Annotated in this window: 48 protein-coding genes and 1 tRNA gene (1 of these 49 running past the window's edge); 14 read left to right on the top strand and 35 right to left on the bottom strand. The window is 62.7% G+C overall.

Annotation, left to right across the window (positions count from 1 at the left end; translation table 11 throughout):
* From QMG25_RS16085 to QMG25_RS16065, 5 genes are all read right to left on the bottom strand, one after another.
* Window positions 1-420, bottom strand: the 5' portion of a protein-coding gene (locus tag QMG25_RS16085) for a hypothetical protein (protein ID WP_283462021.1). 66 nt of this gene lie to the left of the window's left edge; the window shows 420 of its 486 coding nt (coding positions 1-420); its start codon is at window positions 418-420; the stop codon falls past the left edge of the window.
* Between the two features lie 2,502 nt (window positions 421-2,922).
* Window positions 2,923-3,711, bottom strand: a complete 789-nt coding sequence (locus QMG25_RS16080; RefSeq protein WP_283462020.1) for an alpha/beta fold hydrolase — start codon at window positions 3,709-3,711, stop codon at window positions 2,923-2,925.
* 113 nt (window positions 3,712-3,824) lie between these two features.
* Complete coding sequence (locus QMG25_RS16075; RefSeq protein WP_283462019.1) at window positions 3,825-6,239, bottom strand: ATP-binding cassette domain-containing protein; 2,415 nt, start codon at window positions 6,237-6,239, stop codon at window positions 3,825-3,827.
* A 13-nt stretch (window positions 6,240-6,252) separates the two neighbouring features.
* The gene (locus tag QMG25_RS16070) at window positions 6,253-6,795 is read right to left on the bottom strand and encodes a GNAT family N-acetyltransferase (RefSeq protein ID WP_283462018.1); all 543 of its coding nucleotides are present in this window, start codon (window positions 6,793-6,795) and stop codon (window positions 6,253-6,255) included.
* A 105-nt stretch (window positions 6,796-6,900) separates the two neighbouring features.
* Window positions 6,901-9,705, bottom strand: a complete 2,805-nt coding sequence (locus tag QMG25_RS16065; RefSeq protein ID WP_283462051.1) for an aconitate hydratase — start codon at window positions 9,703-9,705, stop codon at window positions 6,901-6,903.
* A gap of 180 nt (window positions 9,706-9,885) precedes the next feature.
* On the opposite strand from QMG25_RS16065, the gene QMG25_RS16060 reads away from it, so the two are divergent.
* Together QMG25_RS16060 and QMG25_RS16055 are read left to right on the top strand one after the other, a co-directional pair.
* Window positions 9,886-10,533: a peptide deformylase gene (locus QMG25_RS16060; RefSeq protein ID WP_283462017.1), complete on the top strand. Its 648-nt coding sequence runs from the start codon at window positions 9,886-9,888 to the stop codon at window positions 10,531-10,533.
* A gap of 38 nt (window positions 10,534-10,571) precedes the next feature.
* The gene (locus QMG25_RS16055; protein ID WP_283462016.1) at window positions 10,572-11,474 is read left to right on the top strand and encodes a putative RNA methyltransferase; all 903 of its coding nucleotides are present in this window, start codon (window positions 10,572-10,574) and stop codon (window positions 11,472-11,474) included.
* Here the strand turns inward: QMG25_RS16055 and yczE are convergent.
* Window positions 11,460-12,128 carry a membrane protein YczE gene (gene yczE / locus QMG25_RS16050; protein WP_283462015.1) on the bottom strand — a complete coding sequence of 223 codons (669 nt, stop codon included), beginning with the start codon at window positions 12,126-12,128 and terminating at the stop codon, window positions 11,460-11,462. The genes QMG25_RS16055 and yczE overlap by 15 nt on opposite strands.
* 59 nt (window positions 12,129-12,187) lie before the next feature.
* Between yczE and yczR the strand changes: the two genes are divergently transcribed.
* From yczR to QMG25_RS16030, 4 genes are all read left to right on the top strand, one after another.
* Window positions 12,188-13,597, top strand: a complete 1,410-nt coding sequence (yczR, locus tag QMG25_RS16045) for a MocR-like transcription factor YczR (RefSeq protein ID WP_283462014.1) — start codon at window positions 12,188-12,190, stop codon at window positions 13,595-13,597.
* A gap of 66 nt (window positions 13,598-13,663) precedes the next feature.
* Window positions 13,664-14,149, top strand: a complete 486-nt coding sequence (locus QMG25_RS16040) for an NfeD family protein (protein ID WP_283462013.1) — start codon at window positions 13,664-13,666, stop codon at window positions 14,147-14,149.
* 85 nt (window positions 14,150-14,234) lie between these two features.
* Entirely contained in the window at window positions 14,235-15,170 is a 936-nt protein-coding gene (locus QMG25_RS16035) for an SPFH domain-containing protein (RefSeq protein ID WP_283462012.1), read from the top strand.
* A gap of 242 nt (window positions 15,171-15,412) precedes the next feature.
* Window positions 15,413-15,754 carry an RNA polymerase-binding protein RbpA gene (locus QMG25_RS16030; protein WP_283462011.1) on the top strand — a complete coding sequence of 114 codons (342 nt, stop codon included), beginning with the start codon at window positions 15,413-15,415 and terminating at the stop codon, window positions 15,752-15,754.
* Window positions 15,755-15,872: 118 nt separating this feature from the next.
* Here QMG25_RS16030 and QMG25_RS16025 read toward each other — a convergent pair whose 3' ends face one another.
* The 19 genes from QMG25_RS16025 to QMG25_RS15935 form a co-directional block, all read right to left on the bottom strand.
* A complete protein-coding gene (locus QMG25_RS16025) occupies window positions 15,873-16,604 on the bottom strand; it encodes a polyprenol monophosphomannose synthase (protein WP_283462050.1) in 732 nt (243 codons plus the stop codon).
* Between the two features lie 413 nt (window positions 16,605-17,017).
* A complete protein-coding gene (locus QMG25_RS16020; protein ID WP_283462010.1) occupies window positions 17,018-18,721 on the bottom strand; it encodes an amidohydrolase in 1,704 nt (567 codons plus the stop codon).
* 59 nt (window positions 18,722-18,780) lie between these two features.
* On the bottom strand, window positions 18,781-21,693 hold the full coding sequence (locus QMG25_RS16015) for a DEAD/DEAH box helicase (protein ID WP_283462009.1): 2,913 nt from the start codon (window positions 21,691-21,693) through the stop codon (window positions 18,781-18,783).
* A gap of 19 nt (window positions 21,694-21,712) precedes the next feature.
* Window positions 21,713-22,555, bottom strand: coding sequence for a twin-arginine translocase subunit TatC (gene tatC / locus QMG25_RS16010; protein ID WP_283462008.1), 843 nt, complete (start codon window positions 22,553-22,555; stop codon window positions 21,713-21,715).
* Window positions 22,556-22,572: 17 nt separating this feature from the next.
* Entirely contained in the window at window positions 22,573-22,902 is a 330-nt protein-coding gene (gene tatA, locus QMG25_RS16005) for a Sec-independent protein translocase subunit TatA (protein ID WP_283462007.1), read from the bottom strand.
* 21 nt (window positions 22,903-22,923) lie between these two features.
* On the bottom strand, window positions 22,924-23,295 hold the full coding sequence (locus QMG25_RS16000) for a hypothetical protein (RefSeq protein ID WP_283462006.1): 372 nt from the start codon (window positions 23,293-23,295) through the stop codon (window positions 22,924-22,926).
* Window positions 23,296-23,304: 9 nt separating this feature from the next.
* Window positions 23,305-25,395 carry a helix-turn-helix transcriptional regulator gene (locus QMG25_RS15995; protein ID WP_283462005.1) on the bottom strand — a complete coding sequence of 697 codons (2,091 nt, stop codon included), beginning with the start codon at window positions 25,393-25,395 and terminating at the stop codon, window positions 23,305-23,307.
* Window positions 25,396-25,495: 100 nt separating this feature from the next.
* Window positions 25,496-25,891, bottom strand: coding sequence for an FKBP-type peptidyl-prolyl cis-trans isomerase (locus QMG25_RS15990; RefSeq protein ID WP_283462004.1), 396 nt, complete (start codon window positions 25,889-25,891; stop codon window positions 25,496-25,498).
* A gap of 18 nt (window positions 25,892-25,909) precedes the next feature.
* The gene (locus tag QMG25_RS15985) at window positions 25,910-26,854 is read right to left on the bottom strand and encodes an FKBP-type peptidyl-prolyl cis-trans isomerase (RefSeq protein WP_283462003.1); all 945 of its coding nucleotides are present in this window, start codon (window positions 26,852-26,854) and stop codon (window positions 25,910-25,912) included.
* 295 nt (window positions 26,855-27,149) lie between these two features.
* The gene (locus QMG25_RS15980) at window positions 27,150-28,193 is read right to left on the bottom strand and encodes an FKBP-type peptidyl-prolyl cis-trans isomerase (RefSeq protein ID WP_283462002.1); all 1,044 of its coding nucleotides are present in this window, start codon (window positions 28,191-28,193) and stop codon (window positions 27,150-27,152) included.
* 109 nt (window positions 28,194-28,302) lie between these two features.
* Entirely contained in the window at window positions 28,303-29,676 is a 1,374-nt protein-coding gene (gene pafA, locus QMG25_RS15975) for a Pup--protein ligase (protein WP_283462001.1), read from the bottom strand.
* Between the two features lie 88 nt (window positions 29,677-29,764).
* Entirely contained in the window at window positions 29,765-30,514 is a 750-nt protein-coding gene (gene prcA / locus QMG25_RS15970) for a proteasome subunit alpha (RefSeq protein ID WP_283462000.1), read from the bottom strand.
* Window positions 30,515-31,342: a proteasome subunit beta gene (prcB, locus tag QMG25_RS15965; protein WP_283461999.1), complete on the bottom strand. Its 828-nt coding sequence runs from the start codon at window positions 31,340-31,342 to the stop codon at window positions 30,515-30,517.
* A gap of 6 nt (window positions 31,343-31,348) precedes the next feature.
* Window positions 31,349-31,555: a ubiquitin-like protein Pup gene (locus tag QMG25_RS15960; RefSeq protein WP_283461998.1), complete on the bottom strand. Its 207-nt coding sequence runs from the start codon at window positions 31,553-31,555 to the stop codon at window positions 31,349-31,351.
* Window positions 31,556-31,713: 158 nt separating this feature from the next.
* Window positions 31,714-33,300, bottom strand: a complete 1,587-nt coding sequence (gene dop, locus QMG25_RS15955) for a depupylase/deamidase Dop (RefSeq protein WP_283462049.1) — start codon at window positions 33,298-33,300, stop codon at window positions 31,714-31,716.
* Window positions 33,301-33,305: 5 nt separating this feature from the next.
* Window positions 33,306-35,105: a proteasome ATPase gene (arc, locus tag QMG25_RS15950; RefSeq protein ID WP_283461997.1), complete on the bottom strand. Its 1,800-nt coding sequence runs from the start codon at window positions 35,103-35,105 to the stop codon at window positions 33,306-33,308.
* Between the two features lie 115 nt (window positions 35,106-35,220).
* The gene (locus QMG25_RS15945) at window positions 35,221-36,309 is read right to left on the bottom strand and encodes a tRNA (adenine-N1)-methyltransferase (RefSeq protein WP_283461996.1); all 1,089 of its coding nucleotides are present in this window, start codon (window positions 36,307-36,309) and stop codon (window positions 35,221-35,223) included.
* Window positions 36,310-36,425: 116 nt separating this feature from the next.
* Window positions 36,426-37,592, bottom strand: a complete 1,167-nt coding sequence (locus QMG25_RS15940; RefSeq protein ID WP_283461995.1) for a site-2 protease family protein — start codon at window positions 37,590-37,592, stop codon at window positions 36,426-36,428.
* Complete coding sequence (locus QMG25_RS15935; RefSeq protein ID WP_283461994.1) at window positions 37,589-38,326, bottom strand: HAD family hydrolase; 738 nt, start codon at window positions 38,324-38,326, stop codon at window positions 37,589-37,591. The genes QMG25_RS15940 and QMG25_RS15935 overlap by 4 nt, the downstream gene beginning before the upstream one ends.
* Window positions 38,327-38,424: 98 nt before the next feature.
* Here QMG25_RS15935 and QMG25_RS15930 point away from each other — a divergent pair, with 98 nt between their 5' ends.
* Window positions 38,425-39,315: a PAC2 family protein gene (locus tag QMG25_RS15930; RefSeq protein ID WP_502866430.1), complete on the top strand. Its 891-nt coding sequence runs from the start codon at window positions 38,425-38,427 to the stop codon at window positions 39,313-39,315.
* 32 nt (window positions 39,316-39,347) lie between these two features.
* Here the strand turns inward: QMG25_RS15930 and mshC are convergent, their stop codons facing one another.
* Together mshC and QMG25_RS15920 are read right to left on the bottom strand one after the other, a co-directional pair.
* Window positions 39,348-40,634: a cysteine--1-D-myo-inosityl 2-amino-2-deoxy-alpha-D-glucopyranoside ligase gene (mshC, locus tag QMG25_RS15925; protein ID WP_283461993.1), complete on the bottom strand. Its 1,287-nt coding sequence runs from the start codon at window positions 40,632-40,634 to the stop codon at window positions 39,348-39,350.
* A gap of 47 nt (window positions 40,635-40,681) precedes the next feature.
* The gene (locus tag QMG25_RS15920) at window positions 40,682-41,518 is read right to left on the bottom strand and encodes an undecaprenyl-diphosphate phosphatase (RefSeq protein ID WP_283461991.1); all 837 of its coding nucleotides are present in this window, start codon (window positions 41,516-41,518) and stop codon (window positions 40,682-40,684) included.
* Between the two features lie 126 nt (window positions 41,519-41,644).
* Between QMG25_RS15920 and QMG25_RS15915 the strand changes: the two genes are divergently transcribed.
* On the top strand, window positions 41,645-42,592 hold the full coding sequence (locus QMG25_RS15915) for an aldo/keto reductase (RefSeq protein ID WP_283461989.1): 948 nt from the start codon (window positions 41,645-41,647) through the stop codon (window positions 42,590-42,592).
* Here the strand turns inward: QMG25_RS15915 and QMG25_RS15910 are convergent.
* A complete protein-coding gene (locus QMG25_RS15910; protein WP_283461987.1) occupies window positions 42,589-42,900 on the bottom strand; it encodes a hypothetical protein in 312 nt (103 codons plus the stop codon). The two genes, QMG25_RS15915 and QMG25_RS15910, sit on opposite strands and share 4 nt — an antisense overlap.
* Before the next feature lie 144 nt (window positions 42,901-43,044).
* Between QMG25_RS15910 and QMG25_RS15905 the strand changes: the two genes are divergently transcribed.
* Complete coding sequence (locus tag QMG25_RS15905) at window positions 43,045-43,284, top strand: DUF5703 family protein (RefSeq protein WP_283461985.1); 240 nt, start codon at window positions 43,045-43,047, stop codon at window positions 43,282-43,284.
* A gap of 37 nt (window positions 43,285-43,321) precedes the next feature.
* Here QMG25_RS15905 and QMG25_RS15900 read toward each other — a convergent pair whose 3' ends face one another.
* Both QMG25_RS15900 and QMG25_RS15895 read right to left on the bottom strand, forming a co-directional pair.
* Window positions 43,322-44,500 (bottom strand): acyl-CoA dehydrogenase family protein, encoded by a 1,179-nt coding sequence (locus tag QMG25_RS15900; protein WP_283461983.1) that lies wholly within the window; start codon window positions 44,498-44,500, stop codon window positions 43,322-43,324.
* Between the two features lie 11 nt (window positions 44,501-44,511).
* Window positions 44,512-45,816: a M20/M25/M40 family metallo-hydrolase gene (locus QMG25_RS15895; protein ID WP_283461980.1), complete on the bottom strand. Its 1,305-nt coding sequence runs from the start codon at window positions 45,814-45,816 to the stop codon at window positions 44,512-44,514.
* A gap of 191 nt (window positions 45,817-46,007) precedes the next feature.
* Between QMG25_RS15895 and QMG25_RS15890 the strand changes: the two genes are divergently transcribed.
* Window positions 46,008-46,090: transfer RNA gene (locus QMG25_RS15890), tRNA-Leu, on the top strand.
* Window positions 46,091-46,281: 191 nt separating this feature from the next.
* Window positions 46,282-47,061 carry a DUF2786 domain-containing protein gene (locus tag QMG25_RS15885; RefSeq protein ID WP_283461979.1) on the top strand — a complete coding sequence of 260 codons (780 nt, stop codon included), beginning with the start codon at window positions 46,282-46,284 and terminating at the stop codon, window positions 47,059-47,061.
* Between the two features lie 68 nt (window positions 47,062-47,129).
* On the opposite strand, the gene QMG25_RS15880 is transcribed toward QMG25_RS15885, so the two are convergent.
* The 3 genes from QMG25_RS15880 to QMG25_RS15870 are packed head-to-tail and all read right to left on the bottom strand — an operon-like array spanning window position 47,130 to window position 50,807.
* Window positions 47,130-48,083 (bottom strand): MaoC family dehydratase, encoded by a 954-nt coding sequence (locus QMG25_RS15880; RefSeq protein ID WP_283461977.1) that lies wholly within the window; start codon window positions 48,081-48,083, stop codon window positions 47,130-47,132.
* Window positions 48,080-49,486: a 3-oxoacyl-ACP reductase gene (locus tag QMG25_RS15875; protein WP_283461975.1), complete on the bottom strand. Its 1,407-nt coding sequence runs from the start codon at window positions 49,484-49,486 to the stop codon at window positions 48,080-48,082. The genes QMG25_RS15880 and QMG25_RS15875 overlap by 4 nt, the downstream gene beginning before the upstream one ends.
* A 4-nt stretch (window positions 49,487-49,490) precedes the next feature.
* Window positions 49,491-50,807: an acetyl-CoA C-acetyltransferase gene (locus QMG25_RS15870; protein WP_283461973.1), complete on the bottom strand. Its 1,317-nt coding sequence runs from the start codon at window positions 50,805-50,807 to the stop codon at window positions 49,491-49,493.
* 65 nt (window positions 50,808-50,872) lie between these two features.
* On the opposite strand from QMG25_RS15870, the gene QMG25_RS15865 reads away from it, so the two are divergent.
* Window positions 50,873-51,580, top strand: coding sequence for a TetR/AcrR family transcriptional regulator (locus QMG25_RS15865; protein WP_283461971.1), 708 nt, complete (start codon window positions 50,873-50,875; stop codon window positions 51,578-51,580).
* A 19-nt stretch (window positions 51,581-51,599) separates the two neighbouring features.
* Window positions 51,600-53,672 (top strand): acyl-CoA dehydrogenase family protein, encoded by a 2,073-nt coding sequence (locus QMG25_RS15860; protein WP_283461969.1) that lies wholly within the window; start codon window positions 51,600-51,602, stop codon window positions 53,670-53,672.
* Between the two features lie 126 nt (window positions 53,673-53,798).
* Here the strand turns inward: QMG25_RS15860 and QMG25_RS15855 are convergent, their stop codons facing one another.
* Together QMG25_RS15855 and QMG25_RS15850 are read right to left on the bottom strand one after the other, a co-directional pair.
* Entirely contained in the window at window positions 53,799-54,704 is a 906-nt protein-coding gene (locus QMG25_RS15855; RefSeq protein WP_283461967.1) for a hypothetical protein, read from the bottom strand.
* 26 nt (window positions 54,705-54,730) lie between these two features.
* Entirely contained in the window at window positions 54,731-55,264 is a 534-nt protein-coding gene (locus QMG25_RS15850) for a DUF6318 family protein (RefSeq protein ID WP_283461965.1), read from the bottom strand.
* Between the two features lie 468 nt (window positions 55,265-55,732).
* Between QMG25_RS15850 and QMG25_RS15845 the strand changes: the two genes are divergently transcribed.
* On the top strand, window positions 55,733-57,671 hold a 1,939-nt coding region (locus QMG25_RS15845), incomplete at its 3' end, for a DUF222 domain-containing protein (RefSeq protein WP_283461963.1).

Genomic DNA, 57,671 nt, shown 5'->3' with positions numbered 1-57,671 from the left:
CTGCATCAGCTCCCCGGGCCGCACCGGGTAAACGGCACCGAACGGTCCGGATGGTTGCTGGGCCAGGGTCCGCCGAGTCCGGGCCGAGCCAGTGGGGTGTCTGCCTTCAGCCAACCGTCCGATCAGGCGGTGAAAGGTAGCGCGGGACGGCATGGGCACGGTCCCTGGGCCGTGTTCGTTCTCCAGTTGTTTACGCCCCTGCTTCATCAGCCGGTCTATGGATCTGGTTGACTGCTGGGTGTTGGCCTCCAGGATTGAGAGCAAAGCATCGAAGACTCGTTGATCGGTTTGCCCGGCGATCGGAACTTTGCGGATCAGCCGTTGATCGATCAGCCCAAGAATTCCTTTCTTCATCATAGGCGTAGCGCAATCTTTGGAGTGAACCAATGCCGAGCGTTTCGCCGAGTTCGTGAAGCTCAATCAGTTTTGTTTGCGCACGCTGACGCAGTGAGGTTCGCATGACGTCGAAGTCGCGGCGTGCAGTCTGGACAATCCCGACATCGCAGGGGATGCCGTCCAGGATCTCGGTGATATGGCTTTCCAGGCACAGTGCTCTTTTCTGTACTTCGGCGGACAGCGAGTCAAACAGCATGGACGGGCCCGCGATACGCCGCTGTGATATCGCCGTCGAGGGCTGTAACCGTGTACGTAATTCCGTACAGCTCGACGTCATCGCCAAGCAGAACGGGTCCTGTGCTCATGATGAGCCCCTTAGCGGCACGGTTGAGTCCAAGCGAAGAAGTCTGAGTCCAAGGGTCAGTGGATGCTTCTGCGTCCAGAGCAGGTGAAACAGGGGTGGCACGACGATAACGGCTTCACCGGCCGCTGTGATCAGTTCACGCACTGATGACGGACCGGATTAGCTTAATTGTTCCATCATGAGTGCCGCGGATGCTTCCTGCAAGCATCGTGGATGTCGGTATCCGGCGATCCATCTGAGGTTGGTCCGGTGTGGAAGGTAGTCCCCGTCCGCTGGTAGGCCCAAGCAACTGAGGCGCAACTGAGGCGCAACTGAGGCGCAGAGCTGTGCTGTGGCATCGAATACGTTTTGGCGAGCTGGTGTCACACGGTCGTCGGGTCGAACATCGAGAACGAGGGCGGTACCATCAGTGTACCGAACGAAATAGTCAGGCACATGTGAACGCTGGGGGAGTGGCGTTGGCAACGTGATGCGGAACCAACGTGGCGCTGGTTCGTTGCGCACCACCACAAGCTGGCGAAGTTGCTCTGTCCTTTGAACGCCACCACCGGGCGGATGGGAAAGACCTCCTCAACGGGTATCGACCAGCAGTCTGAGAGGTGGCCTGGTGGTTGGCGCAGGGGAATGCTGCTCCCTGAACGCCAGGGCGTCTTTGGCGCCTGGAATCCATCCTCGTCCGGTACTAACATCGGACGCCGTGAGTTCACGTCCCACGTGTCCACTGTAGGCCGGCAAGTCCTGTCGCTGACAGACATTGGGTGAGACACGCGCAGCCGATGCCTCATCTGTAATGAGACAGGACACCAAAAGCCATGCAGCGGGGAACCCCAATTTGAAGTTACTTTACATAATGTAGATTATCGGCGCACGAATAAGTCGAATTTCACCTGCTGGGATAACCCGGAAGCTTGAGATATTTGATCAAGTTTCCCGCAGCTGATAGGTGTCCGCGCGACGGGGACAGTTGTTGGCTACGGGAGAGCATCTGCATTGGAACATGGGACTGACCTACGAGTTTGGATTTTGACATCCATCATCTGATGAATGGTTTCAGCATCTGATAACGGAGGCCGAGAAGCACAGCATGTCGATCGCGCCGCGTTTACGGATGGTTTCCCGTTTTCAGGGGTACACCGGTGACTGCCCTTGGGCGTGGTCCGCTCAGGATATCGAGGAATCTGCGGATGAGTTGAGCACCCGTGATCAGCGAATCACGACAGGTACTCTCCTCCTCGCCTATGGGCACGCACGCGGTACAGATGGGTGTGCGCGGGTTTTAGTTGTCAGTTTCAGATAATTTCAAAGCCTCGGTCATTGTCCCTTGGCGATCTCCGTTGGGCCAGTTCTGATACTTGGCTCGGATAAAGTAATCGACTCCAAATTGGTCCATATTTCAACTAGGGACTCCAATTCAACGCCACCGAAACCCCAGACGCTCCCCGGCGATGCCGGAGCGCGTCTCTTTGGACAACCTCTCTCAGGACCGTTCTCGCGGTCTTGATTTTTGCAGGGCGAGGGCGACAAACGACGCAACCACAAACCCGCTGCCGACTATGGCGACCCAAACCTGCTGATGTTCCATAAAGCCAGTGCCAATCAACAAGACTTGAATTTGGCTAGCAATGCTCAAGACAAGTAAGACGAGTCCGACAACTGCAGTGAGAGCGAATGATTCTCATAACGGCCAGCACGTCCATAGAACCCAGTTAGTGACGGCCGTGGACATCAGCGCAGCCGAGACAACGACCGCCCCTGCCACCGATGAAATCGATTTTATTAGGTTCATCGTGGCTGTTCCTTTCGATACATCTCGTATGCACTAACCCTTTAGTGTATACAGCACTATAAACATTTGTGTCAATAGTTCAATTATATCCAAGTAGACCATGGCTCGACTCCCTGGCCATGTGATCAAATTTGTGTAAAGAATCGTAAATTAGTCCAATTGGCTGATGATTTGACGGTAATGAATTGTCCGATTGGATAGAATATTCGCCGTTCGTGATTAGCTGTTGAACAGTCAATGGCCAATTTGGGCTGCACACTGCACCAGGTATGCTCCGAGCTGCTTCGACAACGTAGTTTTCCCGGCTGCGGGAATGCCATTGATGAACATCAATTACTGCGCCATGCCTCATCCTAAGCAGCACCTCTGTGCCCTACGATGTTTGGTTGGTTATGACGTTCAGGGCGGCGAACCCGGCACCGTTGAACACGATACGCTACCGCCAAATCAACGATTGTTCGGACGCGTCGCACACCGCCTGTCCCCGTGGCATCAGGAACGCTTTCAACGCGGTGATCCATTGCTCAAACTCATCCAAGTGGGCGTCATGGCTTGCCTGTTCCAAATCCACGCGCAGGGTTCCGGGCCGGTGGCTGAGGAACGCATTCTTCTGTTCGTCCGTGAACATTCCGTTGTCCGCGTACATCACCAGCGTTCGGGCCTCAACGGCGGACCATTCATCCCATCGGGGTTCCATGACGGCCCTGAGGCAGTCCATCATGATGTCCGCATCAAAACGCGGCCAGAGCCCGTCGCTGCGCCGCTCCAACGCATTCGCCCAGGCATTCGAAAGAGATGAATTGCCCAGAAATTCCCTGGCCGCGGCGTCGTCTGCAAACGGCACGGGCCAACTGGCAAAGAACGTGCCGAGTTGGACCGCGTCCTCGGATGCACCGGAACCCGCATCGCCTTCAAGCAGTACCAGCGACTGAACAAGGTCCGGACGGATGGCAGCAACCAACATGGCCGTATGGGCGCCCATCGACTGACCGACCAGATGTATTGGATGGTCGGGACCGACATGCTCAATCAGAGCCACAACGTCCTGGACGTAGGCGCGCCTTGACACGTCACTCGGTCGCCGGGTGCTGCGACCATGCCCGCGCCGGTCAAGCGCCACCGCCCGGAACTGCTGTGCCAATCCGGCCATCGTCGGTGCGAACTCCCCCGACTCCCCCGCCAGCCCGTGCAGAATCGCCACCACCTGCCCGGAGCCACAGGCCAAAAAAGACTGCTCAACTCCGTCGCTGGTGATTGAATGCCGTTCGAAACCCGCGTACAAAGCGCTCTGTTCCGCAGCACCCGGAGTATAAGTCGAATTAATGTTCGAGCCTTTCGTCAGGCACCGACGTAGGCCGCGAGATGCTGGCCCGTCAAAGTCGACCGGTCTGCCACAAGCTGCGCCGGCGTCCCCTCGAAAACGATGGTGCCGCCGTCGTGCCCGGCACCGGGGCCAAGGTCGATGATCCAGTCGGCATGCGCCATGACGGCCTGGTGGTGCTCGATCACAATGACCGACTTGCCGGAGTCGACAAGGCTGTCCAGCAAGCCCAGCAGCTTTTCGACGTCGGCCAGGTGCAGTCCGCTGGTCGGCTCGTCCAGTACATAAACCCCGCCCCTCTCCCCCAAATGCGTGGCCAACTTGATGCGCTGGCGCTCACCGCCGGAGAGCGTTGTCAACGGTTGGCCCAGCGTCAGGTAGCCAAGTCCGACGTCGGACATCCTGCGCAGGATCTTGTGCGCGGCGGGAAGTTTGGCCTCGCCGTCGGCAAAGAATGCTTCCGCCTGGTCCACGGACAGGGCCAGCACCTCGCTGATGTTCCGCCCTCCCAAGCGGTAGTCCAACACGGCCTCCTGGAAGCGCTTGCCCTCGCACTCCTCGCACACGGTGGAGACGCTGGCCAGCATGCCCAGGTCCGTGTAAATCAAGCCGGCGCCGTTGCACGCGGGGCAAGCGCCCTCCGAATTGGCGCTGAACAGGGCCGCTTTGACCCCGTTGGCCTTGGCGAAGGCCTTGCGGATGGGATCCAGCAGGCCCGTGTACGTTGCCGGGTTGCTGCGTCGCGAGCCGCGAATAGCGCCTTGGTCCACCGTGACCACGCCGTCCCGCCCGGAGATCGAGTCGCGGATGAGGGAGCTCTTTCCCGAGCCGGCAACGCCCGTCACCACGGCCAGTACGCCCAGGGGGACGTCGACGTCCACGTCCTTGAGGTTGTTGGTGTTGGCGCCGCGCACTTCCATGGTCCCGGAGGCCGGGCGCAGCGATTCCTTGAGCGAAATCCTGTCATCAAGGTGCCTGCCGGTCACGGTGCTGCTGGCCCGCAGCCCGGCCAGGGTGCCTTCGAAGACCACTTCCCCGCCCCCGGAGCCGGCGTGTGGGCCCAGGTCGATGACGTGGTCGGCAATCGCAATGGCCTCCGGCTTGTGCTCAACGACAAGGACGGTGTTGCCCTTGTCCCGCAATTGCAGCAGCAACGTGTTCATGCGGGCAATGTCGTGCGGGTGAAGTCCGACGGTCGGCTCGTCAAAAACGTAGGTGACGTCGGTCAGGGAGGATCCCAGGTGCCGGATCATCTTGGTCCGTTGGGCTTCGCCGCCGGACAACGTTCCGGAGGGGCGGTCCAGTGAAAGATAGCCCAGCCCGATCTCCACGAAGGAGTCCAGGGTGTTCCCCAATGCAGCCAGCAGCGGGGCCACACCCGGCTCCGACAGGCCGTGCACCCAGGCGGCCAGGTCGCTGATCTGCAGGGTGCAGGCGTCGGCGATGTTGATGCCTGCCACCTTGGCGGAGCGGGCGCCCTCGTTCAGCCGCGTGCCTCCGCAGTCGGGGCATGTGGCAAACACGACGGCGCGCTCGACAAACGCCCTAATGTGCGGCTGCAGGGAGGGGGTGTCCTTCGCGAGCATCGACTTTTGCATCTTCACAATGACGCCCTCATACGTCAAGTTGATGCCGTCAACCTTGATCTTCACGGGCTCCCTGTACAGCAGGTCGGCCAGTTCCTTCTTCGTGAACTTCCCCAGCTTCTTGTCCATGTCAAAGAAGCCGCTGCCTGTAAAAATGCGACCGTACCAGCCGTCCATGCTGTAACCGGGGACGGACAGGGCACCCTCACCCAGCGACTTTTCGGGGTCGAAAATGGCGTCGAGGTTGAAGTCGCTGACCTTGCCCATGCCCTCGCAGCGCGGACACATCCCTCCGGTGATGGAAAAGCTGCGCCGTTCCTTCACCTTTTCTCCCCTGCGTTCCATGGTGACGGCGCCTGCGCCGCTGATGGAGGCCACGTTGAAGGAGAAAGCCTGCGGGGAGCCGATGTGCGGCTTCCCCAGGCGGCTGAAGACTATGCGCAGCATGGCGTTGGCGTCGGTGACGGTGCCCACCGTGGAGCGCGGGTTGGCGCCGAGCCGCTCCTGGTCCACTAGGATCGCCGTCGTCAGTCCCTCCAGCACGTCCACGTCGGGGCGCGCCAAGGTGGGCATGAAGCCCTGCACGAAGGCGCTGTAGGTTTCATTGATCATGCGCTGCGACTCTGCGGCGATGGTGCCGAACACCAATGAACTCTTGCCCGATCCGGACACGCCGGTGAACACCGTCAGGCGGCGCTTGGGGATATCAACGCTGATGTCCTTCAGGTTGTTCACCCGCGCGCCCTGGACCCGGATCAGGTCGTGCCCGTCAGCAGCATGGCCCTCGGCGCCAGGGGTTGCACGCGTTGCAGGTGCTGGCGTTGCGGGCTTCGCAGCAGTGCTCATCAGTGTCTCTTTCCTAGGACACGGCGGGCTTGTCCACCGTGAAAAATTCGCACGTGGCATTGTAGTAGTTCTCGGTTTGGCCCTGGTGTTCCATGCCAATGCGGCGGCACACGCTCTGGGACGCTTCGTTGGCGGGGTTTGTCACCGCCACCACCTGTTCCAGGCCTGCGGCAAAGGCGTGCTCTAGCACAGCGCTTGCCGCTTCGGTGGCGTAGCCGTTGCCCCAGTGGTCGGGGTGGAAGTGCCAGCCAATTTCGACGTCGGCGGAGTCTTCCAGCGGCTCCTGCCCCGATGCGGGGATGGGCTTGAGCAGCAGCGTCCCCACCGGGGCGCCGTCGTCCTTGCGCGTCACGGCCCAGATTCCATGGACTGGATGGTCGATGCTTTGGAACCGGGCCACTTTGTCAAGGGCCTGGTTGCGGCTGTCCATGACGGCCGGCTCGTTGCCGATGAAGCGCTGGACCACCCAGCGCGAGTACAGGTCAAAGACGAAGTCGACGTCGGTGTCTTGCCACGGGCGCAGGGCAAGTCGTTCAGTGTTAATGGCTTGGGTCATTCACATATTATGCATGGTTGACGCCCTTGGCTGCCGGAGCAGCCCCCGGCAGGGCGGGTGCCCACGTAACATTGGACGCGCTAGCGTTCCTGTGGCGCCCCGCCGCTACGCGTCAAGGAGCTGACGCAGCACGTACTGCAGAATGCCGCCATGCATGTAGTAGGCCTCCTCGGCCGGGGTGTCGATGCGCAGGGTGGTGGCAATCTCCCGGCTGTTCTCTCCGTCCTCGACGCGCACCATGATCTCGCGCGGCAGCGGACTGACGCCGGCAAGTCCGGTGATTGAGTACGTTTCCATGCCCGTGAGTCCCAATGATTCTGCCGTGTCGCCGCCCTTGAACTGCAGCGGAAGCACGCCCATGCCGATCAGGTTCGAACGGTGGATACGCTCAAAGGACGTGGCGATGACTGCCTTCACGCCCAGCAGGACGGTGCCCTTGGCCGCCCAGTCGCGGGAGGAACCGGAACCGTAGTCGCTGCCGGCGATGACCACCAGCGGGGTGCCCTCGGCCAGGTATGCGGTGGAGGCGTCGAAAATGGTTTCCACCGGACCGTCGGCCGAGCGCTTGGTGAAGCCACCCTCGACGCCGGGCACCAGCAGGTTGCGCAGGCGGATGTTCGCGAAAGTGCCCCGGATCATGACGTTGTGGTTGCCGCGCCGGGATCCGTAGGAGTTGAAGCTTGCTTGCTCCACGCCTTGCTCCAGCAGGTATTCCCCGGCCGGTGAGGACTTCTTGATGTTGCCCGCCGGGGAGATGTGGTCGGTGGTGACGGAGTCCCCCAGCAGGGCCAGTACGCGTGCATCCACAATGTCTTCCACGGGGGCCGGCTCGCGCTGCATTCCGTCAAAGTATGGGGGCTTGCGCACGTACGTGGAATCGTCGGACCAGGCAAACATGTCGCCTTCCGGGACAGTCATGCCGCGCCAGTTCTCGTCGCCGTGGTAGACGTCCGCGTAGCCGTCCGTGAACATTTGCGCTTCCAGGCTGGCGTCCACCACCTCCTTGATTTCCGCCGTCGTGGGCCAGATGTCCTTCAAGTAGACGGGCTGGCCGCCGGTGCCTTCGCCCAGCGGCTCCTTGAGCAGGTCCACATGCATGCTGCCGGCCAAGGCGTACGCGATGACAAGTGGCGGGGAGGCGAGGAAGTTCATCTTCACTTCGGGATGGATGCGGCCTTCAAAGTTGCGGTTGCCGGACAGGACGGCCGCAACAGAGAGGTCGTTGCCGTTCACGGCTTGGCTCACTTCCGGGATGAGCGGGCCGGAGTTGCCGATGCACGTGGTGCAGCCGTAGCCCACCAGGTCAAAGCCGAGCTTTTCCAGGTAGGGTGTGAGGCCGGCCCGATCGAAGTAGTCGGTCACCACGCGGGAACCCGGTGCCAGGGTGGTCTTCACCCACGGCTTGCTGGAGAGCCCCAGCTCCACTGCCTTTTTGGCGAGCAGCCCTGCACCGATCATGACGGACGGGTTGGAGGTGTTGGTGCAGGACGTGATGGCGGCGATAACCACGTCTCCGTGGTCGAGGGTGAGATTCTGCCCGTCAAGGACCAGTTCCGCCGGGTCGCTGGGCCAGTCGAGGGCATCATCGCCGTCGTTGTCCTCATACACGTGCGGCGGCTCGTCCCGTTCGCTCCTGAAGTTGATGGCAACGGGATCGCTGGCCGGGAACGACTCGTCGCCGGCGTCGTCCAATCCCCCGGCGTGCACTGCTACCGTCTGGGACTCCCCCGCCAGCAGCCCGCGGACTGCACGCTTGGCGCTGCGCAGCGGGATCCTGTCCTGCGGCCGCTTGGGACCGGCAATGGAACTTTCCACCGTGGCCAGGTCGAGTTCAACAATTTGGCTGAACTCCGGTGTGTGGTCCGGGTCGTGCCACATGCCCTGTTCCTTGGCGTACGTCTCCACGAGCTTGATTTGGTGCTCCGAGCGGCCGGTGAGGCGCATGTAGCTGAGGGTTTCGGAGTCGATCGGGAAGATGGCGCACGTGGAGCCGTACTCCGGGCTCATGTTGCCCAGCGTGGCTCGGTTGGCCAGCGGCACATTTGCCACGCCGGGACCGAAGAACTCCACGAATTTGCCCACCACGTGCGTCTTGCGCAGCAGTTCCGCCACTGTCAGCACCAAGTCGGTGGCGGTGGTGCCCTCGGGCAGTTCGCCACTGAGCTTGAAGCCAACCACTTGCGGAACGAGCATGCTCATGGGTTGGCCCAGCATGGCAGCCTCGGCCTCGATGCCCCCCACTCCCCAGCCAAGGACGCCCAGCCCGTTGACCATGGGTGTGTGCGAGTCCGTGCCCACGAGAGTGTCGGGGTAGGCCTGCTTGACGCCGTCGACCTCGCGGGTGAACACCACCCGGGACAGGTATTCCAAATTCACCTGGTGGCAAATGCCGGTGTCCGGCGGGACCACAAGGAAGTCATCGAACGACTGCTGCGCCCACCGCAGCAGCTGGTACCGCTCCTGGTTGCGCTTGAATTCGTACTCTGAATTGATGGAAAAGGCGTTGGGGACGTTGAAGACATCAGCGATGACGGAGTGGTCAATGACCAGCTCGCCGGGAATGAGCGGATTGATCTTGGTGGGGTCCCCGCCAAGATCCGCCATTGCATCGCGCATGGCCACCAGGTCCACCACGCACGGAACGCCGGTGAAGTCCTGCATCAGCACGCGGGCAGGGGTGTACTGGATCTCCCTGCTGGCCTCCGCGTCCGGTTCCCACTGTGCCACCGCGCGGACCTGCTCCTCCGTGACAAGGCGGCCGTCCTCGTTGCGAAGCAGGTTCTCCAGCAGTACTTTCAGGCTGTAGGGCAGGCGAGCCGAACCAGGAACCTTGTCCAGCCGGTAAATTTCATAGCTTTGTCCGTCCACGGCCAGTGAACTGCGTGCGTCGAAACTGTTCGAAGACATGATCATCCCTTTTCTCTGCGTGCCCCTTTATCCCACCATAGTCCGCAGGGCAGGGAAGGCAACAGGGTCGGCGGGAGCTTGCACGCAAACAAGGCCAGGCCTTGGCACAATGGACTAGGCACATCGAGCCAGGCACATCGAACCAGGCACAACGGAAGCCAAGAGAACCCCGGGAGGGACAGCATGAACCATGCCCCAACAGTGAAGCTCGACGCCGACCGCCTCGAGCAGGCGGTCGCTTCCGTCCTGGACGCCGCAGGGCTGCCCAAGATTGTGCAAGCCGGGCACCCCGTGCTGCGTGCCCGGGCGCTGCCTTTCACCGGCCAGCTCAGCCCCGATGAGCTCGGCCGGCTCATCGAGATCATGACCGAAACCATGCGGGCGGCACCCGGCGTCGGCCTGGCCGCACCGCAGATCGGCATTCCCCTGCAGCTTGCCGTGCTCGAGGACAAGTACGAAGTCGACGCCGACATCGCCGCCGCCCGCGACCGCGCCCCGCTGGAGCTGTTCGCCATGCTCAACCCGCGCTACAGGCCCGTCGGCACGGAGCTGGCCAGCCATTATGAGGGCTGCCTGTCGATGTCGGGATGGCAGGCCGTGGTGGATCGCGCCGCAATGGTTGATTTGGCGTACGACGACGAGCACGGCACAGCGCGCACCCGCCGGTTCTCGGGGTGGCAGGCGCGCATTGTCCAACACGAAAGCGACCACCTGGAAGGGACCCTGTACATCGACAAGGCCCACACGCGCTCGCTGGCGGCGGCCGCCGAGTACAGCGAACGCTGGGCGGGTCCCGGCATCGCCGCAGCCCGGGCTGCGCTGGGGTTCTAGCGGACTCCGATACTGCTGGCGCACCCTAAGATAATGGGATGGAAATCTCTGCCGTCAATGCCCTGCGCTGCCCCCATTGCAGAGAGGGTTTTGCCGCCCCGCAGGCCACGGAGCACTCAATGGCCTGTGCGGGGGGCCACAACTTCGACATTGCCCGCCAGGGATACCTGAACCTGCTCACGGGCCACGGCACCAAATTCGTCCCGGACACCGCCGCCATGGTGTCCGCCCGCGACGCCTTTCTGGATGCCGGACACTACAAGCCACTCAGCGAGGCACTCGCCGAGCTCGTGGGGGCCTTGCTTGCCGAACCCGCCCTCCCAAGCCCGAAGCTGATCGTCGACGCCGGCACCGGAACCGGCCACTACCTGCACCAGGTGCTGGCAGCCTGCTCCCCCGGCTCCCCCGGCGCTCGCAGGCCGGCGGCCGTGGGCCTTGACATCTCAAAGTTTGCCCTGCGGCGTGCAGCCCGGCGCAACCCGGAGGCCGTGAACATCGTGTGGGACTTGTGGCGGGAGCTGCCGCTGGGAACCGCCGTTGCCGACGTCGTGCTCGTCATTTTCGCCCCGCGCAATGCCAGCGAATTTGCGCGCATACTCAAACCCGGCGGATCGTTGGTGGTGGTGACTCCGCTGCCGCAGCACTTGGCGGAAATCGCCGCGGAGGCCGGCATGCTCGGCATCCAGGCGGACAAAGAGTCCGCGCTCACGGCGTCGCTGGCAAGCCATTTTGTGCCAACGGGCAGCCGTGAGGTGGTGGCCACGCTGCAACTGAGTCCGGCCGACGTCGGCCATGTGGCCTTGATGGGTCCGGCCGGGCACCACCTGGATCCGGAGCAGCTTGCGGAACGCCTGGCGCGCCTGCCCAAGCTCACGACAGCGACCGCGGCGTTCCGGATTTCCGTTTTCCATCCGCTTCCGGAGACGTCAAGGGTGTCCTGAGGGATCCGATTCCAGCGGCAGCTCCACCATGGCAGCCCGGGGATTCTTGGCGTACAGGTCCACATGCAGCCAGCGCAGCGTCAGCTGGGTCAGCGGGCCAATGCCCACGGCAAAGGCGGCCGTCCCCGCGCCCACCACACCGCCCAAAACGAAGCCCGCCACCACAACGGAAAGCTCAATACCAGTCCGGATGAGCCACACGGGCCGGCCGCTGACACGCACAAGGCCTGTCATGAGCCCGTCGCGCGGCCCTGGGCCAAGGCCTGCACCAATGTACAAGGCCGTGGCGAAGGCCAACAAACAAAGTCCGCCGGCAAAGAGCAGGGTTTGCAGTCCCACGTGGCTGGCCTGCGGAATGAAAGCCAGACCGAGGTCGGCAAAGACGCCCACCAGGATCGCATTGGCAATGGTGCCAAAACCCGGCCGCTGCTTCAGCGGTATCCACAGCAGCAGCACCGCGCCACTGATGGCGATGGTGCACAGCCCGAAGGAGATGCCGGAAGTGCGCGACAGGCCTTGGCCAAACACATCCCACGGCGAAGCACCAATATTGCCGCGGATCATCATGGCGATCGCCAACCCGTACATGGCCAAGCCCAACAAGAGCCGGACCAAGCGAATGCCGAGGTGGCCGGATCCAAGGAACGAGTGCATGGCACCAGTTTAGTGAAACTGGACTTAACCGCCATGGCCAATTCATCTATGGTGGCCCTATGAACTCTTTCGTAACGGGTCGTCGGCTGGCCCGTGAACTGGGCGAATGGAGAAGCAACGCCCCAGCGTACAAGGCCCTGGCCGAGCGGGTCCGGGTCCTGTTGCTGGACGGCCGGTTGTCCAGCGGCGCCAGGCTTCCCGCCGAACGCGAGCTCAGCCAGGCGCTGGAGGTCAGCCGCACCACGGTGGCGGCAGCCTATTCAAAGCTGCGCGAGGATGGTTTTCTGGCCAGTGTGCGTGGTTCGGGAAGCACACTGCACCTGCCAGGGCACCACCGTGGTGAATATGCGCTGCACCACGGGCTGGCCTTGGACTTCAGCAAGGCCACGGCCCCTGCCTATCCAGGACTGCAGGGCGCCTACGCCGCGGCGCTTGAAGAACTGCCGGCCTACCTGGTCCACGACGGCTTTGACATGGTGGGACTGCCCAACCTCCGTGAGAGCATTGCCCAGCATTACCGCGACAGGGGACTGCCCACATCGGCGGAACAGATTATGGTCACCATTGGCGCCCAGCACGCCTTGAACCTCGTCATCCGCACCCTGTACTCCCCCGGGGAACGGGTGCTGGTGGAGCAGCCCACGTATCCGCATGCCTTGGATGCCTTTTCCAGCGTCGGAGCCCGCATCCTGGCTTTCCCGGTGCGGCAGGACAGTGGCTGGGATCTGCAGGAGGCAGTCCTGCAGATCAGGCGCGCTGCACCCAGCATGGCCTACCTCATGCCGGACTTCCACAATCCCACCGGCCTGAGCATGTCCGTCCGGGAAAGGCAATACCTGGCAGCGGCAGCGGATCGTGAGGGGACGGTGCTTGTGGTTGATGAAACCACGGCGTTGCTGGACATTGACCGCGGGCCACTGCCACCCATGGCGTCCTTCTCCCCCAACGTGCTGACCCTGGGCTCGCTGGGCAAAGTGGCCTGGGGCGGGCTGCGGGTGGGTTGGATCCGCGGGCCCCGCAACATCATGGCGCAGCTTCTGCGCCACCGCCCCGCCGGCGACCTGGGCACGCCGATCATGGAACAACTGGCCGCCACCGCCCTGCTCCGGGACCTGCCCTCCATGACAGCCAACCGCAGCCTGGACCTGCGCCGCGGGCGCGACACTGCGTTGGGACTGCTGCGCCGACAATTGCCCCAGTGGAACGTCCATGTTCCTGATGGTGGCCTGTCTTTCTGGATCAACACTGGAGACGTCTCCAGTTCTGCGTTGGCCCTGGCCGCCAGGTCGGAAGGGCTGGGCATCGTGCCAGGACCGCGTTTTGGTGTTGACGGCGCCTTTGAACGCTATCTTCGCCTGCCCTTCAGCTACAGCGACGAACAATTGGGCGAAGGGATTGCCGTTCTGGGACGCATCGCCGGCAACGTCGGTTCGCACCCGCTGAGAATGCCATTGCAGGCCGTCATCTAACCAGACTTTCCCAGCCACGCGTAGTAGGCTCTTATATATGCCAAATAAGTCTCTAAGGGGGACTCAATGCTTGAATGGATTAATGACTTTGGCTGGATACTCTGGCTAACAGTTTTCTTGTTGCTGGCCGTAGCTGAAATGCTGACGTTGAACCTGTACTTCATTTTGATGTCCGTCGGTGCCTTGGCTGCCCTCATTGCCTTCCTATTCCACGCGGACCTGTGGCTGCAGATCGTCGTCTTCTGCGTCGTGGCCCTTGCCACCACCGTCCTGATAAGACCCTTGGCCCTGTCCCGCCTCCACCGCAGTTCCGCCGAACAGCTCTCCAATGTGGACCGGCTGATCGGCCACCGGGCAGTGGTCTTGGAGCCGGTCGGCCTCGGCGGCGGACTGGTGAAGATTGGCGGGGACGTCTGGACGGCCCGCATTTCCGGCGGAAGCCAGATCCCCGTTGGAGCAACCGTGGAAGTGGCGGCCATTGACGGTGCCACGGCCATCATCAGCCAGCCGTCCGCGCAGAAATCGGCCGGAACGGCTACAACAACAGCCTAGGTGCCGCTGCCGGGCCGCGGGCTCCTTCCCGTGTGCCGTAACGTCAGTGGTGCTTCAATTCTTGACATAGAAAAGAGGGGATTTCATGGGAGACGGAGCTGGCACACTAGTGTGGCTGTTTGTCGTTTTGGTCCTACTGATATTCGTAGTGATTGTTCTTGTTCGCGCGGTTCGCATCATCCCGCAGGCCCGAGCCGGCGTTGTGGAGCGGCTGGGAAAGTACCAGCGAACACTGAACCCCGGACTGACTGTCCTGATTCCTTTTGTGGACCGCCTGCTGCCACTGCTGGACTTGCGCGAGCAGGTTGTATCCTTCCCGCCCCAGCCCGTCATCACGGAGGACAACCTGGTGGTCTCCATCGACACGGTGGTGTACTTCCAGGTAACGGATCCCCGGGCGGCGACGTACGAGATCGCCAACTACATCCAGGCTGTTGAGCAGTTGACCACCACGACGTTGCGTAACGTCGTCGGCGGTTTGAACCTGGAAGAGGCACTGACCTCGCGTGACCAGATCAACGGCCAATTGCGCGGTGTCTTGGACGAGGCCACGGGCCGTTGGGGCATCCGCGTCAGCCGTGTTGAGCTCAAGGCCATTGACCCGCCCCTGTCTATCCAGGACTCCATGGAAAAGCAGATGCGCGCCGAGCGTGACCGCCGTGCCGCCATTTTGACTGCTGAAGGAACCAAGCAGTCTGCCATTTTGACAGCTGAAGGTGAGCGCCAGTCCTCGATCCTGAAGGCCGAAGGCGACGCCAAGGCTGCGATCCTGCGCGCCGACGGTGAATCCCAGGCCATTCAGAAGGTGTTCAGCGCCATCCACAAGGGCAATCCCACGCAGAAGCTGCTGGCTTACCAGTACCTGCAGACACTGCCCAAGATTGCCTCCGGCACCTCCAACAAGCTGTGGATCATCCCCAGCGAAGTCGGCGAGGCACTCAAGGGAATCGGCAACGTCCTGGGCAGCACCTCTGCCGACACGGACGACGCCGCCGACACCGCCTTGGATTCCGGGCAGTAACCAATCCCGACACAAGCGGCATGATGCACGCGGCCAAGCACGTATAATGGGTGCTTGGCCGCGCGGCATTGTGCCCGGAACGTTTAGAGACATTCCAGCTGCGCAGGAACAACTGCGCGCTGTGGAGCGTTGAAGCCAGAGACTAAGGAACCTTGACTGCCGGCACTTGGCGCAGGCAAGCAAGGGAACGAATTGCTGCCCCATGATTGGCTTGGGGCAGGGAACAACTTGAGGGAGAAGTCATGAGCGATCGCAGCCTGCGTGGCATGCGCTTGGGCGCACAGAGCATGGAGACGGAATCCGGTGTGGAGCCGGCTCCCCGCCAGCGCGTGGAGTACCGTTGCGCCGACGGTGAGCAAGTGTTTGTCATGTTCTCCGCCGAGGCCGATATCCCGGCAACGTGGATGTCCAAGACTGGCAAGGAGGCCCTGCTGGTCAACGGCGAGGCTCCGGATACCTCCAACGACAAGCCCGTGCGCACCCACTGGGACATGTTGCTGGAACGCCGCAGCCTGCCGGAGCTGGAAACCATTCTTGCAGACCGGCTGACCATCCTGCGGGAAAAGCGCGGCGAGAAAGTCTAGGCAGAAGCTGCCAAGCACACTGTGTAAAACGTGGTGTGAAGACAAAAGAGCGGTGGGCCACCCGGCATTCGGGCGGCCCACCGCTCTTTTGTGTTCGCTCGGTTGTGGTTGGACGCTGCTATGGCTTGCGGCCCCACAGCGTGTTCCAGCGCGCTGCCAAGCCCCACTTGGTGACGTTGACCATGGCTTCCTGAACAATGTTGCCGCTCATCTTGGAGTCGCCGAACTCCCGCTCCACAAACGTGATGGGGACTTCAACAACCTGCAGGCCCTTTTGGCACACACGCCACAGCATGTCGACTTGGAAGCCGTAACCCACCGATTCAACGGCGTCGAAGTCCAAGGCTTCCAGGGTGGTGCGGCGAAAGGCCCTGTATCCGCCGGTGACATCCCGGATGGGGATGCCCAACAGGACACGTGAGTACAGGCTGCCACAGGTGGAGATCACCTTGCGGTGCAGCGGCCAGTTGACAACTTTGCCGCCCGGCACCCAACGTGAACCCAACACCAGATCGGCGCCTTGGTCAATGGCATCCAACAGCAACGGCAGCTGTTCAGGCTGGTGGGAGCCGTCGGCATCCATCTCCACCAGCACGTCGTATCCCGCCTCCAAGCCCCAGGTGAATCCAGCCAGATATGCGGCGCCCAAACCCTCCTTGCCGGCACGGTGCAAAACATGAACCTGGGGATCGGAGCCGGCAAAGTCCTCCGCCCACGCCCCAGTACCGTCGGGGCTGTTGTCATCGGCCACGAGCACATCCGAATGGGGTACGGCCGCCCGCAGACGCATGAGTGTTTTGGGCAGCGACTCAATTTCGTTGTAGGTGGGGATAATCGTCAGGACACGCAGCAATTGGTGCCTTTCCGTGGTGAAAGAAAAAAGTAAGTGGGCCTGCGCTGCCCGGGCCGGATGATGTTTTCCACTCACGGCGGCCGTGCAGTCAACGCCAAGTCACCATTATAGGTGAAGAAGAAAGGGCACAAGATAAGCCCACGCGCCTTCGGACCAAATAGGACCGCGCACGAAGCGCCGTGACTATTTGTTTTCTACTGGTGCGTGGGCTTATCTGCCATGCGTCGGCAGAACGGTGGTCCGTACCGACCGGTACCCTCATGGTGGAGGTTCACCGCTCCCCCAAAACTAATTGCCCCGGGGCCCGGCTGTCAACATGGTCCTGACCTGCATCGATGGATGTCGTTGCAGGTCAGGAGCATATTTGCAGGCTGCACACATCTGCAGGTGAACAGTATTCAGGGCTGAAATCAAGGCCTCCGGCGCAGTTGGGCAAAGTTCTCCCCCACGTACAGTTCACGACCCCTGTGCACGGTTTGCAGGCAGCGTGGATCGTTCGCCGTGTCAAGGGCGGGCAGCAGTGGCGTGCGTGCCCGCGGGTCGGTAGACCAGGACTGCACCCTCTCGTCGGCCACCTGCACCATGAGCTCCTCCACTTCCCACACGGCGAAGCTGGCGGGAGCCCCCGGCACCAGTTGGCCGAGGAAGGGATTCTCGGACTTGGCTGCCCGCCAACCCGCCCGGGTGTGGCCGATGAAGGCTGCACGGGCCGAGATGCGCGACTCCGGATGGTGGTGGTTGAGGGCTGCCCGGACACTGGACCAGGGATTCAGCGGTGTGACGGGTGCATCCGAGCCAAAGCAGACGGGCACCCCGGCACCGTAGAAACGCGCCAGCGGATTGAGTTCCAGTGCGCGTGCGGACCCCAGCCGCTGGGAGTACATGCCCCCGGGACCGCCCCACAGTGCGTCAAAGGCTGGCTGCACGGAGACGCCGACTGCGTACTTGGCCAAGGCTGCCATGGCGGCGTCATCCACCATTTCTGCGTGCTCCAAGCGGTGTCCCGCAGCACGGATGGCCTCAATGCCCACCTTGCGCTCGGCCTGTTCAAGTCCAGCCACGGCAATGTCCATGGCGCCGTCGCCAATGACGTGGAATCCACCGCTCAATCCCAGCTCCGAGGTGGCGGCAAAATGGTTCGCCACCTGCTCAACGCTCAACTGCGCAGTCCCAGCGCCGGTAGGAGCGTCGGCGTAAGGCTTGCGAAGCAGGGCCGAGCGGGACCCCAGGGAACCGTCAATGTTGATGTCCCCGGCCAGTCCGAGCACCCCCACACCCAATCCGTCGAGCACCTCACGTGCCTCCTGGGCGCTGGAGACCAATTGGCCCCAATACGGCAGGACTTCCGGCAGGGCTTCCGCGCTGGCGTTGGCTTGGGCGTTGGCTTGGCCGCCCTCTTGTCCTTGGGCACCGGCCGTCAAGGCCATGAGGGCGGCCAAGTCCGCCGGGGAGCCGACGTGCGGGGCGCCCATCTCGGCCAGCGCCACATAGCCGTTGGCGGCGGCATGACGGAGGGCGCGCCGCTGGGCTGCTCTGAGTTGTTCGGGGTTCAAGGCACGGGCCGCATCCCGGGCCGTCGCGTGTGCAACGCCGCTGAGTAGCCCGTCGCCGTCCCATCCCGGAAGGGAAGCGAGCGAACAGCGCTCGGCCAAGGAAGCGGACACCAGCCCCGAGTGAACGTCCACGCGGGCCAGATACACCTCTCGGCCGCCGGCTGCCCGTTCCAGCTCGGCGGCACCGGGAAGCCGGGGATCGGCCCACAGCGAGTTGTCCCAGCCGTGGCCCAGCAGCACCCCGGCCGACACTCCGGCTGTCACGTCGTCGGCGGCGGCCACGGACACGCGCTCAAGCAGTTCCTGGGCACCGTGCACCGCTGCAAGATCCAGCGAGTCCAGGGCAAGGCCGGTTTCGGTGACGTGGACGTGGGAGTCGACAAAACCGGGGGCCACAAGTGCCCCGCCGAGGTCCACCTCCTGCATGCGCGAGTCCAGCAGCGAAGCGGCCGCATGTTCTGAGCCCACCCAGGCCACCACATCCCCGTCCACCAGCATGGCCGTGGCAAAGGGATCGGCGGCGCTGTAGACGGAACCGTTGCGGTACAAAGTCAATGACATGGAAAAGCTGTCCTTTCAACAAGACAAACGATAAAAACAAATACCCAGCCCATTGGCTCCTAGGCCACGACGGCCCCGTACGCCACGACGCCACGGCGCACCAGGTCCATGGCGGAGTGGCAGGTCTTTGCAAAGCCGGCAGGCAGGGCGGGGACCTGCGACAGTTGCCCCAGCAAGTCGATGACCTGCTTGGACCAGCGCACAAAGTCCCCCGCGGCAAGCTCCGTGCCGTTGAGCGACTCTTGGAGGCTGCGGCCCTTCGCCCACTTGTACATGGGCCACATCAACCCCAGCTCGGGTTCGCTGGTCAGCGGCAGTTTGTGCGACTCCTCGGCGTCCTGGAGTTTGGCCCACAGCACCACCACATCCTCCACGGCCTGCTCCAGCCCCACGCTGGGCATGCGCGGGCGCGCCCCCTCGGCGTCGCGCTTTGACTGGTAGACCAAGGCGGTGGTGAAGGATGCCAGCTCGGCCGCATCCAAGTCCGCAAAGGAGCCTTGGCGCAGGGCCAGGGCGATCAGCAGGTCCTTTTCGCCGTACACGCGGCGCAACCGTTGGCCGTCGTCGCTGGGACGCAGCTCACCGGAGCCGTTCGCCACTACAAAGCCGTAGCCGGCCAGCAGGTCGATGACCCTGTCGAAGGTGCGCGCAATCGTATTGGTGCGCGCCTGGATGGCCCTGACAATGCCGTCGGTTTCGCGGCGCAGCTTCCACCAGCGCTCCGACCAGCGGGCATGGTCTTCCCGCTCGCTGCAGCCGTGGCAGGGATGTGCCCGCAGCTTCCGGCGCAACGCGGCAATGGCTTCGTCCTCCACCGCGGTCGAGTCCTGGTAGGCGAACGCTGCCGAGCGGTGCGGGCGCAGCCCCGCGATGTTCTCCAGCTTGTCCTGCACGGCCGCCAACAAATGGCGCTTGTCCTTGGGCACCTTGGCGTTGAAGCCCTTGGGCACCCGAACCCGGGCGACCGGCTCCACGGGGTTGCTCAGCTCCTGCGCCCCCAGCCGGCGGTACTCCCGGTCCATGCCGACCACACCGGGGCGCGGCTGGCGCGAGCTGGAGTCTGCCTGAACCACGACGGCGTAGCCCTGGTTCCGGCCCTCCGTCACCATGATAACGTCCCCGGCACGCAGGCTGGCCACCGAGTCGAGCACGGCTTCGCGGCGCTGCTTGGCTTTGGTTTTGGAGGCACCCGACTCGTGGTCGGAGAGTTCCCGGCGCAGCTTGGCGTACTCGTTGAAGTCGCCCAGGTGGCACGTCATGGATTTTTCGTAGCCGGCCAGGGATTCCTCCCGCGAACGTACCTGGCGGGCCAGGTCCACCACGGAGCGGTCCGCTTGGAACTGGGCGAAGGACGATTCCAAGATCTGGCGCGTACGGGCCCGGCCAAACTGGGCCACGAGGTTGATGCTCATGTTGTAGGTGGGGCGGAAGCTGGAGTTCAGCGGGTAGCTGCGCTTGGAGGCCAGGCCGCCCACGGCCGCCGGGTCCGTGCCGGGCTTCCACAACACCACGGCATGGCCTTCCACGTCGATGCCACGGCGCCCGGCCCGGCCCGTCAGCTGGGTGTACTCCCCCGCCGTGATGCCCACATGGGCTTCGCCGTTGAATTTCTCCAGCTTTTCCAACACCACCGTGCGGGCCGGCATGTTGATACCCAGAGCAAGGGTTTCGGTGGCAAAGACGGCCCGCACCAGGCCGTGGACAAACAAGTCTTCCACCACTTCCTTGAAACTGGGCAGCATCCCGGCATGATGTGCAGCCAGACCGCGCAGCAGCCCGTCGCGCCAACCCCAGAAGCCAAGGATGTCCCTGTCTGCATCGGGCAGTTCGGCACAGGCGGTGTCCACGCGGCGGGCAATCTCTTCACGTTCCGCTTCGGTTGTGAGCCACAGACCGGCCGCGGCGCATTGTTGCACGGCTGCGTCGCAGGCGGCGCGGGAAAAGATGAAAGTGATGGCGGGAAGCAGGTCTTGGCGTTCCAGGGCGCGGATCACTTGGGGCCTGGAGGCGGCTCGGGCCGAGGACCGGATCTCGTGTGCATGGCCACCGCGGTCTTGCCCGCCGCGATCTTGCCCGCCGCGATTCTGCCCTGCGCCGTCCTGGGCGGAAAAGTCCTGGTACCGGCGTCCGCGTGCGCCGCCGCCACGGCGGCCGTAACTGGAGCCGCGCCCTGTGGTGACGGACTCCGTGCGCGCCAGCTTCAGCAGTTCCGGGTTGATGGCAGGGGTTTTGTGGCCAGACTTGCCGGCGGCTTCGGCCACTTTGTCAAAGGCCACGTTCTCGACAAACAAGTCGACGAGGTCCTGGCGCACCATGACGTGCTGCCACAGGGGAACCGGGCGGTGCTCGGAGACCACCACGGCAGTGTCGCCGCGGACAGTGCCCAGCCAGGCGCCAAACTCTTCCGCGTTGGAGACGGTGGCGCTAAGGGAGATGACGCTGACTTCGCTGGGCAGGTGGATGATGACTTCCTCCCACACAGCCCCGCGGAAGCGGTCGGCCAAGTAGTGGACTTCATCCATGACCACATAGGCCAGCCCGGCGAGCGTGTTCGAATCCGCATAGAGCATGTTGCGCAGCACTTCGGTGGTCATCACCACCACGGGGGCTTCGGAGTTGATGCTTGTGTCCCCCGTCAGCAGCCCCACGTTCGATGTGCCGTACTTGGCAGCCAGCTCCTGGTACTTCTGGTTGCTCAGCGCCTTGATGGGGGTGGTATAGAACGCCTTGTGCCCGCGCTGCAGGGCGAGATAGACGGCAAACTCCCCCACGATGGTCTTGCCGGCGCCTGTCGGGGCTGCAACCAAAACACCGCGGCCTGCCTGAACGGCACGGCACGCGGTGTTTTGAAAGGGGTCCAGTTCGAAGCTGAGACCCGAGGTGAAATCGGCAAAGTCTGTGCCCCTGTCCCGTGTCCTCTCCTTCGCTGCCAGGTAGCGTTCAGAAGGACTGGGCATATCAGGGGTGGCCATGGAACAAGCCTACGTCAGCTCACAGGGTCTCGAGGTCAGTCGAGGGCGTTGCCATGTCGGCGTTGGACTCGGACTCCTTGACCTTCTTCGCATCGCGGCGGTCCCGGCGCTTGTCATTGATCATGCACAGCCCAATCGCGCCGAAGTACAGCACCAGAAGCGGCGCGGCGAGGAAGAACATGCTCATGACGTCGGAGCCCGGTGCGGCCATCGCCGAGACGATCACCACACCAAGGATGGTGAAGCGCCAGGCCTTCAAGTACGTCCGTCCGCGCACAAGACCAATGGCATTGAGCGCAAACAGCAGCACCGGCACCAGGAAAGCCACCCCCATGAACAACATCAACTGCAAGGCAAACTGCAGGTAGTCGATGGCTTTCATGAGGTTGGCGCTCTCGGTGTTCGCCGGTGTGAAAGACGTCAACGCCTTGACAATGTTGGGCCAGATGAGCCAGCCGGCAAAGATGCCGGCCAAGAACAGCGGCACGGAGGCAAACATGTAGGAGAGCGTGTACCGACGTTCCTTCTTTGTCAGTCCCGGGGTGATGAAGGCCCACAACTGGTAGATCCACACTGGCGAGGCAATGATCAGGCCAAGGATCAGCGAAATCTGGATTTTCAGGTCAAAGGAGGTTGTCACGCCCTCAAAGTTCAAGGACGCAACAATATGGCGGGACGCGCTGATGTCTCGCAGGGGCTGTGTTATCGCGTACATGAGCGGATCGTAAAGGATCCACCCAATGATGATCCCCGGGATCATGGCCAGGGCACTCTTGAAGAGCCGGTTTCGTGCCTCTATCAGGTGTGCCTTGAGCGGCATCCTGCCTTCGGGATTGGCTTTACGGCCCCTTGTGGCACCCACCGTCTCCTCAATCGTTTCTATGACTGAGCGCCGGTGCCGGTTCCGGTACCGTCGCCCTGCGTGTTCCCCTGTGCCGGGTTGTTGACGATTCTGCCCTCAACCGGTGCTTCGGGGGCTGGTGAGGGAGTAGGGCTGGCCGATGCGGCGTCGTTCTTGGCGTCGTTCTTGCCGTCGTTTTTGTCTTCGTCCTTGCCGTCGTTCTTCATTTCCTTGACCTCGGACTTGATGATCCGCATGGACTGGCCCAAGCTGCGGGCCATGCCGGGCAGCTTCGGGGCTGCAAAGAGCAAGAGAACAACAATGATGATGATGGTGATAGCCCAAGGGCTCTCAAAAAGTCTTCCCACGGTAACGCCTTTCCTTTTGTTTCATCCTAAGTGGTGCAGTGCTTCGATGTCGCGCAAGGATTGGAGCTGTCCGCGTTCTTTCCTGCGGGCGACGCGCCGTTGAAGGCGAATAAAACGCCGTTCCTCTTTGGCAGCCAGGTAATCATCCTTCATTCTTTCAGGTGTTGCAAAAACTGCGCTTCCTGGCGCCGTTGTGCGCGGCTCTGTGACGTGCGCAACGTGCGCTCGCTCCAGGCTGGCATCCCAGTACTCCCCGCGTTCACGCGACGTTTCGTCAAACGTGCGGGCCGTTGCCGAAGCATCGCGCCACACCTTGAACGCCAAAAAGGCAATGAACAGCAGGGACAGGGCAACGAGCGCCGTCCAAATGAGAATCCAGGACCACCAAGGCATTTTTTGAGTCTATCCGCCCAATCTGGGAACAACCCCGACAATTTCGCCCACAGCGTCATAGCTTGCGGCCGACTCGGCAAGCCAAGCAGCTGCCGCTTCCCGCACGGCGGTTGGAGCAACCACCTGCGCGCGGCCCCCGAGCCTGGCCATCAACGGGGCCAGCATGGCCGTGTCCCCGACCAGGAATTGCAGCCCTGTCGCACCGTCGCCCACATCGAAGAGCTCGGCATTGTAGGCAGGTTGCAGCCGGCGGGCCGTGGCGGCGTCTGCGCGCACGCGCACATGCATGTCCTCAGTGCCGGGATCGTAGACCCCGCTGTTGGGTCGCCACGGCGCTTGGACGGACTGGGCAGGATTGGACTGGGCTTGGCTGGACCAGGCTTGACTGGACTGGGCATGTTCCTGCGCGCCCGCATCAGTGAGCTCTTTGATGTTCGCCAGGCGGAAACTGCGCAGCCCGCCGGCCTTCCGGCACCAGGCACGCACATACCAGGCGGAATCAATGGAAAACAGTCTGCACGGTTCCACAATGCGTTCACTGAGTTCATCGCGGTTCCGCACCAAATAGGTGATGGCACAGGCGCGGGATCCGGCGATGGCCAGCTGGAGGGCGGCGATGGTATCCAGTTCCGCCCCGGAGACCAGCTCAAGTTCGACGACGTCGGCGAGCCAGGAGTCCTCCCCCGCCACGGCGGCAACGGAGTCGATGGCGTGGCGCAGCGACTGGGCCGCTCGCGTGCCGGGAAGCGCCGTGAGCGCCTTCAGGCCCACAAGCACCGAACAGGCTTCCTCTTGGGTCAGGCGGAGCGGGCTCGCCAGCGTTTCGGCATCCCGGATGAAGACTTGTCCGGAGTCGGTGGTCACATCCATGAGGTCCCCGTGCAAATAGCCGGGCAGTCCTGTGACAGTGAGCGTGTCGCGGTCCTTTTCCCATTGTGCGCCGGAAATACCGAACTCTTCGAGCACTTCGGCCTCCTCCACGCCCGGATTGGCCACCAGGTAGGGAACCATGGACAAGAGCCGCACCAGTCTGTCGCGGGTGTCGTTTTTCTTGCCCGGGCCGCCCGGCAGCGGCGTGCCCCAGTCGAGGCCCCGCACGTCTTCGGCGGCCGCGGTGACCGCCCGGTGGAGGCTGTCGGCCACAGCGTCACGGAGTTCGGGAGGGTCCACAACCAGGGCGCGGGTTCCCATCGCGGCAACGTCGTCGGCCATCAATTCGGCCTCGCGGTAGCTCACGCTCAGCACTTCCCAACCAGGCTTGTGCCAGGGAGAATCCGGGTCGGTGGTGGTCCCGTCGAGGTTGCGCAGCCAGTGCGCGGTTCCCTCCGGCACGGCGATTCGGGCGGTGGCGGGAGTCTCCGTGCCCAGGCGCTCAAGCACGGGTGCCATGCCAAAACCGGCGGGTCGCTCAAAAGCTTCGCGGGTGTGGACAAGGACGTCCGAGGTGATGCGAGAGAGCCTATAACTGCGTTCGGCACCCTTGTCGACGTCGAACGCGGCAAGGTACCACTGCCCGTACTTGCTGCCCAGGCCCCATGGCTCAACGGTGCGGGCGGTGCTGTCGGTGGAGCCGGCACTGCGGTAGTCGAACGACACCCGGTGGTGGGTGCGCAGGGCTGACCAAAGCGGCTCGAAGGCGGGTTCTGCCGTGCGGATCCGCGACTGGGACGTGGTTTCATCCTCATACCAGGGCGTCCCGGCACGTGCGGAGATCTTGCGCAGTGCCGACGCGGCGGCACCGCCCAGCGTGGCTCCGGACCACAGGTTGGCGGCGATGGACACTAGCGCCATCGCTGATTCATCCAAGCGGATGGCCGGGACGCGGTAGTCGTCGGGATCAATGCGGTAAAGTGCCTGTTCGCCGGAGTCGGTTCCGGGCAGTCCGTTGTGGGTGATGGGGATGCCAAGTTCCAACAACGTCTTTTTGTCCCGCTCAAACATGCGTTCAAAAGCGGCGTCGGCTTTGTCTTCCTCGGCTGCAGGGCCGGCGTAGCCGTTGACGTTCTTGCGGAGGTGGCTCTTGCTGTAGCCACGGCGGGTCCCCAGCAAGGCGATCACCAGGTTCAACAAGCGTTCAGTGGCATCTATTTTTGTGGACACATTGCCCACAGTACTAGGCGGGAGGCGCTGGCGTTAACGGACTGCGGCCCCGATCAAAGGATCGGGGCCGCAGCGGCTTGCTGAAATGCGAAGAAGGTGCTTAGCGCACGCCGACCAGGTCGACAACGAAGATCAGCGCTTCGTTGGGGGCGATGGCCCCGGCGGCGCCACGTGTTCCGTAGGCCAGTTCCGAGGGGATCTCCAGGCGGCGGCGTCCGCCAACCTTCATGCCGATCAAGCCCTGGTCCCAGCCTTGGATGACTTGGCCAATGCCGGCCTTGAATTCCAGCGGCGTGCCGCGGCTCCAAGAAGAGTCGAACTCCTCTCCGGTGGAAAATGCGACACCCACATAGTGGGTGGAGACGGTGTTGCCGGGGACAACTTCGGTGCCGGTGCCCTCGATCAAGTCCTCTATGACAAGTTCGGTGGGGACCCCGTGTTCCGGGAAATCAATTTCGGGTTTGCTGCGGTCAAAGTTGCGGGTTCCAAAAGACATGCTGCTCCTTAGGGTTTGTTACTTCTTCGATTCAATCTTAACCACAAACACCAGCGGTCCGGCAGGCTTGCCCTGAGCTTCCGCCTGTTCCCCGTAGGCAAGCGAGGCGGGGATGGTCAGCTGTACGGTGGAGCCCACCTTCTGGCCCGTCAAGCCCACAGTCCATCCTTCAATGACCTTCTGCAGGCCGAAGGTGGCAGCTTTGCCGCTGTCGAAGGTGGAATCAAACTGCTTTCCGTCCCAAGTCCAGCCGGTGTACAAGGCTGAAATGGTGTCCTCCGCGGTCAGTGTTTCGCCGCTTCCTTCGGTCAGCACCTGTACGGCGAGGCCGGCCGGGGCGTCATTCTTGGGAATCGTGATGCTGGGGACGCCCTTGTCGTCGAACTTGGCCACTGGCAGCTTGCCGTCCTTGGCAAGTTTTGCCACCGCGTCGGCATCCATGAGTTTGGCCGGTTCCGGGGCATCCTTGGCGGTCTTGATCTGGAAGACGCTCATGCTGGCCGGTCGGGCTGGCTGGGCGGGCGCCTCGGTGCTGCCGGGGACTTCCTCGGTGCCGGGGGTTGCATAGGAAATGTATGCGCCGACCTTGGCCTTGGAGAAAGTGCTGTACACCAGCGGGAATTGGTTCATGAAGGATTCGTTGAGCACGATGGTGCCGCCGGCGTCCTTGCTGAAGTTCTCGCCCACGGTGTCCCCCGTGGCAGTGTCAAGGGCGATCTCCCGGAATTCCACGACTTGGCCGGTGGTGATTTGGGCACCGTTGCCGGGGGTGACCAAGCGCATGGACTCGGCCTTGACCTCCAGCGGTTTGTCGAAGGTGACCTTGGGGGCCTTGTCCTTGCCCTCGTCCTGGACCTTCACGGAAGCAAGGGCCTCCTCGTTCGACGGCGGGACACTCACCGAAGCGGTGGATGACGCGGCGGGTCCGGAAGTGTCCGTGGACCCTTGCGAACAGGCGCTCACAAGGAGCAGTAGGGGAAGAAGCAGTACAAGAAGTCGGCGCACAGAAACACTTTCGATGGCTGGATCACGGGCATTGCCGCAATGCCTGCGCACGGCAGGCGTTGCAACGGTGGTACTAATGATTTTCGTCAAGGCGATTTTGGCGAAACTTTTGGCAGTGCAACGGGCCATTAAGGGCTTTTGAAGCAATGAGCCGCCAACAGCTTATCCGCTGAAGCTGGACAAAAGCTGTTGGCCGCCCACTGCTTGCCCCTGATGTGGGGCGGCGTGCGGAGGAGGCGCCTTTCTGCCGTTGCTACACCTTCGATTCGATCTTGACCACGAACACCAGGGGTCCGGCGGGCCTGCTTACACTTCCTGCCTGATAGTCGAACAACATCGTGGCCGGAACGGTAAGCTGCACGGTGGAGCCGACCTTCTGGCCCGTCAGGCCAACCAGCCAGCCCTCAATAACCGTGCGGAAGTCGAACGGGTCGGCGACACCGCGGTCGTAGGCGGAATCGTATTTCTGCCCGTCAGCCCACGTCCAGCCCGTGTACAAGGCGGTAAACTTGTCATTTGGCTTAATAGTTTCCCCGGTTCCCTCGGTCAGCACTTGGACGGCGAGGCCAGTGGGCGCGTCGGTGTCCGGAATGGTGATGGTGGGGATGCCATTGTCGTCAAATATTGCCACGGGCAGCCTGCCGTCCGCTGCGAGGGCAGCAACCTCATCTGCGCTGAGGACCTTGGGCATGTCCGGTGCATCTTCGGCACTCTCCACCTTGTAAATCATCAAGGTGGCATGCTGGGCCCACTCGGGCGGGTTGTCGCCGAGTTCGGGCTTGGGGATTGCTTCGGCAACGTAGGCACCGACCTTGGCACTGATGAACGCATTCACCAGTGCAGGGGAATTGACCTGGTAGGCGGGGGTGAGCATGCTTTCGAAGCCGGCTGCTTGGGTGAAGTTCTGCTGGATTGTTTCGCCCGTGCTGGCGTTGAGAACGATTGAGCGGTGGAAGATCTTCTGGCCCAGGGCAATCTGTGCACCGTCACCGGGGGCCAGCACGCCTGCAGTCGTCGTTTCAACGGTCAGCGGCATGTCAAAGGTGATCTTGGGGATCTTCCCTTCACCCTGGTCAATGACCTGCACGGAGGCAAGCACTCCCAAGTCCGGCGCCGGGTTGCTCGGCGATGTGGTGGCGGCTGCGGTGGGCGGCACACTCTCCGGCGGGCTTGGCGAAGCATCGGAGGATGGATCCGTCCCGGCCGGGTCCTGGGCACCCGGAGGCTCGGGCGCTCCTTGTGAACAAGCGCTCACAAGGAGCAGCAAGGCAATGAACAGTGCTAGAAGGCGGCGCATGGAAAACACTTCCTGTGGCTTTTCTTGGGCTCTTACTTAAGCAATGAGTACCCCGAAGCCTTGCACTGAAGAGAAACGCCAACCACCCCTGATGCTAAATGGTTACAGCTTAGAAACCACCCCGCAATGACTCAATCAGCGCGTCGACGCGTTCGTCGTCGTTCTTAAAGGGGTCCTTGCACAGGATGGTTTGGTGGGACCGGTCGTTGAGTTTAAGGTGCACCCAGTCCACCGTGTAGTCGCGTCCGGACTCTCGAGCTGCAGCGACGAACTTGCCGCGCAGGTGGGCGCGGGTTGTGGCAGGTGCAGTGTCGACCGCTGCGGCAATGTCCGCAGCGCTGACCAGCTTGCGTGCCGATCCGCGCCGTTCCAACATGTTGAACAAGCCTCGGTCGGGGGAAATATCGTGGTAGCGCAGGTCGAGCTGGGCGACTTCGGGCGAGGACAACTCAAGGTTGTGCCGCTCGGCGTAGGCGTGCAACAACTTGGCCTTGATCGCCCAGTCGATCTCGGTGTCAATGCTTGAATGATCTTCTGCTTCCACCGCGTCCAGCGTGCGTTCCCACAGGTCCATGATCTGCGGGACGAGTTCGTGGTGTGCCCCCCGCGAGTTGATGAAGGCCGCCACTTTTTCAAGATAGTGGCGCTGGATTTCAATCGCCGTCATGAAGCGGCCGTCGGACATCTTCAAGGGGTGCTTGCCCGTGATGTCGTGGGATATTTCGCGAATGCTGCGGATGGGGTTCTCCAGCCGCATGTCACTCATGATGGTCCCGGCCTCGACCATGCGAAGGATCAAGTCGACCGTGCCGACCTTGAGCATGGTGGTGGTTTCGGACATGTTCGAATCGCCGACGATCACGTGCAGCCGCCTGTACAGTTCGGCGTCCGCGTGCGGCTCGTCGCGGGTGTTGATGATGGGTCGTGAACGGGTGGTGGCCGAGGAGACGCCTTCCCAAATGTGGTCTGCGCGCTGTGAGAAGGCGTATTTTCCGCCCTGTTGGGCAGGGAGCACCCTGCCGGCACCGGCGATCAGCTGGCGCGTTACCAGGAACGGGATGAGAATGTCCGCCAAGCGGCCAAATTCGCCCCTGCGGGTGATCAGGTAATTTTCGTGGCTGCCATAAGAGTTTCCGGCGGAATCCACATTGTTTTTGAACAGGAAGACCTTGCCGTCGTAACCTTCAAACCCAAGTCTTGTCTGGGCTTCCTGGACGAGGTCGTTCAGGATGGTTTCCCCTGCCCTGTCGTGGGCAATCAGCTGGGCGATGCTGTCGCATTCGGCCGTGGCGTATTCGGGGTGGGAGCCCACGTCCAAATACAACCGCGAGCCATTGGGCAGGAAAACATTCGAGGAACGGCCCCAACTGACGACCTTGCGGAAAAGGTACCTTGCCACTTCCTCGGGGGACAGCGGCCGCGAGCCGGGCGCCGAGTATGCCACGCCAAACTCCGTCTCAATACCAAATATCCGCCGGTCCACCTGTCATGTCTCCTTCATTGCCGTTGTATAGTGCAGCCGCGTGAGTTGCAGCTGTGTGTTGCCGTTGCACGTTGTTTGGTCCAGGGGCTCAATCCGCGGCCAACTGGGTGGCCACGGTTGCGGCGTTCAGCCTCCGGAAGGCCCTGTGCGAGCCGCGCACGCGCGAAACGTTGCGATCTAGCACGGCCACCTCCAAAGTAGCTGCTGCCAGGGCTGCCGCCTGATCGGGGACTTCGCTGCGGGCTGCTCCCCCTGGTGCTGCGTCCAAACGCGGGGATTCCAGCGCTGCGACGGCCCACCGCAGCGCCTGGCCCAGGCTTGCGCCTGCTCTCCAGCGTTTTTCCAAGGCCGCCTGGACCAGGTCGGCCTTGCCTCCCATGGCCAGGAAGCCCGATTCATCGGCAATGGAGCCGTCGAAGTTCAGCCGGAAGATGTGGTCCTCGCCTTGCCGCTCCCCCACCTCGGCGACTGCCAATTCAACTTCGAAGGGTTTTTGTTCGGCCGTAAACACAGTGCCGAGGCTTTGCGCATACACGCTGGCCAGGCCGCGCGCCGTCACGTCCGCCCTGTCGTAGGAGTAGCCGCGCACATCGGCGTAGCGCACACCGGCTTGGCGGAGGCTTTCGAACTCGTTGTACTTGCCCACGGCGGCAAAGGCGATGCGGTCGTAGATTTCGCCGATTTTGTGCAACGTCGGTGACGGATTTTCAGCCACCAACGCGATGCCGCCCAGAAAGGAAACCACCACCACCGATTTGCCCCGGGCGATTCCCTTGCGGGCGAAGTCCGCCCGGTCCTTCATGACCTGTTCGGGGGAAACATAGAATTGCTGCGCCATTTATGCCTCCCTGCGTTCGACGCTGCGTCGCGTCACAATGGTTTCCACAACGCCGGCCAGCGCATCGTCGCCCACCCTTGCGGCGCCGTCGTGTGTTACTACATAGACTACCGGCCACAAACGGCGTACAAGGTCCGGCCCGCCCGTGGCGGAATCGTCGTCCGAGGCGTCGTAGAGGGCCTCGACGGCCACTTCCAGCGCCTGCTCGGCGGTGAGTCCGGGGCGCCACAGCTTTTTCAGCGCCCCGCGGGCAAACACGGAGCCCGAGCCCACGCTGTGGTGTTCGAGCTCTTCGTAACGACCTCCCGTGACGTCGTAGGAAAACAACCGCCCCGTTGTTACTGGGCCGGCTGTCTCAATTCCCGCGAAGAGCGGCACCACCGACAGCCCCTGCATCGCCATGGGCAGGTTGGCGCGGACCATGGCACCGAGCCTGTTGGCTTTGCCCTCAAGGCTGAGGAGCGTGCCCTCGATCTTCTCGTAGTGCTCAAGCTCCACCTGAAAAAGGCGGACCATGTCGATGGCGATCCCTGCTGTGCCGGCAATGCCAAGCACCGAATACGCATCGGCTGGGAATACTTTTTCAAGGTGCCGGTTGGCGATCATGGACCCCATGGTGGCCCGTCTGTCCCCCGCCATGAGCACCCCGCCTTCGAAGGAAAGCGCCACGATGGTGGTCCCGTGCGGGGTTGCCGGCATGGTGCCTGCGGGCAGGGCGCGGCCAAACGGCAACAGGCCCGGATTGCTGCGGGTCACATGGTCAAGGAACGACGACGAGGAGCCCCCGCCTTCCAGCGCTGGAAATTCGGTCCTGTTGTGGGCGTCCATGGAGGCCTACTGTCCACCCTTTTGCACAAACCCGCGCACGAACTCCTCGGCGTTTGACTCCAGGACGCCATCAATTTCATCCAAGAGGTCGTCCACGCCGGTGGTGGCGGCCTGGGCTGCTGCAGAATCCGCGCCCGGCGCCGGGACCGGCAGTTCCTCGACGTGTTCCTCTTCGGGCCGGGAAGAGACGTTCTTCTGTTCCTGTGAAGCCATGATGCGTCCTTCTTACGTGGTTCCCGGTGCCGTTCTCGGCACCTATTCCCATACTGCCACGGACCCGCCAAGAATGCGCCGCCCGTGCCGGTTTGCTAAGCAAGGACCGCCTCAAGCCCGGCCAGGTCCCCCTGCTTGGATGAAATAGAGGGCGCGTCCTAGTGTGCGTCCGACAGCAATTGGGACAGGAAATCCTGCAGGCCCGTGTTGTTGTCAAAAAGCCCGGCGGTGAGCTCCTTCGTTCCGCGCAGCGGTTCCTTCGTGGAGACGCGTTGCAGGCGGCGCAATTGCGGCACCTCGAAGATGACCGAGTCCCAACTGGCTCCCACCACATGGGCGCCAAAATCCTGGATACAGCGACCGCGGAAATACGCCCTTGTGTCCGGCGGCGGGGCTTGCACCGCGGCGGCAATGGACTCGTCGCTGACCACTCGCTGCATGCGGCCGCGCTGCAGCAGCTTGTAGTAAAGGCCCTTTTCCGGGCGGATGTCCGCCCATTGCAGATCGATGAGGCCCAACCGGGGATCGTCCCAGTCCAAGCCGTCGCGGTTCCTGTACTGCTGCAACAGACTGAGTTTCGCCACCCACTCCAGTTGCCCGGCAAGGCTCATGGGGTCCGTTCCCAGGGCCGTGAGCACTTCTTCCCACTTGGCCAGCACGGCTGCGGTGTGGCCGTCGCCCGTTTCAGGGTGGCTTGAACCGTTGGCTTGTGCATGGGCAAGTGCAGCCTTGAGGTAGCGCCACTGCACGTCCAGGGCCGTGGTGCGGCTGCCATCGGCCAGCAAATATGTTCCTTGCAGTTCCCAGTCGTGGCTGATCTCTCGCAGCGACGTCACCGGATCGGCAAATTTCAGCACAGGGGCCGTGCCGTGTTCAATCATGTCAAGCACCAGCGCCGTCGTGCCAAATTTGAGGTAGTTGGAGACCTGGCTCAAGTTGGCGTCGCCAATGATGACGTGGAGGCGGCGGTACTTCTCTGCCACTGCATGCGGCTCGTCGCGGGTGTTGATGATGGGGCGGCGGATGGTGGTTTCCAAACCGACCTCGGCCTCAAAAAAATCTGCCCGCTGGCTGATCTGAAAGCCGCTGCCCGAGCCGTCCTGGCCAAGACCAACGCGCCCGGCACCGCACATGAGCTGGCGGGTGACGAAGAACGGGGTCAGCCCGGAAACAATGTGCGCAAAGGGGACACTGCGCGGCATGAGGTAGTTTTCATGGCTGCCGTAGGACACCGATTTGTTGTCGGTGTTGTTCTTGTACAGGTTGATTTCGGGCACGTCCGCGGTGGCGGCGATTCGGCGCACGGCCGCCAGCGCAACAAGGTCCCCGGCAGCATCCCAACGCACTGCGTCGAGCGGATTCGTCACCTCCGGCGAGGAGTATTCCGGGTGGGCGTGGTCCACATACAAGCGTGCGCCGTTGCCGAGCACCATGTTCATCATCAGGGGTGCGCCGGTGTCTCCGCTTTCCCCGCCCTCCAAGGCGATCTGGGCGGCTGTGAGCACGGGTTCTGCATCTGTCAGCTGGCTGGGATGGGCAGCTTCGCGGGGCATGGACCAGCCGCGGGCATCGGCCAACGGGTCCTCGTCCGTGTAGTCCCAACGGGTCTCCCCGCCGGCAGCCGCCCGGTGGCTGGTCTCGCGCGAATAGGCATGCACCACCTGGGTGGAGAGCCATGTGGCGTTGAACTGCCGCGTCCCCGGAGCGTGGATGCCGTATTCCGTTTCGGCCCCCACGACCCGCACAACACTCACAGGTACTGCCCCGTGTTGTGCACGGTTTCCAGAGTTTTCCCGGGCACTTGGCCTTCCTTGCTTTGGACAATGGTGCGAATGTAGGTGATCCGTTCGCCCTTCTTCCCCGAAATGCGGGCCCAGTCGTCGGGGTTGGTGGTGTTGGGCATGTCCTCGTGCTCGCGGAACTCATCCACCACGGCCCGGAGCATGTGCTCGATGCGGATGCCCTTTTCATTGTGCGTCAACAAGTCCTTGATGGCGTACTTCTTGGCCCTGTCCACCACGTTTTGAATGACGGCACCGGAGTTGAAGTCCTTGAAGTACAGCATTTCAGTGTCGCCGTTGGCATAGGTGACTTCCAAGTACTCATTGGACTTGTCGGTGGTGTACATGGCCTCCACCGTCCGCTGGATCATGGCTTCCACGGTCTCCTGCAGGCTGCCGTGGTTGGCGGCCAGGTCATCGGCGTGGAACGGCAGGCTGGTGGTGACGTACTTGGCAAAGATGTCCGCAGCGGCCTCGGCATCGGGACGCTGGATTTTAACCTTCACATCCAGCCGGCCCGGGCGCAGAATGGCAGGGTCGATCATGTCCTCGCGGTTGGAGGCGCCAATGACAATGACATTGTCCAAGCGTTCCACGCCGTCGATCTCGCTGAGCAGCTGCGGCACGATGGTGGTCTCCACGTCGGAGGAGACGCCGGTTCCGCGCGTGCGGAACAAGGAGTCCATCTCGTCAAAGAACACCACGACGGCGCTGCCGTCCGAGGCTTTCTCCCGTGCCCGGCTAAAGATCAACCGAATCTGGCGTTCAGTCTCCCCCACATACTTATCAAGGAGTTCAGGGCCCTTGATGTTGAGGAAGTAGCTCTTCTGGTCCTTGACGCCGGAACGTTCGCGGGCGCGTTTGGCCAGCGAGTTCGCCACCGCCTTGGCAATCAGCGTCTTGCCGCATCCGGGAGGCCCATAGAGCAAGATGCCCTTGGGTGCCTTCAACCCGTGCTCCCGGTACAGGTCCGGGTGCAGGAAGGGGAGCTCCACGGCATCGCGGATTTGTTCGATCTGTGACGACAGCCCGCCAATATCCAGGTAGGAAATGTCCGGAACCTCTTCAAGGATCAGGTTTTCCACTTCCGAGCGCGGGATCTTCTCCAGTGCATAGCCCGTGCGAGCGTCCAACGTCAGGCCGTCGCCCACCTTGACGGCGCCGCCCTGCAGCGCGCCTCCCAGACGGACAACACGCTCCTCGTCGGCCCGGCCGCTGACAAGCGCGCGGGAGCTGCCCAGCAGTTCCTTGACGGTGACAAGCTCGCCCACTCGCTCGTAGCCCAGGCCGGCAATGACCACGAAAGCTTCGTTCAACAGGACTTCCTGGCCCACATTGAGTTCGTTCAGGCGCAGCAGCGGGCTCAGGCCCACCCGCATCTTGCGCCCTGAAGCGTAAATGTCAAGGCTTTCGTGTGTGACCGCCGTGGCCTTGCCCGAGGAAGCCGCCGGCCGGTTGATGGCGATGATGGTGCCAAAGCCGTACGGCGGTTCGCCGGCGTTTTCCAGCGCCGTGCGCAGCTTCAGGATCTCGGCCTTGGCCGTCTCCAGCATGGCCACAAGCTTGGAGTTGTTTTGCGTGGCGGAGGCCAGCTGCCGATCCAGGTTGCGCGCCTTGTCACGGAGCACATTGAGCTGCCGTTCAAGGACCGCGTGCTGGCCCGGCCCCGCGGAGTAACTGTCCCCGGAAGATCCCGGAACGGGGCTGTCCTGGGCGGGGCTGTTCCGGGAGGGATTGCCCGAGGCGGTGTTCATTGCGTCGTTGCTCATGTCCATCGTTCCTTCCGCGGCCGATCGAAGGCCGGTACTGCCAACTTTAGTGCCATTGCACCCGGGAGCCAGTCCCCCGGGCGCTTGACCGAGTTCCTCGGCGGGAGCCAGGGGCTTATGTCTTGTCTGCAGCCTCGTTTGGTGTCTTTTCCGGGGTCTTGTCTGCAGCCTCGCCGGTGTCCTTGCTCTTGGTGCGCTTTGTTTGCACGGTGGAGGACGCATCCCGGGCGGCCCGGCGCAGTTTCCGATCCGATACCGCCCGCTCCCCCACGGCTGCCGGTGTCCAGGCATCCAGGTCTTCCTGGGCAAATTCTGTTTTGGACGCACGGCGTTTGGGCGTCATGCCCGTCACGCCGTCGGCCAGGCGGCGGGTCACCATGAGGAAGCCCGTGTGCGCCACCATCCGGTGGTCCGGGCGCACGGCCAGTCCCTCCAGGTGCCAGCCACGAACCATGGACTCCCACGCATCGGGTTCGGTGAAGCGCCCGTCGGCGCGGATGGCCTCGGCGGTGCGCGAGAGCTGGGTCACGGTGGCCACATAGTTGATCCACACGCCGCCGGGGGCCAGCACGGTGGCCACGGCGTCCAGGCATTCCCAAGGGGCCAGCATGTCAAGGACCACACGGTCGATGCTGCCCGGGGCCTCCTGTTCCACCACCTGGTCCTGGAAGTCGCCGAGGGAGATCTTCCAGGCCGGGTGTGGGCCGCCGAAAATGGTTTCCACGTTGCCGCGGGCAATGTCGGCAAACTCTTCGCGGCGCTCGAACGAATGCAGGTACCCGGAGTCGCCCACGGAGCGCAGCAAGGAGATGGACAACGCGCCCGAGCCCACACCGGCTTCAACCACGCGGGCACCCGGGAAAATGTCTCCCATCGTGATGATCTGCCCGGCGTCCTTGGGGTAGACCACGGCGGCACCGCGCGGCATCGAGAGGACAAAGTCCGAGAGCAAAGGGCGCAGCGCCTGGTATTGCTGTCCCACATTGCTTTCCACCATGGAACCCTCGGGTGCTCCGATCAGCAGATCGTGATTGAGGAAGCCCTTGTGCGTGTGGTACGCCGTGCCGGGAGTGAGCGTGATGGTGTTCATGCGGCCCCGCTCGTCTGTGAGTTGCACGCGTTCGCCGGCGCGAAACGGTCCGCGGCGTTGTGCTGCACCGTGCGGGGCCTGGGCGGGTTCTGTGGTGGAACCGGGGTGATTCATGGCTAATTCCTGTCGTGTTGTTGCTCGCAAAAAAGTTCTCCGGCCGGTGCGGTCATGGCCTGCAGTACGTCAACCGGCCAGCAGGCGGGCCATCGAGGAGGTCATTGGCCCGGTCGTCAGGGGACCGGCTTGCCGGTGATGGCCGCAACAACCTTGGCCTGGCTGAGCAGTCCGGTGACCCGCCCGTCAAGATTGATCACGGCATATTCGGTGTCGGGAAGTTGGGCCAGATAGGACACAAGTTCAGCACCCGCAGCCGCCTCGGGAACATAGGCGCCGGCAGAGAGCATTCGTGCCACGGCACTGGAAGGCGTGGTTTGCGCTGCCTGCGGCGGAACGTTGGCGAGGGCGTATTCGTCCACGACGGCGGCTGGGCGTCCGTCGTTGCCGAACAGCACGATGGGAGCGGACCGGTGCTGGGCCCGCAGCGTCCACAATTGGGCCACGGTGCACTGATTCGAGGCACTGACTGCCGGAACGGCCAGCTCCACGGCACTGATGGCCGGCAGCCGCAACCTGATTCTGGCTGCCTTGATGGAGGCAGAAGCCCCCATCCACAAAAATCCTGCCAGCAGGATGAGGATGAACGTCGTCGTCAGGTCGGGCTGGCTGCCGAGCATGTACGGCACGGCAAGGACAATGACAACAAGTGCCACCACAATGATGCGCCCGGCCCAACCAGCAGCGATGGTGCCCTTTTCTTGATTGCCCGTGGCCTTCCACACAATGGATTCCACGAGGCGTCCACCGTCTAGGGGTGCCCCCGGCAACACGTTGAACAAGCCAATGAGCAGGTTGGCCCAAATGAAGATGTTCACCAACAGCAGGGCAATGGAACCGCCCATGGTGACCTGTTCAACGGACACGGGCACCGGCAGCGCCAACTTGAGCAGGAAGCCCAAGCCCGCCAGCACGAAGTTGGCGACGGGTCCTGCGAAGGCAACCACCAGCGCCTTGCCCGGAGTTGCCTTGCTGAAATCAAATTCAGTGTGGCCGCCCCAAAGGTTCAGCACGATCTTATGGGTGGTCCAGCCATACAATTTTGCCGTTACTGCGTGCGCCAGCTCGTGGATGAACACCGAGAGCAGCAACAGCAGGGCGTAGGCAAAGGCCACGGGATAGGCCCATGCCTGGAAGTTGGCCTGTAGCTGCGGGCCAAAGATCAGCACTGTCACGGCGGCAATCAGAAACCAGGAGTTGGCCAAAATAATGGGCGTGCCCTTGACTGAGCCAAGGACCAGCCCCTCGCGGCGCTTCGGGGCACCGTGGGAAGCATCGCTCACAAGGCAGCCCCGGTGGAAGCCGGGCGGGAAGCCAAAACTGTGGCAACGTCGTGGTACGTCCGCCCGGCCAAGGTGGGCCAGGTGGTGCGGCGGGCATCCGCAGGCAGCGGCACGGCATTCGGGACGGCAATCGTGGCAACGCCCGAGGCCACTGCGGAGGCAACGCCCGGCACGGAATCTTCAATGGCAACGCAATGGGCGTTCGTCAGTTCCGGGTCGGTTTCGCGCAGCCGCGCAACCGCCATCAGGTACGGCTCGGGGTGGGGCTTGCCGTTCTCCACCTCGTCGCCGGTGATGAGGAATTCAAAATAGTTGCCGTCAAGGGCGTTGACCACTTCACTGGCCAAATTCCGCTCACTCATGGTGACGAGCGCACAGCGCACTCCCCTGCCATGCAGTTCCGCCAAGAGCTCGCGGGCTCCCGGGCGCCACGGCAGTTCCTTGCGGATGCCGGCGATGACGGAGCGGGAAAGGTGGTCCACGATCTCGCGCACCGTCAGCTTCACGCCCGCCTCTTGCAGGACTGCGGCAGAGGATTCCAGTGCGTTGCCCACAAGGCTCATGGCCTTTTCCACGTCCCAGTGCCCGCCGTGCTCGGTGACGAGCTTAATTTCGGCCGCGATCCAGTACGGTTCGGTGTCGACAAGGGTCCCGTCCATGTCCCACAGCACGGCTTTGAGCGCGGGCGGGGGCGTAGTCGCGCCGGGCACGGCGGTTGCAGAGGGTAAAAGCATGCCACCAGTCTACGGGTCATGCGGGGTGGAACGGATTCCGGGGTCGGCTGCGCGTGGTGCATGGTGCAACCCACGCGCTCGCGCCGTAGGCTGGCCCTGTGAGCACAATTGACGACGACGCGCCCATCGACCCCGCACGGTTGTTGCAAAAGGCGCCTGGCGAAGACCGGGTGACCGTCCTGCTGGCCGCCTTCGAAGGCTGGAACGACGCCGGGGAGTCCGCCAGCGACGCGCTGAAGTACCTGCACAAACTGTGGGGCGCCAAACGGGTTGCCGTCATCGAACCCGATGAATATTACGATTTCCAGTTCACCCGTCCCGAGATCAAGCTCACGAACGACGGCGGGCGCAAAGTCAAGTGGCCCGTGACCAAAATTGCGAAGGCCAGCATTCCTGACTCGGACATCGACGTGGTCCTGGTGCACGGCGTTGAACCGTCCTACCGCTGGCGGGCCTACACTGCCGAGCTTTTGGCGAAGGCCGCCGAACTGCGGGTCAACTACGTTGTGCTGGTGGGTGCTTTGCTGGCCGATGTGCCGCATTCACGCCCCATTCCCGTCACGGCAACGTGCGACGACGACGAGCTGGCCGAGCGCTTGAAGCTTGAGTCGTCGCAGTATGAGGGCCCGATAGGCATTGTTGGCGTCTTGAATGAAGTGGCCCTGTTGGCCGGCCTGCCGACCATTTCACTGTGGGCGGCCGTGCCGCACTACGTGGCCCAGGCGCCCTCCCCCAAGGCCGAGTTGGCGCTGCTGAACCGCATTGAGGATTTCCTGCATGTGCCGCTGTCCACGCAGGAACTGGCCGACGACGCCCAGGCCTGGGAACGCGGTGTCAACGACCTGGCCGCAGGGGACCCGGAGATTGCCGCCTACGTGCAACAGCTGGAAGAAGCCAAGGACACGGCCGAACTGCCTGAAGCCAGTGGCGAGTCCATCGCGCAGGAATTTGAACGCTACCTGCGCCGCCGGGGCCGCGAACAGCCCTAGCGGCGCAACCGCCTTCTTTGGAACACAGTGCCTTAGAGCTCGATGCCCAGCAGTGCCTCGAGGGCATCCGAGACCAGGGCGGCGTCGCGTTCGGAAGCCAGGCTCTGCGATTCCTGCGCGGCTGCCGCCCAGGTGTCGACGGCGGCCAGGGCGCGTGGTGCGTCAAGGTCCTGGGACAGGGCCTTGCGCATTTCGGCCAGGACCGGCTTCGCCGTTCCTTCGGGAGCCTGCAGCAAGGCCTGGCGCCAGCGCTCAAGCCGGTGGTCGGCGTCGTCAAGCAGTTCTTGAGTCCAGAACCAATCAGCGCGGTAGTGGTGGGCAAGGATGGCCAGGCGAATGGCTGCAGGGTCCACCCCTTCGGCACGGAGCGCGGAGACCAGCACCAGATTGCCCAGGGATTTGCTCATTTTTTCCCCCTCAAGGCCCACCATGCCCGTATGGCTGTAGTGCTGGGCCATGGGCGTCTCCCCCAGGGCGTAGGCATGGCCGGCACCCATTTCATGGTGCGGGAAGACAAGGTCGCTGCCGCCGCCCTGGACAGTGAAGGGCCTGGGCAGGAAGCGCCGGGCAATGACTGTGCACTCGATGTGCCAGCCGGGGCGGCCTTCGCCGAGTGTTGCGCCGTCCCAAGACGGTTCGCCGTCCCTGGCCACACGCCACAAGAGGGCGTCAAGGGGGCTTCGCTTGCCGGGTCGGTCCGGATCGCCGCCCCGTTCGGCGAAGAACGGGAGCATTTCCGCCTGGCTCAGGCCGCTGATCTGACCAAGCCACCAAGGGGCTTTGGGGCCGACTTCGTGCGTCGCGGCCGAGGCGGCTTCAACGGAGAAGTAGATGTCGCCGTCGGGCTCGCCGTCGCTGCCGGCCAGTGGATACGCCAGCCCGTCGGCAATCAGCTTTTCCACTTCAGGAACCAGCCAGGCGATGGATTCAACGGCGCCGATGTAGTGTTCCGGGGCCAACACGTTCAGGGCTTCCATGTCGGCGTGGAACAAGGCCGTCTGGGATGCGGCCAGCTCGCGCCAGTCGACACCGTCGCGGTTGGCCCGAACAAGCAGCGGATCATCGATGTCAGTGACGTTTTGCACGTAGCTGACGGCGCGGTCCTGGTCGCGCCAGGCCCGGTTGAGCAGGTCAAAGGCCACATACGTTGCGGCGTGGCCTATGTGGGTGGCATCGTACGGCGTGATGCCACAGACATAGAGACTTGCCTGTTCCGAGTCCGGCAGGGGAACCACGCGCTGCTGGGTGGTTTCATGCAAATGGATGGCCGGCATGATGCCGGGCAGCTGGGGGAGGGCATGGGACTTCCAAGTTTTCACAGTGCCCACTGTACAGTTTCCCGGGCGAAGTTACTCTTAGGTAAGCCCTATGCGGTGATGACTCCGGTTCCCAACAGGATGAACAGCAGCAGGCCCAGCCCGATCCGGTACCAGACAAACGGGCGAAAACTCTTAGTGGAGATGAACTTCAGGAACCAGCCAATGATGAAATATCCCACCACGAATGCGATGACCGTGGCCAGTGCAATTTCGCCAATGCCGAAGGGCCCGGCGGCGCTTTCATGCCCCGACACCACTTTGTAGAGTTCGTAAAAACCGCTGCCAAACACTGCAGGGATGGCCAGCAGGAACGAATACCGTGCTGCCGATTCTCGCGTGTAGCCCATCAGCAAACCGGCGGTGAGGGTGCCGCCCGAGCGCGAAACACCCGGTATGAGGGCCAGCGCCTGCGCGAAACCGTAGATGATGCCGTGTTTGTAGCTCAGGTCCTTCAGTTCCCTGCGTTGGGAGGCGACGGTGTCGGCCACGGCCAGGATGAGGCCGAAGACAATGAGCGTGGTGGCCACCAGCCACAGGTTCCGCAACGTCGACTCAATGTGGCTTTGGAACAACACCCCCAACAGTGCGATGGGTATGCTGCCAATGATCACCAGCCAGCCCATGCGAACGTCCGGTTCATTGCGCGGGACCCGCCCGCGCAATGAACCCCACCAGGCCCTGACTATGCGGACAATGTCTCGCCAAAAGAACACCAGCACGGCTGTTTCAGTGCCGAGTTGGCTGACGGCGGTAAATGCCGCTCCGGGGTCCTCGCCCGAAGGCAGGAACTTTCCGACAACAAAAAGATGGGCGCTTGAGGAAATCGGGAGGAATTCGGTCAGGCCCTGGATTAGGCCTAGGAAGGCTGCTTCAAACCAGTTCACGCGTTTCAGCCTAGAGCATGTCAGGCCTCGCACGGCCCAGCGTCGGCCGCGGCGCGCGGAACGCCGGCACGCAAGGGCCGCAAGGGCCGCAAACAAGGGCCGTGCTGTTCACCTAAGCTTGCACGTATGGAACAACGATTCATGGGCACCAGCGGACTGCGCGTGTCAGCGCTGGCCTTGGGCACAATGACCTGGGGCAAAGAGACAGACGTCGAGTCTGCGGGGGCCATGCTGCGCGACTTTGTTGACGCAGGCGGCACCACCCTCGACACGGCCGTCAGCTATGTGGAGGGCCGCAGCGAGGCCATCCTGGGTGAATTGCTGGGCGATGTTGTTCCGCGCAGTGATGTGGTGTTGGTCTCAAAGGCCGGTGTGAGCCACCGCAATGGCAAGCGCATGGTGGACACATCGCGCCGTGCCATGCTGGCGGGTCTTGATGCTTCCCTCGCCAGGCTCGGCACGGACCACCTTGATTTGTGGCTCGCCAACATCTGGGATGAGAACGTGCCGCTGGAGGAAACCTTGGGAGCCTTGGAGCATGCCGTCAGCAGCGGCAGGGTGCGATACGCCGGCGTGTCGAACTACAACGGCTGGCAGCTGGCCCGTGCGGCCACACTCAGCGAGGCACCCATCGTGGCCAACCAGCTTGAGTACTCCTTGTTGGAGCGCACGGCAGAGCCGGAAGTCATCCCGGCCGCCGAACACGTTGGCGCCGGTCTGCTGTGTTGGGCGCCGTTGGGCCGTGGGGCCCTGACGGGAAAGTACAGGGGACAGATCCCCGCCGATTCCCGCGGTGCCAGTTCCACGATGTCCGGTTATGTGGACAGGTATTTGGAGGGCCGCCCCGCCAGGATCGTCGAAGCCCTTGTGACAGCGGCCAAGGGGTTGGGGCGCACGCCGCTGGATGTGGCCTTGGGCTGGCTGCTGGAACACCATGTCGTCGCTGCTGCGGTGGTGGGGCCAAGGACGCACGGGCAACTCAAGGAAATTCTCTCTTCCTCGCTGGATCCGTTGCCGGACCAAATCACCACAGTGCTGGACGAAGTCTCCCGGCTCAACCAGGGAAGCAGCTAGCCCTTCTGCCGCTGAAGTTCCTCGTCGCTGTCTTCGTCATCATCGTCATCGTCATGATCGTCGTCGTCGTCGTCGTCATGATCGTCATCGTCGAAATCGGCGCCGTCGTCGCCGTAGATGACAAGCGGCGTCACCTCGTCGAAGGCGTCAAACAGGGCTTCCTCATACACTTCAAAGGCGTCGATGATGCCCAGGAACGTGGCCTCCACAATGGGGTCTTCCTCTCCCCGGCGCGCTGAAGCGGCCACCAAGTGTTCTTCCAATGCCGAGGTCAGTGAACTCAGGGCTTCACGGGGATCGATGCTCATGCGCATGACGCTACCAGTGTGCCTCCGAACTTGAAAGTCCCCTTCGAGCGTCCCTTTCCCACCGAGCACCCCACGCTGTGCCGGCAGGGGGTAGCGTTGGAGCAGAGCCCATGGTTCACTGGCCGTGGACGGAAAGGAACTTCAATGAGGGAAACATTGAAACCAGTGGTGAATGTCCGAGGGGCACCCCTGCGCCAGTATGAATATTTGGTTATCACCGTTGCCCCCGGCGAGCATGTCCCCACCGCCTACCAGCGCCTGCGCGAGCACGCGGAATACGGGAAGTGGGAGCTCGAGCGCAGCACCCTCTACATGGGCGGTCAACGAAAGTACCTCATGCGCCGCAAAGTCCTGCGCGTCGAGCGCACCCTGGAAGTTTATTAGCACTGGAAGTCTATTAGCACCGGCCCCGCCGCGACGGTTATGGCTCGACGGGTCCCAACCAGGCGTTGGCAATCGTTGAATGGGCCGATTCGTCGTCCGAGGGGTGGAAGATCCCGGCCAGCACATCCCGATACAAACGGCCCAGTTCGTTGCCGGCAAAGTAAGTTCCGCCGCCGCTGACACGGATGATCAAATCCACCACAGTCCGCGCTGTCTCGGTGGCCCTGACCTTCAGCCCCACCATCTTCGGGAACCACTGTGCCCCGTGGTCGGCGAGGTTGTCCACGTCACGCGCCAACGAGTCGAGTTGCGGGTACAGCCCGTCCATGGCCAAGGCGGCGTCGGCAATGCGCCAGCGGATGTCCGGATCCTGGGCGTACGTCTTCCCGTCGTATTTCTTTGATGTCCGTTTCTTTACGGTGGCCACGCCAATTTGCAGTGCCCGCTCCCCCAACCCCGTGTAAACAGCCGCCAACAGGGTTTCAAAACAGGCAAAAATGGAGAAGATCAACGGATCGGCGTTGGGCCCCACAGGCAACTTGCGAAAGACCCGCTCCGCCGGTGCCACGACGCCGTCGAGCACGGTGGTGCTTGACTGGCTGGCTCGCATTCCCAGCGTGTTCCAGTCGTCCTTGATGGTGTATCCGGGAGCATCCCGGCTGATGAAGGCGTGCACCAACACCGGTTCCTCCCCGCTCGCGTCCTTGCCAAAGATGCCAAGTCGCGTCCACGCCGGGGACAACGAGGTGAAGATCTTGGTCCCCGTGAACGAGTAGCTGCCATCCCCCAGCGGCTGGGCCACGGTGTTGGAGTCAAAAAGCACCGAGTCGTTGCCGGCCTCGGAGTTTCCAAAGGCAAACACCTCCCCCGCCACCGCCTCCTGCAGGACATAATGCAGGGAGTCGTCCCCGCGCCGGGCCAACAGATGTGCGACGCCGGTCCACACCAAGTGCATGTTGATCGCCAAGGCTGTGGCAGGGGCGGCTGTCGCCAGCCTTCGTTGCGCGGCAGCCACCTGTTGCAGACCAAAGCCAAGTCCGCCGTCGTCCTCGGCAGCAAACATGCGCAGATAGCCCTGCACTTTCAGTTCGGCCAGGTCTTCGTGGAAAAACTCGTTGCGCTCGTCGTAGCCCTTGGCACGGTCGCGGAAACGCTCAAGGAGCTCGTCCGGCAAAAGTTCGGTCAGTTCAGTAGTTTTTGTCTCTGTCGTGCTCATGGTGTGAATCCTTAGTACGTGCTCAGCAGGCGGTCCAGGACGCGGGCGCCGAATTTCAACGAGTCGACGGGGACGCGTTCGTCGATGCCGTGGAACATGCCGGTGAAGTCCAGCTCGGGCGGCAATTGCAGCGGGGCAAAGCCGTAGCCGGTGATGCCCAGCCGGCTCAGGGACTTGTTGTCGGTGCCGCCTGAAAGTGTGTAGGGCAGCACGGTGGAACCGGGGTCCTCTGCATGCAGGGAGTCGATCATGGCGTCGACAAGGTTGCCGGCGAAAGGGGTTTCCAGCGACACGTCATTGTGGATGGTGGAGATTTCGATGCCTTCGCCGGCCAGGTCGCGGATCACCTCGAGGACGTGGTCGTGCTGCCCGGGCAGCGTCCGGACGTCGATCATGGCTTGGGCCGTGCCCGGAATCACGTTTGCCTTGTAACCGCCATTGAGGAAGGTGGGGTTTGACGTGTTTTGCAGCGTTGCACCCACGAAGCGGGATACCGTGCCGAGCTGGTCCAGCAGCACGTCCGGGTTGGATTCGTCGAATTCAATGCCCGTCAGCTCCGAGACGCCCTCAAGGAAGGCACGCGTGGTGTCCGTGTATTCAACGGGCCACGGGTGTTCGCCGATGCGGGTCACCGCGCGGGCCAGGCGGGTCACCGCATTGTCGGTGTTGATTTGCGAGCCGTGCCCGGCCCGGCCCTGGGCGGTCAGGCGCAGCCAAGCCAGACCCTTCTCGGCAGTCTGCAGCAGATAGGCGCGTTTGCCGTTGATGTCGGTGGAGAAGCCTCCCACCTCCGAGATGGCCTCGGTGGCACCCTCAAACAGGTCGGGCCTGTTGTCCACGGACCAGCGGGCGCCGTACGTGCCGCCGGCTTCCTCGTCGGCAAAGAAGGCAAACACAAGGTCGCGCTTGGGCTTGCGCCCTTCCCTGCCCATGGACCGCATGACGGACAGGATCATGGCATCCATGTCCTTCATGTCCACGGCTCCGCGGCCCCAAATTACGCCGTCGCGCACTTCACCGCCAAACGGGTCGACGCTCCAGTCCTGCGCCTGGGCGGGGACAACATCCAAATGCCCGTGGACCACAAGTGCCGGAAGCGAGGAGTCGCTGCCTTCGATGCGGCTGACAACATTGGCACGCCCGGGTGCCGACTCATACAGTTCGGCCGACAGTCCGGCCTCGGAAATCAGCGCTGCGGTGTGCTCGGCAATGGCACGCTCCCCCGGGCCCTCGTTGTTGCCAAAGTTGCTCGTGTCAAAACGGATGAGATCGGAGCAGATGCCCGCAACTTCGTCCTCGGGCCTGATGGTGTTCACGGGAACTCTCCTTAGTGCTTGGCGTAGCCTCCAGCCTACCGTTTTGGTCTATTCGGGCAGCTGGCGGACGGGCAAAATGGGCAAGGAAGACTCGATTATTGTTTCCGGCAAAAGTCGTGCTATTGTTTTCATCGCTGCTGCGGGAGACAACGATTCAACCGAAAGGAAGAATCAGTGTCCTGCGATCACCTGCGCGGGTGGCGGAATGGCAGACGCGCTAGCTTGAGGTGCTAGTCCTGGAAACGGGGTGAGGGTTCAAGTCCCTTTCCGCGCACTGACAGACTCCCTGGGAACCACGGTTCCCAGGGAGTCTTTTTGTTGTGGTGCGTCATTTAGTCCTGGAATATCGGGTTGGTGGCTGAAATGTCAGAGGCACGCGCTAGCCTCAAAACATGGAAGAGTCGCCGCGACCCCCACCCACTGGCAAGGGCAAGTTGCGGCACCGGAAGTCGAGGAGCCAGCACCATGGAGACGGTCAAGCAAGCGCCCAACAAGGCTGAGAAGACACTCAAGCTCATCACCAAACTGTTGGCCAAGGCGGAGGGCACTCCCTATCCGGCGGAGGCCCAGACGTTTCAGGAACACGCAGAACGCCTCATGGTCCGCTACGGGATCGAACAGGCAAGCATCGACGCCGAGGCGGGGAAGACAGGCAAGCCCCAAGAACCCATGGTGGAGCAGCGCTTTGAACTCAACGGCCAATACCGGGTGGGGCTTGCACGGGGCTTCACCCTGATTGCCCTGGCCTTCAACACCGTCCGGGTCCTGCAGGCCAACACGCCTGCCACCAAGATCATGTTCTTAATCGGCGCAGAATCCGATGTCGCCCAAATCCTCCGGCTATTTACCTCCCTCAAGCTGCAATTGGTGTCGGCCATGCAGGCATGGTGGCTCGACTACCCTTGCAAGCCGTATTTAAGCCCGCATGACAAAACGCTGGAACGGCGCCAATTCCAACTCGCCTTCCTCACCACCGTGGCCCGCCGCCTCGAGGCGATCCACAGTTCGGAAATGGCTTCCGGGGAATCTGGCAAGGGGCTTGTCCTCGCCGGGCGGCGCGAACGTGCCGATGAGCATGTGCAACTGCTCTACCCAACCATCCGTTCGGCCCGCAGGCAGTCACTGTCCACCGGGTCCTCCGCTGCCCACGCGGCCGGCAGCTTCGCGGGTACCATGGCAACCGTCAACGGCGCGGTCGACTCTGCCCATCGAAACTCCCTCGCGGCCGCGGCCCCTAAAGGCTGAGCGGCTGAGCCGCTGAGAGCAACGTTTCGGGGCATCAAGGGGTCGCCGGCAGGGACAAAACCGCCCCGTCAGACTTGCTTCCCTTCTTGCCGCGTTCCCCCACCGGCAAGAATTGAACCACCGGCAGAAACCGAGCCGTGGAAATACCTTCTGGCGGCGCGTGCGTTCCAGGCGGTGAATACGGAACTGAGCCACACGCCGTCGTCGGTGCGGCTGTCAACGACTTCCAAGGAGACGGTGGCGGGCAGGAACACCGGGGAATCAAAGGCAATGTCCCAGCTGAAGTGCTCCGGCTTGGATTGTGGCACGGTGGCCAGCACACGCGACGCGGCGTACATGCCATGGGCGATGGAACGCCGCAAACCCAGGGCCCTGGCGCTCAGCACGCTCAGGTGGATGGGGTTGAAGTCCCCCGACACCGCAGCGTAGGCTCGTCCCGTATCCACACCCAATCGCCACTGCGCGGTGGGCGCTGGCGGGATGAAATCTTCCCGGATGGCCGCCTCGGTAGGCTTGTCCAGCCCCGGAAGGAAGACTCCCTTGGCCAAATAGGTGGACGCTCCGCGCCAGAGCAGTTCAGTGCCGTCGGCGTTGTGAATTTCAGCCACGATCTGCACCTGAGTGCCGCTGCGGTGCCCTGTCAGGTCCCTCGCCCATGCCCGCACCGACAATTCGTCTGTGAACATCACCGGCGCCAAATGCTCCACCTGGTTCCGCAAGTGGATCATGCCCAGCAGCGGGAGCGGGAAATCCTCTTGGACCATGACGCTCATGGCCACCGGGAAAACCAGCGCATGCAAATACCCTGAAGGCAGCACGTCGCGGGCGGCTTCACCCATAAGGTGGGAGAACTCCGTCACCTTCGCCAAATCGGCCCGCACCCCGCGCACCTCCACGGCGCGGGAAGGCAATGCCAGAACAGGTTCCGAACGCAGCAACCGCCCCTTGGCCGCCGTGGCGGCAGCATTGACGTACAACTTGGACAGCGAGGGCATCTCCGTCAACAACGTCTCAGCGCTCATTGCCCCACCAAATTCTGTCCGCAGACCCGCAAAATGTTCGCAGTCACCCCGGCGGCCTGGGGCTGGGCAAAGAAGGCGATGGCCTCCGCCACGTCTCGGGGCTTGCCCCCTTGCTGGAGACTGTTCAGGCGGCGAGCCACTTCGCGAGTGGCGAAGGGGATCTTGGCGGTCATGGCCGTTTCAATGAAACCGGGCGCCACAGCGTTCACCGTTCCCCCGCTTGGAGCCAGCAAGGGTGCGGTGGATTTCACCATGCCGATGATGCCCGCCTTCGATGCGGCATAGTTGCTTTGGCCGCGGTTGCCGGCAATGCCGCTGGTGGAGGAAACACTGATGATCCGGCCATTGTCAGCAAAGCAGGTGTTGGCCAGAAGCGCCTTGTTCATGCGCAATTGCGCCTCAAGGTTCACGGCAACCACGGAATCCCAGCGGGCTGCATCCATGTTGGCCAGCAGTTTGTCCCGTGTGATCCCCGCATTGTGGACAACGATGTCAAGCCTTCCGTAGCGGCTCATGGCATGTTCCAAGATGCGGTTGCCCGCTTCCGGATTGGTGATGTCCAGCTGCAGGGCCGTGCCGTGGATTTCGTTGGCAACTTCAGCCAAGTGGTCGCCGGCTGCAGGGATGTCAACTGCCACCACGGTGGCGCCGTCCCGGGCGAGCGTGCGGGCAATCGCTGCCCCAATCCCCCGGGCAGCGCCTGTGACAACGGCAATGTTGCCTTCCAACGGCTTCTCCCAATTGGGTGCCTGCCGGGAGCCTTCGCTGGCGGCACTGAGAAATTGCCCGTCAACGAACGCCGAGCGGCCGGAAAGGAAGAAGCGCAGGGCCGCCATGGCACTGGGCGAGTCGGCCGCTATCCCGTTCTCCAACACCACGCCGTTGGCCGTGGCCCCTGCCCGCAGCTCCTTGGCGAGGGAACGCACAATACCGTCGACGGCGTTTCGTGCTGCAGCCGTCTCCGGTGCGTCGTCCGGAGCTGCCAAGCGGGAGATGCTGACAACACGCGCGTTCTTGTTCAGATCCCGCAATGAGCCGGCAACGGCCAGCATGGGCTCCGAAAGCTCACCGGGATTCTGCACGTCGTCGAGCACCGCCACGATGGCACCCAACTTCGTCTTGGGCGTTGCATGCCTGCGTACATCCTGGTGCCAATCGAGCAGCACTTGAGCGACGGCGTCGGCCCCTGATCCTTGGCCCAGCACCAAAATGGGTCCTTCGACGAGGGGGGCTTGAGGGTTGTAGCGGCGCAGGATGGCAGGCTGGGGCAGGCCCAAGCGCTTGGCGAGGTCGCGGCCAAGGCCTGCGCTGACAAACTCGGTGTACTTGTCGGCTTTCTCTCGTGCGCCGGCAGTGGTGCTGTGTGAGGTCTTGCCGTGTGGAGACTTATTGTTTGGGGTCATGGGGTTACCGTGCTTCCAGAATGGCGACGACACCCTGTCCACCGGCGGCACAAACAGAGATCAGGCCGCGGGCGGGGCGGCCGTCAACCCTTCCGCGCTCGTGGAGCATTTTGGCGAGGGTGGCCATGATACGGCCCCCTGTTGCCGCGAAGGGGTGTCCGGCGGCAAGGGAGGAGCCGTTGACATTGAGTTTGGCCCTGTCAATGGAGCCGAAGGCACCGTCGAGGCCCAGCCGCGTCCTGCCAAATTCTTCGTCTTCCCACGCCGCGAGGGTGCTCAGCACAGTTCCTGCGAACGCCTCGTGGATTTCAAAGTAGTCAAAATCCGCCAGCGTGAGACCATTGCGGGCCAGCATCCGCGGGATGGCGAAGGCCGGAGCCATGAGGAGCCCGTCCTTGCCGTGGACAAAGTCAACGGCGCCTGCTTCGCCGTCAACCACTTCGGCCAAGACGGGAAGTTCGCGGGCGGCCGCCCATTCTTCGGAGGCCAACAAAACGGTGGAGGCGCCGTCTGTCAGTGGTGTGGAGTTTCCGGCTGTCATGGTGGCATCGTCGCCGAGGGACTTTCCGAAGGCGGGCTTGAGTTTGGCGAGCTTTTCCATGCTGGAGTCGGCGCGCAGATTTGAGTCCCGGCTCAGTCCGCGGAACGGGGTGAGGAGGTCGTCGAAGAAGTTCCTGTCGTATGCGGCGGCCAAGTTCTTGTGGCTTGCAAGCGCCAATTCGTCCTGGGCCTCGCGGCTGATCTTCCACTGCGCCGTGGTGAGTGCTTGGTGCTCTCCCATGGACAGCCCGGTGCGAGGTTCACCGGTGGACGGCGCATCGGGACTGAGATCCTTGGGCCTGATGCGGGCAAGAATCTTGACCTTCTGGCCCGTGGTTTTGGCACGGTTGAGATCGAGCAGAATGGCACGTAGGCCCTCGCTGACGGCAATCGGGGCGTCCGAGGCCGAGTCGACGCCGCCGGCAATCGCAGAATCAATCTGGCCGAGCTTGATCTTGTTGGAGAGCCCGATGACGGCTTCCATGCCCGTGGCGCAGGCCTGTTGCAGGTCGTAGGCGGGTGTTGTCGCGGCAAGGGCCGAGCCCAAAACTGCTTCCCGGGTGAGGTTGAAGTCCCGCGAGTGCTTGAGTACGGCACCTGCGGCCACCTCGCCAATTCGCTCGCCGGCCAGGCCGAAGCGGGCCACCAGACCGTCGAGGGCGGCGGTCAGCATGTCCTGGTTGGAGGAGTGCGCGTAGGCGCCACCCGTGCGGGCAAAGGGGATGCGGTTCCCGCCGATGATCACGGCCTTGCGGATACCTGGTGTTGTGGGGGTGGTCATGGAGTCCTCTCCTTGCATGATGCTGTTTGTTCTTGATACCCAGCGTACCTGATACGCTGAGTATCGTGAACATATTACAGCGAGAGCCTGCCTCTGCTTCCAAATCCAGCGAGCAGCCTGCAACACCGCAGGAAAACCCTGCGGCTGTTGATGGGCGTTCCGCGAGGTGGGACGCGCACCGCGAGGAACGCCGTCGTGATTTGATCAAGGTCGCGAGACGGGCCATCCACAGGCTGGGACCGGACGCTTCCATGGACGACATCGCCGCGACAGCTGGAACTTCGAAGTCCGTTTTCTACCGGTACTTTGGCGACAAATCAGGGCTCAGGCAGGCTGTGGGATCGGTGGTAATTCGGCAGATGCAGGAGACCATCGCGGCGGCACGGCAGGCGGCAACTGACCCCAAGGAAGGCGTCACGGCCATGGTTGCCGCCTATCTCCACATGGCGCAGACCTCCCCCAACGTCTATTCCTTTGCCACGCTCGCCGCCGACGGCGACACTCGGCAGTCCGGTGAGCTGAACGGCTTCTTTGAATCGGTGACGGCCATGATCACCGAGCCGCTGCGGAATCTGCTGGGCGATCCGGCGTCGCCCTTGCTGGGATATTGGCCCACAGCGGCCATCGGGCTTGTCCGCTCGGCTGGCGAACTGTGGCTTCAAGCCCCGGATGATGCGTCCAAACCCGACTCCACCGCCATGGCTGAACAGATTTCTGCCTGGCTTTTCGACGGCGTGGGGCACCACGTCCCGACGCCTGCCCCCATTCAGTAACTGCAGCAGAAGGATAATCATGACAAATGTAGTGACAGCTTCTCCCTTGACGGCCCCTGAAGGTGATGGCGTCGACGTCGCCGCTCTCGGGGAAGTCCTGCTGGGCCATTGGGCGGAAGTCAGGCTCACGGCCCGTGAACTTGCCGGCAGGCCCGAGCTTCATAAAATTGAGGGACTCTCCCACACCGAACACCGGAAACGTGTCTTCAAGCAGTTGGGCATTCTTGTGGACAACAACGCCGTCCACCGCGCCTTCCCCACTCGAATGGGCGGAAGCAACGACCCGGGCGGCAACGTTGCAGGCTTTGAAGAACTCGTCATTGCCGATCCGTCGCTGCAGATCAAGGGTGGCGTTCAGTGGGGCCTGTTCGGTTCCGCTGTGATGCAGCTTGGTACCGAGGATCACCAGAACAAGTGGCTGCCGGGCATCATGAGCGTTGAAATTCCCGGCTGCTTTGCCATGACGGAGATCGGCCACGGATCTGATGTTGCCTCCATCGCCACGACTGCCACGTATGACCCTGCAACGCAGGAATTCGTCATTAACACCCCGTTCCGGGCGGCGTGGAAGGAATACATCGGCAATGCAGCGGTGGACGGCCTCGCCGCCGTGGTGTTTGCCCAACTCATCACCAAGGGCGTCAACCACGGCGTGCACGCCTTTTACGTGGACCTGCGTGATCCCGCCACCAAGGAGTTCCTGCCCGGAGTTCAAGGCCGCGATGACAACATCAAGGGCGGGTTGAACGGAATCGACAACGGGCAGCTGGCGTTCAACAATGTGCGCATACCTCGCACTAACCTGCTCAACCGGTATGGCGACGTAGCCGAGGACGGCAGCTATAGTTCACCGATCTCAAGCCCGGGCCGCCGCTTCTTCACCATGCTCGGAACACTTGTGCAGGGCCGCGTCTCCTTGAACGGCGCCGCCGTGGCTGCTTCGAAGGTGGCCTTGAAGATCGCCGTCCAGTACGCGACGGAACGCCGCCAGTTCAACGCAGCTTCCGACACCGAGGAAGTCGTTTTGCTCGACTACCAGCGCCACCAGCGCCGGCTGCTGCCCTTGGTTGCCACCACTTATGCCGCCGCCTTTGCCCATGAAGAGCTGCTCGTGAAGTTCGACGACGTCTTCTCCGGGGCCCACGACACCGATGAAGACCGGCAGGACCTGGAAACGTTGGCCGCCGCGTTGAAGTCGCTGACCACATGGCATGCCCTTGACACCTTGCAGGAATGCCGGGAGGCATGCGGAGGCGCTGGATTCATGGTGGAGAACCGCTTCACGTCCCTGCGCGCCGACCTGGACGTCTACGCCACCTTTGAAGGTGACAACACGGTCCTGCTGCAACTGGTGGCCAAGCGTCTGTTGGGCGACTACAGCAAGGAGTTCCGCAACCTCGACTTTGGTGTGTTGGCACGCTTCGTCGCCGGCCAGGCCGCCGACTTGACCCTGCACAAGACGGGCCTGCGCAATGTTGCCCAGTTTGTGGCCGACACCGGTTTCGCGCAGAAGTCCGCCAAGGCGCTGAAGGACGAAGACACCCAGCAGCAAATGTTGGCGGACCGTGTTCAGACCATGGTTGCGGAAGTTGCCGGCGCACTCAAGGGCGCTGCAAAGCTGCCGAAGGACAAGGGTGCCGAAGTCTTCAACGAGCACCAGCACGAACTGATTGAGGCCGCCCGGGCGCACGCAGAACTGCTCCAGTGGGAGGCGTTCACTACGGCGCTGGGGCGCGTCAAGGACCCCGGAACCAAGAAGGTCATGACCCGTCTTCGCGACTTGTTCGGACTGACCTTGATCGAAAAGCACCTTGACTGGTATTTGATGAACGGCCGTATTTCCATGCAACGCGCCCGCACCCTGACGCCGTACATCAACCGCATTCTGGCGAAGCTTCGCCCCCACGCCATGGACCTGGTGGACGCTTTCGGCTACGGCCCCGAACATCTGCGCGCCACCATCGCCACGGGAATTGAGCGCGAACGCCAGGACGAAGCGCGCGACTACTACCGCAAGCAGCGCGCAAGCTCAGCTACCCCCATCGACGAAAAGGTGCTCATTCAGAAAACCAAGGCGGCTGCCAAGAAGTAAATCCTCCTCCTGGGGGCACACTGCGGGAATGTTCTCCCTCGGAGTTGCCCGGTGAAGTTCGACGGCGGTGCCCTTGGGTGCCGCCGTCGGCGTTCTGCGCGATGCCCGACTTTCCGGGGCAATCCCTTAGCAGCCGATGCCGTTGGGGTTGGTGATGCAGTCGTCGGCGTACAAGCGGGTGACGGCGCGCCAGACCGTGAGGCCCAAGGGCGGCGATGGGATATTGCCCTGCCCTGGGATGGGGAGGAATGGTCCGCCGTTGACGTTGTAGGTGCCGTTGAAGTGGGTGGTGAGGTTGATGTTGATTTTTCCGGTAATGCCGTAGATGTGGCTGGTTTGTGTTTGTTCGCCGATGCGGTCTTGGTGCAGTGGTGCGCCGTGGACGGGGGTCGGCCCCCAAGCCTCGCCGTCGCCGTAGTCCCAGGTGTAGGCGACTGGGGTTGCGATGATGGTGACTTGTTGCTCCAGAAGGGTGATATTGAAGTTCTGGGTGGTGGCGATGGCGTAGACGTTTGTGTCCTTGCCGCGGAGTGTGTGGGGCCCCGGCTGGCTGCCGATGGAGGCAGCGGCGATGGGTGTGTGCTGGAACTCTCGGCTGATTTGGGCGGCGATCTCGGCCAGGATGTCGCGGGGCTTCTTGCCTTGGACGCACACGGGGCCGGAGTCGTACGTCCAGTTCGGCGGGGAACTGTTCCTTAGTGCTTTATACCAGTAGACGGCGGTGCTCTCGGCACCGTCTTTGTCGGATGCGTCGTCGCTGGTCGCGCATGGCGGCATGACGGAAGCGCATTCGGGGAAGATGATGCTGTCACCGGAGGTGCAGGCAACGCGGGCCTCGTACTTGAACGGGTCCTCCGGACCGGTGACAGGCGCCTCACCATATTGCGAATCGGAGCCTGGTCCCTTCTCCCATCCACCCGACACGATGATGTTGTCATTCCAATCAGATCTTGGCGGGTGATCAGGTTCTGCAAAAGCAGGCGCCAGCCCGCCAGTGAGCAGAATGATCGCCACCAGCGGCCATCCCGGCATGTACCATCCATTTGCGAATCGGCGATTCATTCTGTGGTACCTTTACTACCTTTTAGATGTTCCACGGTAACGGCAATCCATCTATCGGACGAGTAATTGGCGACCAAGATGTCTGCGATCGAAGGTTTTGGGCCTCTGTCTTCAACGAGCGACTTATCACTGCCGTAGTACTTGACGTTCTGTTGGCGCACCATTGTGATTACTTGGTAGGTTCCGTCCTCGACAGGTTTAAAAGTGGCTGTCTGGGACAACACATGCATTTGACCTCCGACGATCCACCGCCCTTCAGAGTTCCAAGACACCACGACGTCTTTCATGGCATCGCAATTTGGGCAGCCGGAACCGGAAATTTCCATCATGGGCCCTGGGTCGCCGGTCTCGAACGCGTAGCCGAGCGTGGAGTACCAATACTCTGCGAAGGCGAGGAGGCCGTCTTTGCTGAATTCTTTGGCTTTGGCGGGCAGGGTGGGAACGGGTACGTTCTGAGCCGGCCCGTTGGCAGTTGCGGGTTGATAGGCAGCGGCGGTTGCCGGGGCTGCTGTGCTCGGCGGCGCAGTCACGGTAGGAATACTGGACGTCGTGGTGCTGATGCTGCTTACCGGTGGTGGGGTGGGACTGGTATCCGTGGTGCACCCGGTCAGTATGAGGATTCCGGCCAAACCGATGACCGCTCCAGCGGATCGTTTCCGCTGTGCTCGTTGTTGCTGCTGCGTGCTGTGGCTGTCCCTCATCGAAGGCCCCTGCCCCTGGTGCTGGTTTGCGTTGTGGCGTCGACATTGACGCTGCAGCGCTGTGGCTTGCTACCAAAGTACACTCCCCGGAGAAGACGTGCCAGAAGTTATCCACACCACCAAGGCATGCTGTCACTGGTTCTGCTTTGGACATGCCCGTATCCGGTTGTATTCACTCTTGTTGAGTGAAGACGGTTGTGGTGTTGTTTCCTGCACAGGGCGGGACCGGGGGGGGTGGTTGTGTACTTTCGTTGTTCCCGTCCAGTGAATGTCAGTGCCTTCTTCTAGAATGAATATATGGTAACAACGGCAAGGACGCCGGGTAATCCGGTCTCCTCTTCAGGGAACCCGCGGGTTGGTGATCACGTACACCAGCTGTTGAGTCTGGCCCGCGCCCTGGTCAATGCCGCCAGTGACGGGTCAACCGCCCGCGGTGGTTCCACTGCCAGTGGTGGTTCCTCTGCCAGTGGTGGTTCTGTGGGGGTTCCTTTGGGTATGGATGTCGCGGTGCTCGGTGATGTCGAGTGTGTGCAGTGGGCGCGGGACTTGGAGGACTTGGCCCATCTCGGTCAGGCCCTGGGTGTGCAGATCGCTGGGGAGTTGGCGCAGCGGGTCGAAGCGGGGCGATATGCCAGTTCCGGGGTTCGCAGCCCGGTGGACATGCTGGTCCAGTCCTTGAAGGTCAGTGCCGGGGAAGCTCATCGCCGGTTGCGTCTGGCCCGGGTGGTGTTGCCGGTCGCCGATGCGCTGACCGGTGAGGTCGCCCCGGTCGCGCAAACGGTTTTGGGCGAAGCGTTCTTCACTGGTGCGGTGTCCCAGGAAATGGCGTTGCTGGTCTCGGGGTTCGTTGGTGAAGCCCAGCACCTGGCCCACAACGGGCAGACTACCTGGGAAGTTGCCCGGGACGTGGAGGAGACGTTGGTGGAGGCGGGCAGGGATGAAAGCCCGGATTTCATCCGTCATCTCGGGAACCGGGTCATCAGCCACCTCGATCCCGACGGACACCAGCCCAGCCGCGGGGACTTGCTCGCCAAGCAAGGACTCTTCTTCCGCAAGCCCAGGCGCGGACTGATTCATTTCGATGGACACATGACCATCGCCCAACACGAACAACTCATGGTCGCCATCGGCACAGCAACGAACCCGAACAAACACAAAGACATCAACACCATCACCCCCGACGGTCCCGACGGGCGCGGCGCGGACGGGTGCAGCACGGATGGGTGCAGCACGGACGGGTGCAGCACGGACGGGAATGGCGGACAGGATGCTGAGGAGTGTTCTGGCGCCAGCGACCGGGAGGATACCCAGGACAATAAACCGGGGCAGGATGGCCTGTGCGATCAAGTGCAGGGATTGATCGGGCTCTTCACCACCAGCCCCCCACATTCCGACACAGGCACCGGTGCCAACCCGGCCGGTGGCACCAACCCAGTCAGCGGCACAGGCAACGCTGCGGCCAATGCCCCGGTCAACCGGGCTGCTGAGGGAGCCGGTGCCGGGGCAGGAAGTGTCCCGGGCCCGGAACAGTGCGCGTCCAGTGCCGGGCAGTTCGTTACCAGTGCCGGACAGTCTGCCTCCAGTACGGGACAGGCCGGGTCCGGTGCCGGACAGGTTGATTTGACGACCGGGTGGCGTCGGCGCTTGGAAGCATGGGAGATTCCACCCCGACCGCCCAACGCGCCACCGGAAGCTTTAGCCCCGGTCTTCGAAGGCGAACAATGGTTCTGGCTCCCGGCTGCCTCGAACCATCCCAGGGGTTGGGAACCGACAGGACAGAGCACTGACTTCGATATTTGGGGCACCGCCCCAACCCGACCACCAGAACCACCAGAACGCTCAGAACCATCCCAGCGACCAGTCCCGTCCCCGGATCCCGGGCCTGGGTCAGGCAGGGAGCAGAACCTCGATGATCATGAAATCGATGATCACCGGGGGCAGGAGCCCGGCGGGGGGCCGCGAGTAGTGAACGGGGTCCGGATTCCCTTCCCCGGCAGCAGTGAAATCCTTGATGGCCTGGAGCAGATGGATCCGCTGAGCACCGACCCGGTGGTCAAAGATGACCGCACCCGGGCCCAAAAACTCCTCGACGGGCTGCTGGACTGCGTGTCCCTGGCCGCCCGCACCGGCAAGCTGCCCCTGAACGGCGGGCTGAAAACCCAGCTCATTATCACCACCACCCAAAGCGACCTCGATCGCCGCGACGGCCTCGGCACAGCGTTCACCACCTACAACG

Origin of the sequence: Arthrobacter sp. H35-D1 (assembly GCF_030063185.1) — a bacterium.
GTDB lineage: Bacteria > Actinomycetota > Actinomycetes > Actinomycetales > Micrococcaceae > Specibacter.
Note: the sequence above shows the minus strand (reverse complement) of the source record. Positions and strands in the feature narration are given on the sequence as shown.

Coding starts and splice junctions, on each gene's coding strand:
- QMG25_RS16000 (WP_283462006.1), bottom strand. CDS start 23,295: ATGCCTTGGTGGTCCTGGATTCTCATTTGGACGGCGCTCGTTGCCCTG.
- QMG25_RS15875 (WP_283461975.1), bottom strand. CDS start 49,486: ATGACCCCAAACAATAAGTCTCCACACGGCAAGACCTCACACAGCACC.
- QMG25_RS16015 (WP_283462009.1), bottom strand. CDS start 21,693: ATGGCCACCCCTGATATGCCCAGTCCTTCTGAACGCTACCTGGCAGCG.
- prcB (WP_283461999.1), bottom strand. CDS start 31,342: ATGGACGCCCACAACAGGACCGAATTTCCAGCGCTGGAAGGCGGGGGC.
- yczE (WP_283462015.1), bottom strand. CDS start 12,128: ATGCACTCGTTCCTTGGATCCGGCCACCTCGGCATTCGCTTGGTCCGG.
- QMG25_RS15860 (WP_283461969.1), top strand. CDS start 51,600: ATGACAAATGTAGTGACAGCTTCTCCCTTGACGGCCCCTGAAGGTGAT.
- QMG25_RS15885 (WP_283461979.1), top strand. CDS start 46,282: ATGGAGACGGTCAAGCAAGCGCCCAACAAGGCTGAGAAGACACTCAAG.
- QMG25_RS15960 (WP_283461998.1), bottom strand. CDS start 31,555: ATGGCTTCACAGGAACAGAAGAACGTCTCTTCCCGGCCCGAAGAGGAA.
- QMG25_RS15910 (WP_283461987.1), bottom strand. CDS start 42,900: ATGAGCATCGATCCCCGTGAAGCCCTGAGTTCACTGACCTCGGCATTG.
- arc (WP_283461997.1), bottom strand. CDS start 35,105: ATGAGCAACGACGCAATGAACACCGCCTCGGGCAATCCCTCCCGGAAC.
- QMG25_RS15935 (WP_283461994.1), bottom strand. CDS start 38,326: ATGCTTTTACCCTCTGCAACCGCCGTGCCCGGCGCGACTACGCCCCCG.
- QMG25_RS15900 (WP_283461983.1), bottom strand. CDS start 44,500: ATGAGCACGACAGAGACAAAAACTACTGAACTGACCGAACTTTTGCCG.
- QMG25_RS16035 (WP_283462012.1), top strand. CDS start 14,235: ATGGGAGACGGAGCTGGCACACTAGTGTGGCTGTTTGTCGTTTTGGTC.
- QMG25_RS15980 (WP_283462002.1), bottom strand. CDS start 28,193: ATGCGCCGCCTTCTAGCACTGTTCATTGCCTTGCTGCTCCTTGTGAGC.
- yczR (WP_283462014.1), top strand. CDS start 12,188: ATGAACTCTTTCGTAACGGGTCGTCGGCTGGCCCGTGAACTGGGCGAA.
- QMG25_RS16070 (WP_283462018.1), bottom strand. CDS start 6,795: ATGACCCAAGCCATTAACACTGAACGACTTGCCCTGCGCCCGTGGCAA.
- QMG25_RS15990 (WP_283462004.1), bottom strand. CDS start 25,891: ATGTCTTTTGGAACCCGCAACTTTGACCGCAGCAAACCCGAAATTGAT.
- QMG25_RS16020 (WP_283462010.1), bottom strand. CDS start 18,721: ATGTCATTGACTTTGTACCGCAACGGTTCCGTCTACAGCGCCGCCGAT.
- QMG25_RS16055 (WP_283462016.1), top strand. CDS start 10,572: ATGGAAATCTCTGCCGTCAATGCCCTGCGCTGCCCCCATTGCAGAGAG.
- QMG25_RS15905 (WP_283461985.1), top strand. CDS start 43,045: ATGAGGGAAACATTGAAACCAGTGGTGAATGTCCGAGGGGCACCCCTG.
- QMG25_RS15880 (WP_283461977.1), bottom strand. CDS start 48,083: ATGAGCGCTGAGACGTTGTTGACGGAGATGCCCTCGCTGTCCAAGTTG.
- QMG25_RS15915 (WP_283461989.1), top strand. CDS start 41,645: ATGGAACAACGATTCATGGGCACCAGCGGACTGCGCGTGTCAGCGCTG.
- QMG25_RS15945 (WP_283461996.1), bottom strand. CDS start 36,309: ATGAATCACCCCGGTTCCACCACAGAACCCGCCCAGGCCCCGCACGGT.
- QMG25_RS16030 (WP_283462011.1), top strand. CDS start 15,413: ATGAGCGATCGCAGCCTGCGTGGCATGCGCTTGGGCGCACAGAGCATG.
- QMG25_RS15855 (WP_283461967.1), bottom strand. CDS start 54,704: ATGCCGGGATGGCCGCTGGTGGCGATCATTCTGCTCACTGGCGGGCTG.
- prcA (WP_283462000.1), bottom strand. CDS start 30,514: ATGGCGCAGCAATTCTATGTTTCCCCCGAACAGGTCATGAAGGACCGG.
- QMG25_RS15870 (WP_283461973.1), bottom strand. CDS start 50,807: ATGACCACCCCCACAACACCAGGTATCCGCAAGGCCGTGATCATCGGC.
- QMG25_RS16075 (WP_283462019.1), bottom strand. CDS start 6,239: ATGAGCACTGCTGCGAAGCCCGCAACGCCAGCACCTGCAACGCGTGCA.
- QMG25_RS16060 (WP_283462017.1), top strand. CDS start 9,886: ATGAACCATGCCCCAACAGTGAAGCTCGACGCCGACCGCCTCGAGCAG.
- QMG25_RS16040 (WP_283462013.1), top strand. CDS start 13,664: ATGCTTGAATGGATTAATGACTTTGGCTGGATACTCTGGCTAACAGTT.